Here is a 48,593-nt window from a genome sequence, read left to right on the forward strand (position 1 = left end):
GAAGAAGCCGCCGCCGAGCAGGTCCTTGAAGGTGGACTTGTGCTCGCTCTTCATCGCGTGCTCGATCTCGGCGACACGGGCGTCCAGGTCGGCACCCTTGCCCTCGACCTCGGCGAGGATCTCCTTGGCGCGCTCACGCTTGCCGACGGAGAGCAGGAAGCGCGGGGACTCGGGGATCGCGAAGGAGAGCATGCCGTACAGGACGGCCGGGACGACCATCACGCCGAGCATGACCTGCCAGGCCTCCAGGCCCATCAGGTGACCGCGCTGGTTGCCGCCGGCGGCGTTCAGCAGGCCCCAGTTGACCAGCTGCGAGACGGCGATGCCGACGACGATCGCGGCCTGCTGGAAGGAGCCGAGCCGGCCGCGGTAGGCGGGCGGGGCGACCTCGGCGATGTAGGCCGGGCCGATGACGGAGGCCATGCCGATGGCGAAGCCGCCGACGATGCGCCAGAGGGCGAGGTCCCACAGCGCGAAGGGCAGCGCGGAGCCGACGGCACTGATCGTGAAGAGGACCGCGGCGATCTGCATACAGCGGATGCGGCCGATCCGGTCGGCTATGCGGCCCGCCGTGGCGGCGCCGACGGCACAGCCGATCAGGGCGATCGCGATGACCTGGGCGAGGGCCGCGGAGCCGATGTCGTACTTGGTGCGGATGGCCTCGACCGCGCCGTTGATCACGGAGCTGTCGTAGCCGAAGAGGAAACCGCCCATGGCGGCGGCCGCCGCGATGAAGATGACGTGCCCGAGATGTTCGGGGTGAGCCGTCCTGGCTCCTGACTGAGGTGCCTGCGCTGTGCTGGTCACGTGGATCTCCTCGGGCCACGGCAACGCTGCCGGGGTGGGGGACGAGCCCTTACAGGTGAGACCTGAAGGTAAAAGCAACGTTGCAGAGACTATGCCTTCAAGTTTCGAAGTCAATAGTTCAACGGCTGTGAGTTTTTAGATGTGACTCAGCACTCCGCGTTCACTTCTTGAACTCAGAGTGAGTTGATCTTGAATGGCTGCGCTAACGGAGGCGCTGAGAGATGACCTTCGATACGCCGTCGCCCTGCATGGAGACGCCGTAGAGCGCGTCGGCGACCTCCATCGTGCGTTTCTGGTGCGTGATCACGATCAGCTGCGAGGCCTCCTGCAGCTCCTGCATGATCCGGATCAGCCGCTGGAGGTTGGTGTCGTCCAGCGCCGCCTCGACCTCGTCCATGACGTAGAAGGGACTGGGGCGGGCCTTGAAGATCGACACCAGCAGGGCCACGGCCGTCAGCGAACGCTCGCCACCCGACAGCAGGGAGAGCCGCTTGACCTTCTTGCCCGGCGGGCGCGCCTCGACGTCCACGCCCGTGGTGAGCATGTTGTCGGGGTCGGTGAGCACGAGCCGTCCCTCGCCGCCCGGGAAGAGCCGGCTGAAGACACCCTCGAACTCGCGGGCCGTGTCCCGGTAGGCCTCGGTGAAGACCTGCTCGACGCGCTCGTCGACCTCCTTCACCACCTGCAGCAGGTCGGCGCGGGTCTTCTTCAGGTCCTCCAGCTGCTCGCTGAGGAACTTGTGCCGCTCCTCCAGCGCCGCGAACTCCTCCAGCGCCAGCGGGTTGACCTTGCCCAGCTGCTGGTACGCCCGCTCGGCGGCCTTGAGCCGCCGCTCCTGTTCGGCACGGTGGAAGGGCTTGGGCTGGTTGCGCGGGTGTTCCGAGTCGTCCGGCAGTACCTCACCGTCGGCGGGGGGCGAGGGCGGCACGGGCTGCTGCGGACCGTACTCCGCCACCAGCCCCGCCGGCTCGACACCCATCTCCTCCAGCGCCTTGGTCTCCAGCTGCTCGATCCGCAGCCGCTTCTCGGCACCGAGTACCTCGCCGCGGTGCACCGAATCGGTCAACTTGTCGAGTTCTGACTTGAGTTCGCGTCCGGCGGTGCGTGCGGCGGTCAGCTCCCGCTCGCGCTGGGCCTTGGCGGCCTCGGCGGCGGTGCGTTCCCGGTCGGCGCGGGCGAGGGACACGTCGATGTGCGCGAGCAGCTGCCGGGCACCGGAGGCGACGGCCTCGGCGACCGCGGCCTCGTGCCGCAGACGGGCGCGGCGCTGCTCGGCACGCGCGCGTGCCTCGCGTTCCGCGCGGGCCGCCCGGTCGAGGGAGTCCGCCCGTCCGGCGAGCCCCTTGACCCGTTCCTCGTGGGTACGGGCCTGGAGGCGGGCCTCCATCTCGGTCTGGCGGGCGTTGGCGCCGTCGGCGGCGAGCCGGTCCCGGACGGAGGTGTCCGGCTCCTCCTCGACCGGCATCTCCTCGGCGACGGCCAGCCGCTCGGCCAGCTCCTCGGCCTCCTGTACGGCCTTCTCCAGGGCCTCCTGCGCGCGTGCCGCCGCCGCGGCCGACCGCTCGGCCTCCCCGGCGGCGCCGCGCGCCTGTCCGGCGAGCCGGCCCAGTTGCTGGGCCACCCCCGACTTCTCCCGGTCGGCGGCCCGGCGCCGCTCTCCGAGTTCCTCGACTAGAGCCGCGGCGTGCCTGCGGCGCTCGGCCGCCGTGTGCTGTGCCTCGGCGAGCTGCTCGCAGCGGACCGCCAGCTCGGCCAGCTCGGCCGCGGCCTCGTCGACGGAGGCCTGCACCTCCAGCAGGCTGGGGGCTCCGGCCGAGCCGCCGTGTGCGAAGTGGGCGCCCAGGAGGTCGCCTTCCGCGGTTACGGCGGTGAGTTCCGGGCGTGCGTAGACCAGGTCCTCGGCGTCCTCGAGGGTGCCGACGACGACGATTCCCCGCAGGAGGCGGCGGACGGCGGGGAGGAGGTCGGCGGGGCCGCGGACCATGTCTGCGGCGAAGCGCCCACCGGGGGGTGCCGTGGGCGGCAAGGGGGCGGTCGCGGGTGCGTCGTGGCTGGTCGCACCGTTCCCCGCGCCCCCTCGGGGCGCTGCCACGCCATGGGCTTCCGCGGGATCGTCGTGGCTGAGCGCACCGTTCCCCGCGCCCTCGTGGGGCGCGTCCCCTGCCAGCAGCAGTGCCGCCCGGCCGCCGTCCTGCTTGCGGAGCATGCGGATCGCCTCGGCCGCTGCGGCGGGGCTCGTCACGGCGATCGCGTCCGCCGCGGCGCCGAAGGCCGCCGCGAGCGGTACCTCGTAGCCCGGGGTGACCGTCAGCAGTTCCGCCGCCGGGCCGAGGACTCCGGTGAGGCGGTCGCGGGCGCCGAGCAGTATGCCGGTGCCGTCCTTGCGGCGCAGGCCCAGGGCCAGGGCCTCGTGCCGGGCCTGGGTCGCGGCGCGGGCGCGTTCCGCCGAGGTGGCCGCCTCCCGGGCCGCGCTCAGGGCGGACTCGGCCTCCGTCAGCTGCCGCTTGGCCGCGTCGTGCCGCTCGGCCAGGTCCGCGTCGTCCGCGTCCAGGCCGTCGACCTCCGCCTTGAGCTCCTCGTACTCCTCCTGGGCCCGGACGGCACGTTCCTGCGCCTCGTCGCGGGCCGTGGCCAGGCGGTCGATCTCGGCCTGGGCGGAGGCCGCGCGCGAGCGGGCCGCGTTGACCTGGCCGGAGAGGCGGGCCAGGCCCTCGCGGCGGTCGGCGAGGGCGCGGGCGACGTCCTTCAGACGGCGTTCCTCGACGGCCAGCTCCCGCTCCAGTTCGGCGCGGTGGGCGACGGTGTCGTCGAGGGCACGCTGGGCCGCCTCCAGGGCCGCCTCCAGCTCGGCCTCCTGTTCGCGGATGCGGGCGGCCTCGCGCTCCAGGTCCTCGGGGTCGCGGCCACGCCGCTCCTCGGGGGGCGCGGAGGTGGCGCTCTTCACCCGGGCGTCGGCCAGCGAGATCGTGCCGCGGACGCGTTCGGCCAGCTGGGAGAGCTCGTACCAGGTCTGCTGGGCGCGCTGCAGGCGCGGCGTGAGCTGCCGTACCTCGTCCTCGAGCAGGGCCTCGCGGTGCAGGGCCTTCTTCAGCTCCTGCTCGGCCGTCTCCTTGCGCTCCTTCAGGGCCGCCTCGTCGGCGATCTCGGCGTTGAGGGCTTCGCGCAGGCGCACCAGGTCGTCGGCGAGCAGGCGCAGCCGGGCGTCCCGCAGGTCCGCCTGGATGACGGCGGCCCTGCGCGCCACCGCCGCCTGCCGGCCCAGCGGCTTCAGCTGGCGGCGCAGCTCGTCCGTCAGGTCCTGCACGCGCGCGAGGTTGGCCTGCATCGCGTCCAGCTTGCGCAGCGCCTTCTCCTTGCGCTTGCGGTGCTTCAGGACGCCCGCGGCCTCTTCGATGAAGGCGCGGCGGCCCATCGGGTCCGCGTGCAGGACGGAGTCGAGCTGGCCCTGACCGACGATGACGTGCATCTCGCGGCCGATGCCGGAGTCGGAGAGGAGTTCCTGGATGTCGAGGAGGCGGCAGGTGTCGCCGTTGATCTGGTACTCGCTGCCGCCGTTGCGGAACATGATCCGCGTGATGGTGACCTCGGCGTACTCGATGGGCAGCGCGCCGTCGGAGTTGTCGATGGTCAGGGACACCTCGGCGCGGCCCAGCGGCGGACGGCCGGTGGTGCCGGCGAAGATGACGTCCTCCATCTTGCCGCCGCGCAGCGACTTGGCGCCCTGTTCGCCCATGACCCAGCTGAGCGCGTCCACGACGTTGGACTTGCCCGAGCCGTTCGGTCCGACGACACACGTGATACCCGGTTCGAACCGGAGCGTGGTCGCCGAGGCGAACGACTTGAACCCGCGGAGGGTCAGGGCCTTGAGGTGCACGCCGCTGGACTCTACCGGGCGCCGCTATCTCACTCCATGAACACTCGCAACCCCACGGTTTCGCCATTGAACATGCAGGGCACACCGTACGTTAAAGACAGTGAAAGGATGCGGGGGCAAAGAAAGAAGGGACGCCGAAGCGTCCCTTGCAACTCTGACGGCCGGGTTGCGGTCGTCTGATCAACTGAGCGGTTGATACGGCAGTCCGATCGCTGCGACTGCTGTCGTGGAGCGATGCAGTGATCAGGTGAGCGCAGGCTCCGCCTGGTGTGCGTCGATGCTCTCCATGATCCTGTCCTGAGAGGCGGCAGCCGTCAGCGCTTCGTTCTCCGCCTGGATCCTTACCAGCTCGGACTCCAGGTCCTGGACGCGCTGCTGCAGCCGTCGCATCTCGGCGAGGAGTCGAGGGTCGGAGCCGCCGACGTAACCGAGAAGCGCCTTTGCCATGATGGATGGTCCTCCACACTGAGTGACCGACCGATGCGGTGTGGGTCGTGAGGGATTCGCACCCGCGGTGCTTGGCACATCCGGGTGTTGCTCTGCTGTTGCTCCATGCCAAACAGCTAAGGTGCGCGGGGCTTTCAGCGTCTCACCAAAAAGTTTGACGGTCAACACGATCACGCCCTGTATTGGCGGGCGAACCGGGGCGTGCGGCCGGTCAAGCGACGGCGCTGCGACTCATCCGGGCCCTCAGGGCGTGACGATCAGAAGTACCAGCCGGAGCCTGCCATGTCGGGCCGTCCTTGGCAACCACCAGGTCGTTTCCGCTCCGCGCGGGTGCTCCCGGCAGCTCGCCGGGCGCCGGCCCGTGCGCCTTCGGGGCACCGGCTCAGCGGATGGCGAAGCCGTCGTAGCCGCCGCGGGGTGTGTCCCAGATCTCGGTGACTCCGTCGACCCGCCCGGGCGTGTCGTTCCCCTGAAGCCAGTCCAGCAGCCCTTCACAGCCCTCCCGGGCCCCCTCCGCGACCACCTGGACGCGACCGTCGGCCAAATTGAGAGCAAAACCACTCAGGCCGCCGATCTCCAGCGCCTTGGCACGCGTGAACCAGCGGAAACCCACGCCTTGCACGTGTCCACGCACCCAGGCGACCAGTCGTACTTCCTCGCTCATGGGTGCAACCTAACCGGCCGATGTCGGTCGGGACACATCGCGCCCCGGCGGCATGGGGTACCGTCCGCACCCAATGCATCTCATATGAAACTCACTCGATCGAGTGAGTCGGGTTGGCCAGAAGGAGTCACTCGCCGCGCAGGCGCCGGTCGACCGCGAGGACGAGGAGAGGGCAGGGGACATGGGACGCCACCGACGCATCGCCGCCGGCCGCGCCGCCACGGGCCGCGCCACGGGGGTCATACGTACGGAGCGCTCCGGCGCCGGGAGCGGCGGCCCGCGGAACTCGTACGCGGGTGAGGCCCCCAGGGGCATCGCGCCGTATCTGAACCCGGAGGCCTACGCCGAGGCGACCGCGAAGGCCCACGCCTATCTGTTCGCGGCGGACGACGGGGGCTCGGCGCCGGGCGGCAACGGCTTCGCAGCGGGCGGCGATCCCTCTCACGACCGCCGGCGCCGGAAGAAGGCCGGGAAGCCGGTGCGCGCGGGCCTGCTCGGGGTGTCCGCGGCCGTCGCCCTCGGTACGGCCGCGGTGGCCACCGGCGTGGTGCCGGGTCTGCAGAACTACCAGCTCGGCGGCGCCACGCACACCACCGGTGGGGAGCGGGTGCAGGCGGTGGACACGCCGAGCAACACGGCCGCCGAGCAGGGCGGCACCTCGGGCAGCGCGGACAGCCGCGCGGGTGGCACCGGCACCGGCCGGAACGCGGCGCGCCCGGAGTCCCCGAGCCCGTCCGTCTCCGCGTCGGCGTCGCAGCGGGTCTCCCCCTCCCCCACTCCCAGCCCGTCGAAGACGGCGTCCCGGAAGCCGGCGCCGGCGCCCACGCCGTCGCAGCCGAAGGGCACGAGCACCCCGTCGGCCGCGCCGTCCAGGACACCCGATACACCCAAGGCACCCAAGGCACCCAAGTCGCCCAAGTCGCCCACGGCGAGTTCCGCACCGGTGACGGTGCCGGCGCGGGCCGCGGCCGAGGCGGAGGTGCTCGCCCTGGTCAACCAGGAGCGGGCGAAGGTCGGGTGCAGCCCGCTGGCGGCGAACTCCTCGCTGACCAGCCTGGCCGAGGCGTTCAGCGACGACATGGCGGCACGGGACTTCTTCGACCACACCGACCCGAACGGCAGGACGCCGTGGGACCGGGCCGCGGCGGCCGGCGTCACCGACCTCGGCGGCGAGAACATCGCCCGCGGCCAGGCCGACGCGGCGGCCGTGATGAAGGCCTGGATGAACAGCCCCGGCCACCGCGCCAACATCCTGAACTGCGACTTCAAGACCCTCGGGGTCGGCGTCCACTTCGGCCCCGGCGGCCCCTGGTGGACCCAGGACTTCGGCTATTGAGATAGCCGCAGGTCAGACGGCTAGGCACCCTCCTGGGCCGTGTCGGGCCGTCGACCGTGGGTTCGTCGTCGGCGAAGACGCGATCCACGGCGGCCCGGGTCCGGGTCCCGCTCGCCGGCATCAGCCGAGCGCACGGCCATGATCAGCTCGGCAGGCCACGGCTTGACCTTGCGCGGCTCCAGGCGCGGTGCCCGCACGGACCGAGCCCTGCACGGGTCGGCGCGGATGATCCGGTCCCCGATCGTGCTTCGCGAGCCGGTGACTGATCTCCGCAGCTTGCCACGAGGCTGGGACCGGCTGCCCGCCTGAGCCGGCGGCGCCGGTTCTGCCTACCCTCGATACAGGGGGTGACCAACCTGTGGAAAAGGACCGCCATGGACCTCCAGCTCAAGGACAAGGTCGCCGTCGTCACCGGAGCGAGCAAGGGCATTGGCCTCGCCATCGCCGATGCGTTCGCCCGTGAAAGCGCACACGTCACCGTCGGCAGCCGGAGCATTACTCCCGAGCTCAAAGGGCTCCACGACAAGTACGGCGTCACCGCAGTCCCGGTCGACTTGTCCACCGCAGACGGACCGGGCGCACTCGTCCGGCACGCGGTGGACCAGTACGGCAGGGTCGACGTCCTGGTCAACAGTTTGGGTACCGCGACGCCCCGTCCGAGCTTCCTGGACATCGACGACGCCGAGTGGCAACGGATCTTCGACATGACCCTGTTCAGCGCGGTCCGAGCCAGCCGCGCCGCGCTTCCTCACCTGCTGGTCGACGGGGGTTCCATCATCAACATCAGCTCCATCAACGCGCGTCTGCCCTTCCCCATGGTCGTGGACTACTCCGCGGCCAAGGCCGGGCTGAGCAGCCTGACCAAGTCGCTGTCCGAGGAGTTCGCACCGCGAGGCGTCCGGGTCAACGCGATCGCCCCGGGGCCGGTTCGCACTCCCTTCTGGACCGCGCCGGGCGGCTTCGCCGATGCCACGGCAGCCCAGGCAGGCACCACCGCACAGGAAGCCATCGATGCAGTCGTGCCGCAGAGCATGGGCATCTCCACAGGACGAGTCACCGAAGCTCACGAAGTCGCCGATCTGGCTCTCTTCCTCGCCTCCCCGCTCGCCGGCAACATCACAGGAGCCGAGTTCACCATCGATGGCGGCCAGGTCAAGACATTGTGATCGCTTGCCCCCGCCTGCACACCCGGTTGCTGAGCACCGGGCGGTGGGGATCGAAAGACGGCGCCGCGAACTGGTCCTACAGGTATTCGAGCAGACGCGATGGCAGGACGGTCAGACACCCCCGATCGGGCCGTCTCTGGGCCGTGCGGGGGTGCTCAACGACGACCAACGCTGACCACCACCGGCCGAGCGGTCTCGGGCCGGCGGGCCTCAGGCGGCGGCGCGGCCGCGCGCGAAGAGCTGTGCCGTCTCGGCGACCCGGCGGCCCAGGTGCTCGGCCGTGGCCAAGTCCGCCTTGTGGACGGCCTCGGGGCCCTCGTCGCTGTTGCTCTGGGCGGCGGCGCCCGCGAAGAAGCCGAGGCGGTTGAGGTCGTTCTCGGAAGCGGTGCTGGCGTTCCAGCCGGGCAGCAGGCCGAGGTTGACCCAGGTCATGCCGTGCTGGGCGGCGAGCGTCTGGAAGTACTGCAGGGTGTGCAGCTTGTCGCCGCTCTTCGAGGCCGAGTTGGTGAAGCCGGCGGCCAGCTTGTCCTGCCAGTCCTGGCCGAACCAGCGCTTGGAGGTCGCCTCGGCGAACACGTGGAAGGCGCCGGAAGCCGTGCCCATGTAGGTGGGCGAGCCGAACACGATCGCGTCGGAGCGGTCCAGCGTCTCCCACTGCTCGTCGGTGATCTCGTCGACCTTGATCAGGTGCACCTCGGCGCCCGCGTCGGCGGCGCCGGCGCGGACGGCCTCGGCGAGGACGGCGGTGTGGCCGTAGCCGGAGTGGTAGGCGATGGAAACGACAGGGGTGGTCACGGAGACTCCTCGCATCGACGACTCAGAAGGGGCAGCTCAAAAGCGCTGACCCCAGGAAAGCACTAACCTTCAGTTAGTGCAACCTGGTGGTTAGCGCTGCCCCCGCGTATCCTTGGCCCCATGACCGCCACCACCCAGGACCACGACGACCAGGACCACGACGCCCGGGCGTACGACGACCTGGCCTACAACGTCTTCGCCAAGGCCTGTCCGTCGCGCGGCACGCTGGAGCACGTCACGGGCCGCTGGGGCGGACTGACACTCGGCGCGCTGTACGAGGGCTCGCTGCGCTTCAACGAGCTGCGCCGGCGGGTGGACGGGGTGAGCGAGAAGATGCTGTCCCAGACCCTGCACGCGCTGGAGCGCGACGGACTGGTGCACCGCGAGGCGCAGCCGACGAACCCGCCGCGCGTGGACTACGAACTGACCCCGCTGGGCCGCCGGGTCGCCGAGCGCCTGCTGGCGCTGATCCACTGCGTCGAGGGCGCCATGGACGACGTACTGGCGGCGCGTGCGCGTTACGACGGGACGCGCGGCGCCCTCTGACACTTCGGGCAGAAGTAGCTGGACCGGTTCATCCAGGGGCGGCGGCGGATCGGCGTACCGCACCGCCTGCACGGCTCGCCCTCGCGGCCGTACGCGTCCAGGGACCGGTCGAAGTAGCCCGACTCGCCGTTGACGTTGACGTACAGGCTGTCGAAGCTGGTGCCGCCGACGGCGAGGGCCGCGTTCATCACGTCCCGGACGTGGCCGAGGAGTGCCGTCGTGACCGGGCGGGTGAGGTTCGCGGTCGGGCGCTCGTAGTGGATGCGGGCGCGCCACAGCGCCTCGTCCGCGTAGATGTTGCCGACGCCGCTGATCAGCGACTGGTCCAGCAGAGCGCGTTTGACGGTGGTCCTCTTGCGGCGCAGTGCCTGGTGGAAGGCCTCGTCGTCGAACAGCGGATCGAGGGGGTCGCGGGCGATGTGCGCGATGACGTCGGGCAGGCCGTCGGGGGTGTTGTCGTGCAGCGACAGCCCGCCGAAGGTGCGCTGGTCGACGAAGCGGAGTTCCGTGCCGAGGGAGTCGGCGAACCGGACGCGGATGCGCAGGTGCTTCTCGTCCGGCGTCTCCTGCGGCTGCACCAGCAGCTGACCGCTCATGCCGAGGTGGGCGAGGACGGACTGGTTGGTCTCCTCCAGCGGCAGCCACAGGTACTTGCCGCGGCGGCTCGGGCTGCCGATGTGGTGGCCCTTGAGCCGGTGCGCGAAGTCGTCGGGGCCCGCGATGTGCCGGCGTACGGCGCGCGGGTGCAGCACCTCGACCTCCGCGACGGTGCGGTGGGCGACCCAGCGCGCGAGGCCGCGCCGGACGACCTCGACCTCGGGCAACTCGGGCATCGGGACCCCCGTACGGAGCGGTGGATGAGCTGAGCGCCCGCCCCGCCGTGAAGGGCGGGGCGGGCGCTCGGTACTGCTGTGGTCAGGCGGGAGCGGACGACGACTCGTCGTCCTTGGCTGCTTCCTTGGCCGCCTCGTCGACCCGCTGGGCCTCCTTGGCCGCCTTGGCGCGCTCGTCCGCGGCGGCCTTGATGGCCCGCCAGGCGGACTCGGCGGCCTGCTGCTCCGCCTCCTTCTTGCTGCGGCCGGTGCCGGTGCCGTACGAGACGCCTCCGACGCGGGCGGCAGCAGTGAAGGTCTTCTCGTGGTCGGGGCCGGTCTCCGTGACCAGGTACTCGGGCACACCGAGCCCTTCGGTCGCGGTCAGCTCCTGGAGGGAGGTCTTCCAGTCCAGGCCGGCTCCGAGGTTCGAGGACTTCTCGATCAGCGGGTCGAAGAGCCGGTGCACCAGCTCGGACGCCGCATCGAGGCCCTGGTCGAGATAGACCGCACCGATCACCGCTTCCAGGGTGTCGGCGAGGATGGACGCCTTGTCCCGGCCGCCCGTGCCCTCTTCACCGCGGCCGAGCCGGATGAAGGAGCCCAGGTCGAGGCCACGGCCGACCTCCGCCAGCGCACGCGAGTTGACCACCGCGGCCCGCAGCTTGGCCAGCTGGCCTTCGGGCAGGTCGGGGTGGGTGCGGTACAGCGTGTCCGTGACGACGAGACCGAGGACGGAGTCACCGAGGAACTCCAGCCGCTCGTTCGTCGGCAGACCGCCGTTCTCGTACGCGTAGGAACGGTGGGTCAGCGCGCGCACCAGAAGGGCGGACTCGAGCTGGTAGCCGAGCCGCCCTTCCAGAAGCGTGTGGGACGAGGCCGTGTTGTCCGCCTTCTTCTTGGCGGGTGCGTCCGCCTTGGCGTCTTCCGCCTTCTTGGGACTGGACACAGTGCCTCTCACCAGCCCGCTCAGACTTCGAGGACCTGGCGCTTGTTGTAGGTGCCGCAAGACGGGCACGCGATGTGCTGCTGCTTGGGCTCGTGGCAGCGCTCGCACGCAACCAGGGTGGGGACCGCAGCCTTCCACTGCGACCGGCGGTGGCGCGTGTTGCTGCGCGACATCTTCCGCTTCGGAACAGCCACGGCTACTTCTCCTGCTTCTCGTCGACGCCCGCTTCCGCGTCAGCGCCGCTCATCTCGTCCTTCTCGCCGTCTTCGAGTGAACCGGCGAGTCCCTGCAAAGCCGCCCAACGGATGTCGACGGCGTCGTGGTGGTGGTCCGGGTCGTCCGCGAGCCGCGCTCCGCACTCGGAGCACAGGCCCGGGCAGTCTTCCTGGCACACCGGCTGCATCGGCAGTGCGAGCACCACCGCATCGCGCAGCAGAGGTTCGAGGTCGAAGAGTCCGTCCTCGAGATAGAACCTGTCCTCGTCGTCCTCGGCGTCGTCGCCCGGTTCCGCGATCACGCGGCCCCGGTCGTCGGCGTCAGGGTACGAGAACAGTTCCTGGAAGTCCGCTTCGAGCTCCAGCCCGACCGGCTCCAGACACCTTACGCACTCCCCCTCGGCCTGTGCACGGGCGGTGCCTGTGACGAGCACCCCTTCCATGACCGACTCGAGCCGGAGTTCGAGCTCCACCGGGGCGCCTTCCGGCACTCCGATGACCCCCTGGATGCCGAGATCGGCGGGAGCGTCGATCGTGCGGGTCAGGCGCTGCAGCGCGCCAGGACGCCGACCCAGCTCGTGCGTGTCGAACACGAGGGGGTTGCGGTGGTCGAGGCGGGCGTTGGAAGCCATTCCTGCTTTCGATCTTCGAGCTCGGAGGGCCGCCGCCCGTCGGTACCGAGGGCAGCGGAGATCGCGGACGTACGCGCGACCGAAGAGCCAGGATACTGGAGCTTTCGCTCAGGTCCCAATCCGGTACGTCACTGCAGACCGCGCCCCTGCTCGTACGCCCGCAGCTGCTCCGCGCTGATCATGCTGGTGTCGAAGAGGCTGGTCTCGTCCAGAGCGTAGCCGGGCTGTTGGTGCTGGTGGTGCTGCTGGGGGTCGTAGGCGGCCTGCTGGGGGTCGTAGGAGCCCTGGAAGGGGGCACCTCCCGCCGGAGCGAAGCCGGAGGTGGCGGAGTAGGGGTCGGCCTGCTGGTAGCCGTAGGCGTCCTGCTGGCCGTAGGCGGGCTGCTGCGGGAAGCCGCCGTAGGGGTCCGGCTGCTGCTGGTCGAGGGGGGCACCTCCCGCCGGGGCGTAGCCGGGGGTGGGCGAGTACGCCGGCTGCGGCTCGTACGACGGCTGCTGCGGCGGCTGGGCCGGGCGCTCCGGACGCTCGGCGGAGGTGTCCTGGTCCGCGAGGGCGGCGAGGTCGGCGAGGTAGTCGGCGTCGCTGGAGTGCTGGAAGGTCGAGGTGTCGTCGGCGAGGGCACCGAGGTCGTCCGTGGCGATCCGGCCGTGCAGCTTCTGCCGGCCACGGCCGACGGCCTCCAGGGTCTTGGCGAGGACCGCCTCGAAGGCGCCCAGCTTGGCGTCGACGTACTGGTCGGCGTTGTGGCGCAGGGTCTCCGGGTCGTGGCTGCGCTCGGGGGCGTCCTCGTCCTCGTAGCCGTTCTCGTCCAGGCCCGGGCCGGTGCCGAGCAGCTTCTCGCGGCCACGGCCGACCGAGCCGAGGGTCTTGGTGAGGACGACCTCGAAGTTGGCGAGTTTGGAGTCGACGTAGTCGTCGGCCTCGGCGCGGATCTCCTCGGCCTCCTGGCGGGCCTCGGCGAGGATCCGGTCGGCCTCGGCCTGGGAGCGGCGGGCGACCTCGGTGTCGGAGATCAGCGAGCCGCGCTCGGCGTGGGCGTTGCCGATGATCCGCTCGGCCTCCATGCGGGCCTGCTCGACCATCTGCTCACGGTCGCCGATCAGCTCCTGCGCCTGCGCGAGGGAGCCGGGCAGTGCCTGGCGCACCTCTTCGAGCATCGCGAGCAGTTCGGCGCGGTTGACCACGCACGACGCCGACATGGGCATGGACCGGGCGCCGGAGACCGTGGAGACGATCTCGTCGAGCTTCTTCTGCACGTCCACCTGTGCTCGCCACTCTCTACAGCCGGGTTGGAGACGGACGGGACGACTGTAGCCCCATCAATCCCTGCGCAGGCGCTTGTTCAGGGCCTCGAGCACGGGGGCGGGAACCAGGTGGGAGACGTCGCCGCCCCAGGCGGCGACCTCCTTGACCAGGGAGGAGGAGAGGAAGCTGTACGTGGGGTTGGTGGGCACGAACAGCGTTTCGACGCCGGTGAGGCCGATGTTCATCTGGGCCATCTGCAGTTCGTAGTCGAAGTCGCTGACGGCACGCAGACCCTTGACGATGGCGGGGATGTCGCGTTGCTTGCAGAAGTCGACGAGGAGGCCGTGGAAGGCCTCGACCCGGACGTTCGCGTACTCGGCGGTGACCTCGCGGATCAGCTCGATCCGCTCCTCGATCTCGAACAGGCCCTTCTTGGACTTGTTGATCATCACCGCGACGTAGACCTCGTCGTACAGACGGGAGGCGCGGGCAATGATGTCGAGATGTCCGTTGGTGATCGGGTCGAACGACCCGGGACAGACGGCGCGGCGCACTTGTGTTCCCTCGCTCTCCGGTCCGGTCATCGTGCGTCTTCGCACGTAGAGGCGGCGCGACCGTACCAAAACGTTCCCTCGCCGTAGCGACGGGACCGGATCGCCTCGAAGCCGTCCGGCCAGCGGAATTCGCCGCCTCTGGTGCTGCGCTCCACGGTGACGAGCGCTTGCTCAGCGAGCCAGCGTTCCGAGCGGAGTGTGAGCAGGATCTCGCGAAGATCGTCGTCCGTGACGGCGTACGGGGGGTCGAGGAACACGAGGTCGTACGGCTCTTGCGGGGCCGGCTGCTTGATGATCTGTTCCGCTTTGCCCGATCTGACCTCGGCGCCCGGGAGACCCAGGTTCTTCACGTTCTCGCGGACGGTCTTCGCGGCGCGGGCGTCCGCCTCGACGAGGAGCGTGTGGCTCGCGCCCCGGGAGAGGGCCTCCAGGCCCACGGCGCCCGAGCCGGCGTAGAGGTCGAGGACCCGTTCGCCGTCCAGGGGGCCGCCGAGGAGGGACTGCCAGGTGGAGAAGAGACCTTCGCGGGCACGGTCCGATGTCGGCCGGGTTCCGGTGCCGGGTGGTACCGAGAGGCGGCGGCCGCCTGCCCTGCCGGCGATCACGCGGGTCATGTGGGGGTCCTTCTTCGTGGGCGGCTTTGCGGTTCATTGTGGCTGGTCGCGCCCACGCGGCGGTAGCCGCATACGGAGGACGGCCCCGCGCCCCCGGGGCGCCGCCCCTCATCCCTTTTCCAAGTACTGCTCCCTTTCGTCGTCCAACAGCGCCTCCAGAGCTGTGCGCAGACCCGGCAGGCGCTCCAGCTCCGGGTCCGCCGCCACCAGCGCCGACGCCTCCTCCCGCGCCTCCGCGATGACCTCCTCGTCCTCGATGACCGCCAGGACGCGCAGGCTGGTGCGGGCACCGGACTGGGCCTGGCCCAGGACGTCGCCCTCTCGGCGCTGTTCGAGGTCGATCCGGGAGAGTTCGAAGCCGTCGAGGGTGGAGGCGACGGAGTTCAGGCGCTGGCGGGCGGCGCTGGCCTCGGGCATCTCGGTGACCAGGAGGCACAGGCCGGGGGCCGAGCCCCGGCCCACCCGGCCGCGCAGCTGGTGGAGCTGGGAGACACCGAAGCGGTCGGCGTCCATGATGACCATCACCGTGGCGTTGGGGACGTTCACGCCGACCTCGATGACCGTCGTGGCGATCAGGACGTCGGTCTCGCCGGCCGCGAAGCGGCGCATCACCGCGTCCTTGTCGTCCGGGGTCATACGGCCGTGCAGCACCTCCACCCCCAGGCCCCGGAGGGGGCCGCGGCTCAGCTGGTCCGCCACCTCCACGACCGCGAGCGGCGGGCGCTTCTCCGCCTCGTCCTCGGGGGACTTCTGCCTGGCCTTCCCGGGATCGGCCGCCTCGTCGATGTCGTCGCCGATGCGGGGGCAGACGACGTACGCCTGGTGGCCGTTCTCGACCTCCTCGCGGACCCGGTCCCAGGCCCGGGTGAGGAAGTGGGGTTTGTCGGCGGCCGGGACCACATGGCTGGCGATCGGGGAGCGGCCGGCGGGGAGCTGGTCGAGGACGGAGGTCTCCAGGTCGCCGAAGACCGTCATGGCGACCGTGCGCGGGATCGGGGTGGCCGTCATCACCAGCAGGTGCGGGGGCTGTTTGCCCTTGCCGCGCAGGGCGTCGCGCTGCTCGACGCCGAAGCGGTGCTGTTCGTCGACCACGACCAGGCCGAGGTCGTGGAACTGGACCTTGTCCTCGATCAGGGCGTGCGTGCCGATGACGACGCCGGCCTCACCGGTGACCAGGTCCAGCAGGGCCTGGCGGCGGGCGGCCGCGCCCATGGAACCGGTGAGCAGGACGACCTTGGTGGCGTGCTCGGCGCCGCCCAGCATGCCTGCCTCCGCCAGCTCGCCCATCATCTCGGTGATCGAGCGGTGGTGCTGCTGGGCGAGGACCTCGGTGGGCGCGAGCATGGCGGCCTGACCGCCCGCGTCGACCACGGCGAGCATGGCGCGCAGGGCCACCATCGTCTTGCCCGATCCGACCTCCCCCTGCAGCAGGCGGTGCATCGGGTGCTCGGTGGCCAGGTCGTCGAAGATCTCCTTGGAAACCTTCTGCTGGCCCTCGGTGAGGGTGAAGGGGAGGCGGTCGTCGAAGGCCGCGAGGAGGCCGTCCGGCCGGGGGGTGCGGGGAACGGCGGGGAGTTGGGCGTCCGCGTGGCGGCGGCGGGCCAGGGCGACCTGCAGGACGAAGGCCTCGTCCCACTTCAGGCGGTCGCGGGCAGCCGCGATGTCGGCCTTGGTGTGCGGGCGGTGGATCTTGAGGAGGGCCTCGGGGAGCGGGAGCAGGCCGCGGCCCTCGCGCAGGGTGGGCGGAAGCGGGTCCAGGGCGTCCTGGGCAGCGGGCAGCACCGTCTGGACCGCCTTGCCGATCTTCCAGGACTCCAGTTTGGCCGTGGCCGGGTAGATGGGGATCAGGGCGCCGGCCCAGGTCTCGACCGCCTCCTCCCCGTCGCCGCGCAGCAACTCGTAGGCGGGATGGGCGAGTTGGAGGCGGCGGTTGAAGACCGATACCTTGCCGGCGAACATCGCGCGGGTGCCCGGCAGCAGCTCCTTGTGGGGCTTGTGGACGCCGTTGCCGAAGAAGACCAGCTGGAGGCGGCCGCTGCCGTCGGTGATCGTGACCTCCAGGCGCTGGCCCTTGCCGCGGGGGGCCTTGGCGGAGGCGAAGCTGTGCAGCCGGGCGTCGGCGACCTGGGCGACCACCGTGACGTGCTCGTCCATGGGGAGGTCGGCGAGGTGGGTGAGCTGGCCGCGCTCCTCGTACCTGCGCGGGTAGTGGTGGAGGAGGTCGCCGACGGTGTGCAGGCCGAGGTGCTCGGCCATCACCTTCGCGGTGGCGGGGCCGAGCACTGACTTCAGTGGCTGCTTCAGTGGTTCTTCCAGTGCGGGCACGAGATCCATTGCACACCACGGCACTGACAATGCCGTATACGCTTCGGGAAAGTCCTGGTCACACGGTTCGTTCGGGCTCTAGGATGGCGCGCTCCGGCCATCCCTTCCGCGGTCACCGCCCCACCGGGACCGCCCGACCCCGCGCCGTGCGAGTTCCCCCCGCCCGCGGCGCCGTGACGATGGACTCCCAGACTTCGCAGTCATCCCAGGCATCCCGGTCACCTCAGAAACCTCATCCGCCTCATACGTTCCAGGTCGACCTGCGCGGTCTGGTGGACCTGCTCTCGCATCACCTCTACTCCAGCCCCAAGGTCTATCTGCGCGAGCTGCTGCAGAACGCGGTGGACGCGATCACCGCCCGGCGGGCCGCGCAGCCGGACGCGCCGGCGCTGGTCCGGCTGCACGCGGCGGACGGCGGCCTGCGCGTGGAGGACAGCGGTGTCGGGCTCACCGAGGCGGACGTGCACGACCTGCTGGCCACCATCGGGCGCAGCTCCAAGCGGGCCGAGGGACTGCAGGAGGCCCGCTCGGACTTCCTCGGCCAGTTCGGCATCGGCCTGCTCGCCTGCTTCGTGGTCGCCGAGCGGATCCGTGTGGTCAGCCGCAGCGCCCGTACGCCCGGCGCGCCGCCGGTGGAGTGGACGGCGAGCGACGACGGCTCGTACACCGTGCGCACGCTGCCGGATGCCGAGCGGCCCGAGCCGGGCACGACGGTGTACCTGAGCGCGCGGGCCGGGGCGGCCGAGTGGCTGTCGCCCGAGCGGGTCCTCGCCCTCGCCCGGGACTTCGGCTCGCTGCTGCCGTACGACGTGCGGGTGGGCGAGGACCCGGTCACCGATCTGCCCGCGCCCTGGGACCGGCCGTATCCGACTCCCGCCGCGCGCCGGGGCGCGCTGGCCCGGCACTGCCGGGAGCTGTTCGGGTTCGCACCGCTGGACTCGATCGGCCTGGCCGTGCCGCTGGCGGGGATCCGCGGGGTGGCGTACGTGCTGCCGTCGGCGGTGAGCCCCGCCCAGCGGGCGGGTCACCGGGTGCATCTGAAGGGCATGCTGCTGACCGAGCGGGCCGAACAGGTGCTCCCGGACTGGGCGTTCTTCGTGCGCTGCGTGCTGGACACCGACAGCCTGCGGCCGACGGCCTCACGCGAGTCGCTGTACGAGGACGAGACGCTGGCCGCCGTGCGGGAGGCACTGGGCGAAAGCATCCGCTCCTGGCTCACGGGACTCGCCGCCGGTGATCCGGAGCGGCTGGCGGCGTTCCTCGCCGTGCACCACCTGGGGGTGAAGTCCCTCGCCCGGCACGACCGCGGCATGCTGCGCACGATGCTGCCCTGGCTGCCGTTCGAGACGACCGACGGGCAGCTGTCCCTGGAGGAGTTCGCACAGCGGCATCCGGTGGTGCACTTCACCCGTACCGTCGAGGAGTACCGGCAGGTCGCGCCGATCGCCTCCGCGCAGGGTGTCGGCGTGGTCAACGGGGGCTACACGTACGACAGCGAGCTGGTCGAGGCGCTGCCGTCGGTGCGGCCGGGGACGGTGGTCGCCGAGCTGGACGCGGACACCGTGACCGCGCATCTGGACGCGGTCGACCCGGGTGAGGAGCTGGCCCTGTCGGGCTTCCTGGCGGCGGCGCGGGCCAAGCTCGACCCGCTGGGCTGTGACGTCGTCCTGCGGGCCTTCCACCCGCTGTCCGTGCCCGCGCTGCACCTGGACGACCGGGGCGCCCGGCACGAGCAGGCGCGGGCCGAGGCCGAGGAGCGGGCCGACGACCTGTGGGCGGGCATCCTCGGCTCCCTGCGCGGCAGCGCCCCGCGCTCGCGTCTGGTGCTCAACCATGCCAACCCGCTGGTGCGCAGGATCAGTTCGCTCAGGGACCCGGAACTGATCGGCACCGCCACCGAGTCGCTGTACGGACAGGCTCTGCTGATGGCGCAGCGCCCGCTCCGGCCGGCGGACTCGGCGCTGCTGAACCGGGCGTTCATCGGCCTGCTGGAGTGGGCCGCACACGGGGGTTCCACACACGGGGAGAACGGTCGCTGATGGGTGAGATCACGGACTTCGACGCGCTGCGCCGGGCGATGGCGGAGAACTCCGAGCAGCCGGAGGGCCCGGCCCGCAACGCGCGCGCGGAACAGCTGCTCGCCGAGGCCGAGCGGCTGGACGTCCCACTGGCCGTGATCGAGGCGCTCGGGCACCAGCTGAAGGTCTACAACTACAGCTCCGAGAAGGACAAGATGTTCGTCCCGTTCGCGCGGCTGCTGCGCATGTGGGACGAACGGCCCGGGGACTTCGACGCGTACGAGACGCACTCGCTGCACTGGGTCTTCAAGTGGGTGTCCGCGGGCATGCTGGACCAGCCGCACATCCCGCTCGCCTCGATCGAGAGGTGGCTGGGCGAGATGGAGCACCGCTACCGTCTCGCCGGGCACTCCGAACGGGCCGTGCGCGGCGCCGAGTTCAGTGTGGCCGCACACGTCGGGGACCTGGCGCGCGCGGAGCGGGCGTACGCGGCGTGGCTGGCCGCGGACCGCGACCGGATGGCCGACTGTCCCGCGTGCGAGCTGCACGGGCAGGGCCTCTGGCAGGTCGAACGGGGCCGCGACGCGGAGGCGCTCGGCCTGTGGCGGCCGGTGCTGGAGGGTGAGTTCGCGTGCGCGCACGAACCGCACACCGTGCTGGCCTCCTCGCTGGCCCCGCTGCTGCGCCTGGGCCGGGTGGACGAGGCCCGCGCCCATCACCTGCGGGGCTTTCGCCTCGTACGCCCGATGGAGTCGATGCGCGGCGCGTACGCCGACCACGTGGAGTTCTGTGCGCTGACCGGCAACGAGGCGCGCGGTCTGGAGCTGCTCGCCGAGCGGCCGGCGTACTTCACGGACACCGGGCATCCGCGCAGCCGTCTGGAGTTCCTGGCCGCCGTGGCGCTGCTGATGGACCGGCTGGCCGAGCTGGGGCTCTCCGGACAGCGGGTACCGGGGCCGGCCGGACGGGACTGGACCGCGGGGGACCTCGCCGCCCACGCGCGCGTGGAGGCGCTGGACCTGGCCGAGCGGTTCGACCGGCGCAACGGCACGTCGTACGTCGGCGACCGGGCACGCGCGCGTATGGCGCAGCGACCGCTGGTGGACCGCCTGCCGCTGGGCGTGCGCACGGTACGCCCGGCACGGGCACCGATGCCCGTGCCGGCGGCACCCGAGGTCACCGGGGCGCCCGGCCCGCAGGCTCTGCTCGCTGAGGCCCGACGGCAGTCGGACACGCTGCAGCCGCATGCCCTCGAGGCCTGGGCGGCGGTCGCGCGGGCCGCGGGCGACGCGGAGCTGGGGCCACGTGACCGCGCCGAGATCACCGACCACGAGGCGATGGCCCGCGGCCCCGAGGGTGTCGAGCTGTTCGCACGGGCGGCTGTGCTGTACGCGGAGGCGGGCGACCCCGGCGAGGCACTGGCGGCACGCGCGCGTGGAGCGTACGTCCGCGCCCTGACGGGCGAGGTGGACGCGGCGCTGCACACGGTCACCGCCCTGTACGACGAGGCACTCGCCCTGTACGCCGCGGACGCCACCGGCCTGCGGCAGACGGCCTCGGTGCTGATGAGCCGGGCCCGGATCCTGATGCGACGGCTCCAGGAGGGGGCGGTCTTCGAGGCACCGCCGGGCGAGGAGGCGGCACCCGGCGGGGGTGCGACGCACGCGTCGCGGACGGAAGGGGCCGTTGCGCACCGGCCAGGGCCGGACGAGAGCGCGGCGGAGGTAGCCGGTTCGGGCGGCCCGGGGCCGGACGAGGTCACGGCCGAGGCGGCGTTGCCGGGCGGCTCCGGGGCAGACGTGTCCGCCTCGGGTGAGCCCGGGGCGGGCAGGGGTTCGGTGGAGAAGGCCGTCGGGGTGGCGGCGGAGGGGGCCGGTGGGCTCGGGCCGGAAGGGGCGGGGGCGGGAGTTCGAGGGGATGCCGTGGCGGGCGCCGAGCAGGCTGTGCGGGAGGTGCTCGCGCTCGTCGGGGGGCGGGGCGGGGACGATGTGCGGCTGGCCGCTCGGGCCGCGGAGGCGCGGGCCATGCTCGCCGAGCTGGCCGCGCACGCCGGGGACGCCGAGCGGTCCGCGGAGCTGTTCCGGCGGGCCGCGGCCGACTACGTGGCGGCCGGGCTCCCGTGGTTCGCGGTCGAGTACGAGGTGCAGGTCGCCGCACTGGCCCACCAGGCCGGTGACCTCGCCGAGGCCGAGCGGGCGCTGCGGTCCGCCCTGGAGCACGGCGGGCCGTACGTGGAGCCGGTCGGCCGGGCCCAGCTGCATCTGCAGCTCGCCGAGATGATCGGCGGGCGGGGCGAGAGCGTCGAGGCCGCCGAACACGCGCTGGAGGCCACGCACTGGGCCGACGAGGCGGGCGAGAGCGGCACGCTGGGCGCCTCGGCGCGGCAGCTGCTGGGCGGGCTCCTGCTCCGCCAGGGCCGCTGTGCGGAGGCCGCCGAGGTGCTGGAGTCGGCGCTGGCCGACCTGTCCGCCCAGACGCACGGCGACGGCGCCGTCGTACAGGCGCACTGGTGGCTCGGTGACTGCCTGAGCGAGCTGGGCGACCACCGCTCGGCCGCCGAACACCGGCTGCGGGCGGCCGAGACCGCCCGGCACTGGCCCGAGCAGCAGGACCACGCCACGCTCGCCCATCTCGCTGCCGAGTCGCTGGGCGACGCCGGTCTGCCGGCGGAGGCGGACCAGGCCTACGCACGCGCGGGCGACCTGTGGCGCGCCCTGGGCAATGTGCCCTTCCTCGTCCGCTCACTGCGCGCCCGCGGCTGGCTGGCGCTGCGCGCGGAGGACGGAGCGGAGGGCGCCGGCGAGCTGATGGCGGAGGCGGTACGGGAGTGCGAGCGGGCGCTGGAGGCCGCTGGCGACCCGGTGTCCCGGGAACAGCTCACGGCGGAACTGGCCGCCACCCACCGCCAGTTCGGCGATCTGCTGGCCCGTTCGGCGTCCGAGGAGGCGGCGGACGGCACCATCCGGGCGGCGTTCGAGGCGGCGCTGGTCCAGATGGAGCGGGCAGCCTCGCTGTTCGGCACGCTGGGCGCGGACGGGCTGCACAGCCGTACCGGCGCCGAACTGGCCGCGGGCTGGCTGGAAGCCGATCTGGGGCGTCCCGCGGAGGCGGCGGCACGCGCGCGTGCCGTGCTCGCGGCCTACCGGGATGCCGACGCCGGGGACGAGACCGTCCGCGCACGGCGGGCGGAGGCCGCCCAGTTGCTCGACCCGGAGTCGTGAGGGCGGGTCACTCCACGCCGATGAGGAGCAGGGTGCCCTGACGGCCGCCCCGGTACACCAGCGTGTCCACGGCGAGGTAGGACTCCCGTACGCGCGTTTCGAGGTGTTCGGCGATGGTCTCGGGGGCGTCGTCGCCGACGACGAGGGTGACCAGCTCGCCGCCGGCCTGGAGCATGCGGTCCAGGACGGTCGCGGCGGTGGCGGTGACGTCCGGGCCGATCACCGCCACGTCGCCGTCGATCAGCCCGAGCACGTCCCCGGCCTGGCAGATCCCGGCCGTCGTCCAGGACTGGCGTTCGGCGACGACGACCTCGGCGTACCGGGTGGCGCCCGCCGCAGCGGTCATCTGGACGACGTCCTCGTCGAACCGGCGCCCCGGCTCGTGCACGGCGAGCGCGGCGATGCCCTGGACCGCCGAGCGGGTCGGGATCAGGGCCACGCGGACGCCCTCGGCGCGGGCCTGCTCGACGGCCGCAGCGGCCGTGTGGCGCAGCTCGGCGTCGTTGGGCAGCAGGACGACCTCGCGCGCGTGGGCACGCCGTACCGCCTGCACCAGCTCGCCGCTGGCCGGCGGCTCTCCCGGGCGCGCGAGGACGGTGGTCGCGCCCGCCTCCGTGTACAGGCCGGCCAGGCCCTCGCCCGGTACGACGGCGACGACGGCCCGCTGGACGGGCTCGCGCGGGTGCCGCTCGCCGCCGGTGTGCACGTCCCCGAGGCCGAAGTGGGTGATCCGGATCCGGTAAGGCCGCCCGGCCTCCACGCCCGCCTCCACCGCGGCGCCCGCGTCGTCGACGTGCACATGGATGTTCCACAGCCCGTCGCCGCCGACCACCACCAGGGAGTCACCGAGCGCGTCGAGGCGTTCCCGGAGCCGGGCCACGGCCGTGTCGTCGGCCTCCAGGAGATAGATCACCTCGTAGGCGGGCCCGGCGGTCCCGGAGCCGTCGGGGCACGGCCCGCCGGACGGGTCGGCGGGCGGTCCGGCATCGGGAACGGCCGCCACGCACGCGTGCGCCTCGCCGGCCGCGTCGTCCCCGGTCCCGGCGCCGCCCCCGGCCTCGCCGGGGTGCGGGACCCCCGGGGTCTCGCCCGCTGCGAGGCCCTGCGACACCGCCGCGGCCTCCCGCACCGTCTCCCCCGTGAACGCCTCCACCAGCGCCCCCAGCACCGCCACCAGGCCGCGTCCGCCCGCGTCGACCACGCCGGCCCGGCCGAGCACGGGCAGCTGGCCCGGCGTGGCCGCCAGGGCGGTCCGCGCCCCCTCGTAGGCCGCCCGAGCGACCGTCCCGCAGTCGCCCTCGGCCCCCTCGGCGGCTTCGGCGGCGGCCGAGGCGACCGTCAGGACCGTGCCCTCGACGGGGTGGGCCACGGCCTGCCGGGCGGAGTCGGCGGCCCGCCGCAGGGCCAGCCGCAGTCCCGCGCCGCCGACGTGGGACGTCCCCTCCCCGGGGGCGTCCGCGAGCACCTGTGCCATGCCCCGCAGCAGCTGCGCCAGGATCGTCCCGGAGTTGCCGCGGGCCCCGATGAGCGCCCCGTGGGCCATCGCGTGCACGGCGTCGGCCAGGGACGGTTCCCCGGCGCCCGTCCCGTACCCGGCGAACACCGCCTCCACGGCCGTGGCCGCCGACTCCAGGGTGAGGTAGAGATTCGTCCCGGTGTCGCCGTCGGCCACCGGATAGACGTTGATCGCGTCGATCTCCGCACGGGCCCGGCCCAGTGCCCGGAGCGCCAGACCGCACCAGGTGCGCACCGCGAGAGCATCGAAGAATGTCTGCGGCACCTGCGCCACCTGCGCCTCCCTGAGCTGGACGTGGGACGCAGCGTAGACCCCGGAACCCTGTCCACCGGAAGAGGGCCGGGAGCGGGGCCCTGAACTGCCATGGTAGTTTCGTTGTACGGACGCAGCCGTTGTATGCTGCTCCGGTTGCCCGATCCTGATCGGGCCGTTCCCCTGGCAACGCCACTCAGATCTCAGGTCGTACGATCTCGATCCCGGCATGCCGGGATTAACCGTAAGTGCATCTGAAGTCTTTGGAGTGACCCGTGGCTGCCAACTGCGACGTCTGCGGCAAGGGGCCGGGCTTCGGCAACAACATCTCGTTTTCGCACCGCCGTACGTCCCGCCGCTGGAACCCGAACATCCAGCGTGTGCGTACCGTGGTCGGCGGGACGCCGAAGCGCGTGAACGCTTGCACCTCGTGCATCAAGGCCGGCAAGGTCTCGCGCTGACGCTACAGCTGAGCGCGCGGCCACTGCCTGGTTCGCTGCACTGAGCCGGTCCACCCTGTGGGTGGACCGGCTTTTTGCCGTACCCGCGGTCACCCGCCGCCTGCCAGAATCCGGGGAATGCGCTTCGGCATCCTGGGCCCGCTGGACATCCGCACCGACGACGGCAGCCCGATCGACCCCGGCGGCCCCCGCCCCCGCGCCCTGCTCACGCTGCTGCTCCTGGACGCCGGCCGCCCGGTCACCACGGAGCGGCTCACCGACGGCCTGTACGGCGCCGCGCCGCCCGCCGGTGCGGCCGGCGCCCTGCAGTCGCAGATCTCCCGGCTGCGCAGGCGCCTCGGCCCGCACACGGAGATCGAGGCCACGCCCGGCGGTTACCGGATCACCGCCGCCGCCGACTCCGTCGACGCCCACCGCTTCGAGCGGCTGGCCCGCCAAGGACGTGAGGCCCTCGCCGCCGGCGACCCGCGGGGTGCCGCGAGCCTGCTGCGCGAGGCACTCGCCCTGTGGCGGGGCCCGGCGCTGCCCGATCTGCCGGACGCGCACGCCGAGTCCGCCCGGCTGGAGGAGCTGCGGCTGGCCGCCGTACAGGACCGGATCGAGGCCGACCTCGGCTCCGGCGGCGGCCCGGAGCTGGTGCCCGAGCTGCGCTCACTGCTCGCCGCGCGGCCACCGAGCGAGCGGCTCTACGGGCAGCTGATGCGGGCCCTGCACGCCGGCGGCCGGACCGCCGAGGCGCTGCGCGTGTACGAGGAGGCCCGGCGCGCGCTCGCCGACGAACTGGGCGCGGATCCCTCGCCCGAGCTGGCGGCCCTGCATCTGGAGCTGCTGCGGGGTGCGGAGCCGGTCCGCCCGCGGTCCCGGCTCCCGGCCCAGCTGACCCGTTTCGTCGGCCGGGACACCGAACTGGCCCGCATCCCCGCGCTGCTCGCCGAGTCCCGCCTGGTCACGCTCACCGGTCCCGGCGGGGCGGGCAAGACCCGGCTCGCGATCGAGGCCGCCCGCGCCCGTGCGGACGCCTACCTCGTCGAGCTGGCCCCGCTCACCGACGGCACCCGGATCCCGTACGCGGTGCTCGCCGCCCTCGGGGTCCGCGAGGGTCTGCGCAGCGCCACGACGGACACCACCGGGCGGCTGCTGGCCGCGCTGGAGGACCGGGAACTGCTGCTGGTCCTGGACAACTGCGAGCACCTGGTGGAGGACGCGGCCCGGATCGCGGGGCTGCTGCTCGGCGGCTGCCCCGGGGTGCGGATCCTCGCCACCAGCCGGGAGGCCCTCGGTATCACCGGCGAGGTGCTGGTGCCGGTGCCCGCGCTGCCGCCGGAGCCGGCCGAGCAGCTGTTCCTCGACCGTGCCCGGGCGGTGCGCCCCGGATTCGACGGCCACGCGCGCGTGGCGGACATCTGCCGGGCCCTGGACGGGCTGCCGCTGGCCATCGAGCTGGCGGCGGCGCGGCTGCGCACCCTGGAGCCCCAGGAACTGGCGGACCGCCTGGACGACCGGTTCCGGCTGCTGTCCCGCGGCGACCGCACCAAGGCGCCCCGCCATCGCACGCTGCGGGCCGTGGTGGAGTGGAGCTGGGAGCTGCTGGACGAGGAGGAACGGGAGCTGGCCGGGCGGCTGACCGTGTTCTCCGGGGGTGCCACGGCGGAGGCGGTGGAGGCCGTGTGCGGGGTGCCGTATCCGGAGGACCTGCTGGTGTCGCTGGTGGAGAAGTCGTTCCTGGAGGTGTCCGAGGGGCGGTACCGGATGCTGGAGACCATCCGGGCCTTCGCCGCCGAGCACACGCGCGGCGGCCCCGCGCTGCGGGACGCGCACGCCGCCCACTACCTGCGGCTGGCCGAGCGCGCCGAGCCGTTTCTGCGCAGCGGCGGGCAACTCCCCTGGCTGGCCCGGCTGACCGCCGAGCACGCCAACCTGGACGCGGCCCTGCGCCACCTCACCCGCGGCGACACCACGGACGCGCTGCGCCTGATGGCCGCGTTGTCCTGGTTCTGGCGGCTGCGCGGGCTGCACGGCGAACAGGTACCGCTCGCCCGCACCCTGCTGGCGGCCGTCGGCGACACACCGCCGCCGGGCCTGGTCGAGGAGTACGCCCTGTGCACGATGAACACGATCACGGGACGCGGCGACGACCCCGCCGAACCCGGCCGTATCGCGCGCGTGGCCGAGCTCATGCGCACGCTGGACGGACCGATGCGGCTGCCGTTCACGATGGTTCTCTGGGCACTGACCGGGGGCCCGTTGTTCTCCGACGACGAGAAGCTGCGGGCCGTCCGGATCGACGACGACCCGTGGGCTCGCGCGCTGCTGGATCTGGGGCTGGCCTACCAGGCGCAGTTCGCGGGGCGGCCCGCCGACTCGGAGGCCGCCTTCACGCGCGCCCTGGAGGGCTTCCGGTCGGCCGGTGACCGCTGGGGGATGGCCAACTGCCTGGATCCGCTGGGTGCCTTCGCCGACTGGCGTGGTGACCACGAACGTGCCCTGACACTGCTCGACGAGGGCCTGGCACACGTCCGGGAGCTTCAGGCGCCGGAGGAGACCGCGGACCTGCTGCGGACCCGGGCGACCGTGCTGCTGCACCGCGGGGACGTCAAGGACGCGGTCGCGCACTTCGAGCGATCGGCCGCCCTCGCCCGCTCCACCGGCGCGCCCGACAAGGTGGCCGCCGCCCGGCGGGGCCTCGGCGACGCGGCTCGCCTGTCGGGGGACACCGCACGCGCGCGCGTGCACTACGAAGAGGCCCTGCGGACGTGTGCCGCCAACTGGTTCAGCGCGGGCGAGACCGTGCGGATCCTCATCGGCCTGGGGCGTACGGCCGCCGCCGAGGGGCGGGTCGAGGAGGCGCGCGACTGGTGCGGGCAGGCCGCCGCTCTGGCCGCCGACGGCCCGGGCGTCCTGGAACTCGCCGAGGCGGCCGAGGCCCTGGCGTCCGTCGCCGAGTCCCCTGAGCGGGCCGCCGTCCTGCTCGGCGCGGGAGCCGGCCTGCGGGGCGCCGTGCCACAGGGCGACCCGGATGTCGCGGGCACCGTACGGGCCGTGCGGGCGCAGCTGCCGGCGGAGGTCCACGACCGGGCCTTCGAGCGGGGCCGGCGGCTGCGGTCAGCCGCGGTCAGCGAACGGTAGGCGTACGGTCAGCGCCCCCGCCGAGGCTGACGGGCATGACGCACACCCACCACAGCCTCGGCCACCTCCACGTCCTCGTCTCCGGCGCCAGTGTCGCCGGACCCGCCCTCGCCCTGAACCTCGCCCGGTACGGCGCCCGGGTCACCGTCGTCGAGCGGGCGCCGGCCCTCCGCGGCGGCGGCTTCGCCGTCGACTTCCGCGGCCACGTCCACCGCAGGGTGCTCACCGACATGGGTATCCGGGAGGAGATCCACGCCCGCCAGACGCACATGGGCCCGCAGAGTGTCGTCGACGCCGACGGCACGCCGCGCGTGGAGCTGCCGGCCGAGATGATGAGCGGTGACGTGGAGATCTTCCGCGGCGAGCTGGCACGGATCATGTACGAGCGCACCGCGGACCGGGTCGAGTACGTCTTCGGGGACTCGGTCGCGACGCTCGACGACACCCCGGACGGCGTCGAGGTCACCTTCGAGCGCGGCGCGCCCCGCCGGTTCGACCTGGTCGTCGGCGCCGACGGTCTGCACTCCCGCACCCGCCGTCTGGTCTTCGGCGACGAGTCCCGCTACCTGAGGTTCTTCGACCACTACGTCGCCGGATTCCCGGTGCCCAACCGGCTGGGCCTGGACCGCAGCGGCCTGCTGTACAGCGAGCCCGGACGCTGCGTCTCCCTCAGCAACTACGACGGCGACCCGGACCGGGCCGGGGCGCTGCTGGTGTTCCGGTCCGAGCCGCTGACGTACGACCGCCGGGACACGGCCGCGCAGAAGCGGATCCTCGCCGAGCGGTTCGCGGGCATGGGCTGGGAGACCCCGCACGTCCTGAAGGCGCTGGCGGAGACCGATGATCTGTACTTCGACGCCATCGCCCAGATCCACGTCGACCGCCTGGCCAAGGGACGGGTGGTGCTGCTCGGGGACGCCGGGTACGGCGCCACCATGGGCGGGATGGGCACCGGGGTGGCGGTCGTCGGCGCGTATGTGCTCGCCGGTGAGCTCGCCCTCGCGGGCGGTGACCACCGTACGGCGTTCGCCGAGTACGAGAGCCGGATCACGGGCTTCGCCAAGGGCTGTCAGAAGATCTCCGGCAACGCGGGCCCGTTCTTCGCGCCGCCCACCGAGCGGCGCATCCGCAGCCGCGACCGGATGTACCGGCTGCTCAGCTCACGGCTGCTGGCCGGATTCTTCAAGCGGCTCACCGAGAAGGCGGCCACGGACATCCGGCTGCGGGACTACCCGGTGTGAGGCCGGCGCAGGGCCCATCCGTGGTCCACCGGCCCGATCCCGGCGCCGAGCCGGAATCCGGCGGCGATCGCGCCGGTGACGTACTCCTTGGCCTCCCTGACCGCCTCCGGCACGGCCAGGCCCTTGGCCAGGCCCGACGCGATCGCGGACGCCAGGGTGCAGCCCGTGCCGTGCGTGTGCCGGTTGTCGTGGCGCGGGGCCCGCAGCCAGTGTTCCGCCGAGCCGTCCGTCAGCAGGTCCAGGGCGTCTCCGGACAGATGCCCGCCCTTGACCAGCACCCAGCGCGGCCCGTACGCCAGCACGGCGGCCGCCGCCCGCCGCAGGTCGTCCTCGGACTCGACGCGGACCCCGGTGAGTTGGGCCACCTCGTCGAGGTTCGGGGTGGCCACGGTCGCCACCGGCAGCAGCCTGGTGCGGACCGTGTCCAGGGCGGTGGCGGCCAGCAGCGGGTCACCGTGCTTGGAGACTCCCACCGGATCCACCACGGCCGGCGCGTCCGTGCCGGAGATCAACTCGGCGACCGCCTCGACCAGTTCCGCCGAGGCCAGCATGCCGGTCTTCACGGCCTGCACGCCGATGTCGTCCACGACACTGCGGTACTGCGCCCGGACGGCCTCCACGGGCAGCTCCCACGCGCCCTGCACGCCCAGGGAGTTCTGGGCGGTGACGGCCGTGACCACACTCATCCCGTGCACGCCGAGCGCCAGCATCGTCTTCAGGTCGGCCTGGATGCCGGCGCCGCCGCCGGAGTCGGAGCCGGCCACGGTCAGGACGCGCGGGATCATGACTCGAGGTCCCCGAAGTGGTCCCAGCCGCCCTTGCTGGTCCAGGGGGCCCCGTCGACGGTCACCTGGGGCAGCGCGGAGGGGTTGAGGACCTCGCCGATGACCTTCCAGCGGGCCGGGAGCTTGGCGTCCGGCGGGAAGGTCGCCACGATCGCGTGGTCCTCTCCCCCGGTCAGCACCCACTGCATCGGGTCGACGCCGACGGCCTGCCCGATGTCGTTCATCTGCGTGGGGATGTCGATCGCGCCGGAGCGGATGTCGATGCGGACCTTGCTGGCCTCGGCGATGTGCCCGAGGTCGGCGATCAGCCCGTCGCTGACGTCGCACATCGCGGTCGCGCCGAGCGCCGCCGCCGCGGGGCCCGCGTGGTACGGCGGCTCGGGGCGCCGGTGGGCCTCCACGAAGGCGCGCGGGGAGCGGAAGCCGCGGGAGAGGACCGCGTAACCGGCCGCGGACCAGCCGAGCCAGCCCGTGACGGCCACCAGGTCGCCGGGCTGGGCGCCGGCCCGTGTGACGGGCTCCTGGTTGCGCAGATCGCCGAGCGCGGTGATCGACACCATGATCGTGTCGCCGCGTACGACGTCCCCGCCGACCACGGAGGCGCCCGCGACCTGGCACTCGTCGCGCAGGCCGTCCATCAGCTCGCTCGGCCAGGTCACCGGGAGTTCGGCCGGTACGACCAGGCCGAGCAGCAGGGCGGTCGGTACGGCGCCCATCGCGGCGATGTCGGCGAGGTTCTGCGCCGCCGCCTTGCGTCCGACGTCGTACGCCGTGGACCAGTCGCGGCGGAAGTGCCGCCCCTCCAGCAGGATGTCGGTGCTCGCCACCACCCTCCGGTCGGGCGCGGCGACCACCGCGGCGTCGTCGCCGGGGCCGATCCGGACCGCCGGGGTGGTGGTGAGACGGGAGGTGAGCTCCCTGATGAGCCCGAACTCCCCGAGCTCACCAACAGTGCCCTTCATTGCTCTTGCTCCCCTTCTCTGCCTTGCCGTGCCCACTCGCGCGTCATCAGTGTCCCCGATACGGTCGAGGTGACCGTCGACACGGTCGGAACGACCGTCGATACGGTCAGGTGACCGTCAACTTCCGTCGTGCCTGCACCCTGGCGCGCAAGCCCGGTTCCCGCAGGTCTCCCCGCGAGGAGCGGCGACGCGATACCGTGGCGTTCCTTTTCCCCACATGATCCTCGTGGCCGCTCTGGAGGTTCCGTGGTACAGGCGTACATCCTGATCCAGACGGAGGTCGGCAAGGCGTCGACCGTCGCCGAGACGATCAGCAAGATCCCTGGTGTGATCCAGGCCGAGGACGTGACGGGACCGTACGACGTCATCGTGCGCGCCCAGGCCGACACGGTCGACGACCTCGGTCGCATGGTGGTCGCCAAGGTCCAGCAGGTGGACGGCATCACCCGCACCCTGACCTGTCCGGTCGTGCATCTGTAGCCCCCGTCTACCCTTGGCCGGTGAACATTTTCCGTCACCGGCCCTTCGGCCTGCTCGCGCCCGCGCTGCTGCTCGCGGTCGCGGGCTGCTCATCGGCAGACGACGGCGCCACGGTGGCGGTTCCCAGCCCCGACGCGAAGACGGCGAAGGTGTGCCGGGATCTGCACCGGGTGCTGCCGCAGAAGCTCGACGGACGGAGCCGCAACGACCCCGAACCCCGGTCCGCCTACACGGCGGGCTGGGGAAACCCGGCGATCATACTGCGCTGCGGTGTCGTACGGCCGCCGAAGATGGTCGACCCCAAGGTCGCCGAGGGCGGCGACCCGGACGCCATCGCGGGCGGGGTGAACGGCGTCGACTGGCTGATGGAGAAGCAGGGCGACGGCAGCTGGCGGTTCACCACGGCCAATCGCACGGCCTATGTGCAGGTGGGCCTGCCCCGGGGGATGTCCGCGCAGGAGGAGGGCACACCCGTGCTCACGGATCTCGCGGCGGCCGTGAAGAAGGCGATCCCCAAGGGGATCGCCTCCATGAGATGAGCGCGCGGAGACCGGCTACGCGGCTCAGCGGAGCCCGGTCGAGCGGCGCAGCGCCGCCTGGACCAGGCGGTCGATCAGCTCGGGGTAGCTGACGCCGCTGGCCTGCCACATCTGCGGGTACATCGAGATCGGCGTGAAGCCGGGCAGGGTGTTGACCTCGTTGATCACGAACTCGCCGTCCTCGGTGAGGAAGAAGTCCGCGCGGACCAGACCCTCGCAGGAGACCGCCTCGAACGCCTCCACCGCGAGCCGCCGCACCTCGGCCGTCTGCTCCTCGGTGAGCGGCGCGGGGACGATACCGGGCGTGGAGTCGATGTACTTGGCCTCGAAGTCGTAGTACGCGTGCGCGTCCGGCGGCGGGATCTCGGCCGGCACGGAGGCGCGCGGGCCGTCCTCGAACTCCAGGACCCCGCACTCGATCTCGCGGCCCCGTACGGCGGCCTCGATGAGGATCTTCGGGTCGTGGGCCTGCGCGGTGGCGATCGCCTCGTCCAGGCCGGACAGGTCGTCGACCTTGGTGATGCCGATCGACGAGCCCGCGCGCGCGGGCTTCACGAACAGCGGCCAGCCGTGCTCACCGGCGAAGTCGATGATCTTCTTGCGGGCGGCGGACTCGTCCTGCCGCCACTCGCGCGGCCGGACCACCACGTACGGGCCGACCTGCAGCCCGTAGGAGGTGAAGATCCGCTTCATGTACTCCTTGTCCTGGCCGACGGCCGAGGCGAGCACACCGGCGCCCACGTAGGGCACCCCGGACAGCTCCAGCAGACCCTGCAGGGTGCCGTCCTCGCCGTACGGGCCGTGGAGCACCGGGAAGACCACGTCGACCTCGCCGAGCGCCTTGGGCACCGAGCCGGGCTCGCTGTAGACGACCTCGCGGTTCGAGGGGTCGACAGGGAGCACCACGCCGCCCTCGTGCGACTCCGCCAGCTCCTCGACGGCGGGCAGGCGGCGGTCGGCGATGGCCATCCGCTCCGGCTCGTCGGCCGTCAGTGCCCAACGGCCGTCCCGGGTGATCCCGATCGGCAGGACGTCGTACCTGGTCCGGTCGATGGCCTTGAGGACGGCGCCGGCGGTGACCACGGAGATCCCGTGTTCGGAGCTGCGCCCGCCGAACACGACGGCCACGCGCGGCCTGCGCGACGGCTGCTCAGGGGTCTGGGGAAGGTTCTCGGTGCTCATATCGCGTTGAGAGTACCTGTTGGTATCCACCGAGTCAGCGCCCGCTGGGCCGCCGTGACTCAGCGTCCCTCCAACGGTCGCTCAGCGTCGCACGGCGGCGGGTTCAGCGCCTCTCGGGCTTGGCACTGCGCGCCATCAGCTCCTTGAGGGCGACCACCGGCGGCTTGCCCTCGTGCACGATGTCCACGACCGTCTCCGTGAGGGGCATCTCCACACCGTGCCGGCGGGCCAGATCCGCCACCGACTCGCAGGACTTGACGCCCTCGGCGGTCTGCTTGGTGACCGCGATGGTCTCCTCGAGGGTCATGCCCTTGCCGAGGTTGGTGCCGAAGGTGTGGTTGCGGGAGAGCGGCGAGGAGCAGGTGGCCACCAGGTCGCCGAGGCCCGCGAGTCCGGAGAAGGTCAGCGGGTCGGCGCCGAGCGCCATGCCGAGCCGGGTGGTCTCGGCGAGACCACGCGTGATGAGCGAGCCCTTGGCGTTGTCGCCGAGCCCCATGCCGTCGGCGATCCCGACCGCGAGGCCGATGACGTTCTTGACCGCTCCGCCCAGTTCGCAGCCGACGACGTCGGTGTTGGTGTAGGGCCGGAAGTACGGCGTGTGGCAGGCGGCCTGGAGGCGCTGGGCGACGGTCTCGTCGGTGCAGGCGACGACGGCCGCGGCGGGCATGCGGGCGGCGATCTCCCGGGCCAGGTTGGGCCCGGTGACGACCGCGATGCGGTCCGTGCCGACCTTGGCGACGTCGTCGATGACCTCGCTCATCCGCATGGTGGAGCCGAGTTCGACACCCTTCATCAGGGAGACGAGCACGGTGTCCGGGGCGAGCAGCGGGGTCCACTCGGCGAGGTTGGCGCGCAGGGTCTGGGAGGGGACGGCGAGGACGGTGAAGTCCGCGTCGCGCAGGGCCTCGGCCGGGTCCGAGGTCGCCGTGAGGTTCTCGGGGAGTTCGACGCCGGGCAGGTAGTCGGGGTTGGTCCGCGTGGAGTTGACCGCCTCGGCCAGCTCGGGACGGCGTGCCCACAGGGTCACTTCGCAGCCCGCGTCGGCGAGGACCATACCGAAGGCGGTGCCCCACGAGCCGGTGCCCATGACCGCCGCCTTGACCGCCTTGCTCACTTGCCCTGCCCTTCCGGTTCCTTGCGCTGGGTCTGTGCCTGGGTGCGGCGTCGCTGTTCGATCCGCTCGCGGCGCGGGTCGTAGGGCGTCTCGGGCGCCTTCTCGCCGCGGATCTCCTCGAGCTGGCGGGTGATGGCCGCCATGATGACCTCGGTGGCCTCCTTCAGCAGCTCCGGGGTCATCTCCTTGTCGTAGAAGCGCGAGAGGTCCACGGGCGGGCCGGCCAGCACATGGTGGGTCTTGCGCGGGAAGAGGTCGGGCTTCTTGGCGTACGGCGGCAGCAGTTCGTTGACGCCCCACTGCGCGACCGGAACGACCGGGCACCTGGTCTGCAGGGCGACGCGGGCGGCCCCCGTCTTGCCGGTCATGGGCCAGCCGTCCGGGTCGCGGGTGAGGGTGCCCTCGGGGTAGAAGGCGACGCACTCACCGCGCTCCACGGCGTCGATCGCGGCCCGGAAGGCGCTGAGCGCGTCCGTGGACTCGCGGTAGACCGGGATCTGCCCGGTGCCCCGCATGGCGGCGCCGACGAATCCCTTCTTGAAAAGCCCGCTCTTCGCCAGGAATCGCGGAACCCGTCCGGTGTTGTACTGATAGTGCGCGTACGCGAAGGGGTCCACGTGGGAATTGTGGTTCACCACGGTGATAAATCCGCCCTCGGCCGGAATGTGCTCCATTCCACGCCAGTCCCGCTTGACCAGAACCACCAGCGGCGGTTTGCAGATCACCGCGGCGAAGCGGTACCAGAAGCCGATTCTGCGGCGGGGCACAAGGACACCTTCCTCTAGGGGCTGCCACCCCGGCGGGGGCCGCACAAGTGTCGCCCCGAGCCGCCGGTCTGTCGAGAACACCGTACGCCCGAGGGGCAGGCCGCCGGATGACCCGGGGACAATGATCGCGACAAGAGAGGGGCGGTACGCCGGTGCACTGGAGCTTGGTCATCCCCCTGAAGCCCCTGTCCCGGGCCAAGAGCAGACTCGCGGACACCGCTGCCGACGGGGTGCGCCCGGGGCTGGCGCTGGCGTTCGCGCAGGACACGGTGGCCGCGGCGCTGGCCTGTGCGGCGGTCGCGGATGTGGCGGTCGTCACGGACGACGACCTGGCGGCGCGTGAGCTGGCGGCACTGGGCGCGCGCATCGTGCCCGACGCGCCGGCGAACGGCCTGAACGCGGCGCTGGCGCACGGCGCGGCCGTCGTACGCGACGTGCGCCCGCGCACCCCGGTTGCCGCCCTGAACGCCGATCTGCCGGCGTTGCGGCCGGCGGAACTGTCCGTTGTCCTGGGCGCGGCGGCGGAGTTTCCGCGGGCGTTTCTCGCGGATGCGGCACAGCTGGGCACGACGTTGCTGGCCGCCGGGCCGGACGGGGAATTGCGGCCGGAGTTCGGCATTGATTCCCGTTCCCGGCACCGGGCCTCGGGTGCGGAAGAACTCCGGCTCGCGGGTGTGGATTCGGTACGGCAGGACGTGGACACCGGGGACGATTTGCGCGCGGCGCTGGCCTTGGGAGTCGGACCGTATACGGCGGCCGTTTCGGCCGGATTGCTGATCCCGGGGTCCTGAGGCGTCCGGTGCACGGCTGCCCGCGCCCGGTCCGCGCCCCTGCGGCGAATCCCGTATCCACCACGGCCAGTAGTCTGCTGCCATGCAAGCCACCGCATACACCTACGACCCGGAATCCCGCAGCGGCCAGGTGCTCCTCGACGACGGCACCCCGGTCCCCTTCGACGCCGCCGCCTTCACCGCCGGAGGCCTGCGCCTGTTGCGGCCCGGTCAGCGGGTGCGGATCGAGACCGAGGGACAGGGCGACGCCCTGCGCATCACCCTCGTAACCCTCCAAACGCTGTAACCGCCCTTACACACGCCGCGGGCCGGGCTCCCTGGGGAGTCCGGCCCGGCGCGTGAGTGCCCTGGCGTGGTGCCCTGGCGTCCTTACGACGTCGCCTTGCGGGCGGTGGCCTTCTTCGCGGTGGTCTTGCGCGCCGTCGACTTCTTGGCCGGGGCCTTCTTCGCGGTGACCTTCTTCGCCGGGGCCTTCTTCGCGGTGGCCTTCTTGGCGGTGGTCTTCTTCGCGGCGGTGGTCTTGGCGGCCGCCGTGGTCTTCTTGGCGGGCGCCTTCTTCGCCGTCGTCTTCTTCGCGGCGGCGGCCGTGGTCTTCTTCGCCGGGGCCTTCTTGGCCGCGGCCTTCTTCGCCGCGGCGGCCTTGGTGGTCTTCTTCGCGGCGGCCTTCTTGACCGTCGCCGCGGCGCCGCCGGTCAGGCTGCCCTTCGGCGCCTTCTTGACCGAGACCTCGCCCCCGCGCGGCAGCTTCTTCGAGCCGCTCACCAGGTCCTTGAAGCCCTGACCGGCGCGGAAGCGCGGCACGGAGGTCTTCTTGACCCGAACCCGCTCGCCCGTCTGAGGGTTGCGGGCGTAACGGGCGGGGCGGTCCACCTTCTCGAAGGACCCGAAGCCGGTGACCGAGACCCGCTCGCCCGCGACGACCGCGCGGACGATGGCGTCCAGGACATGATCGACAGCGTCGGCGGCCTGCTGGCGGCCACCCACCTTGTCGGCAATCGCTTCTACGAGCTGCGCCTTGTTCACGTCTTCCCCTTCGGAGACATCGCCAGAACGAAAGTGTTCAAGCTTTTTCGCACGTTAGGCAGATATATACCGCAAATCAAACACGAAACGGGCTAATCACCCTTGTGCCGCAACGGACTCGATGGCCTCGGGCTGTTCAGTGGTCCTCGTCGGGGATCCGACCCTCGTCGAGGTCCGCGTTGAACCGCTCGAGCCGCCTTGCCGCAGCGGCGAGATCGTGCTTGGCCGCGGCCGTAATGACCAGCAGCTTCCGGGTCAGCGCCATCCGTACGCCCTCCGGGACTTGCAGTGCGCGCACTCTTGCGTGCGCTTCCTTCAGTTGGTTCGCGACCGCCGTATAGAGCTGGAGTTGGCCGTCGTGTTCCATGCACAGATTGTGCCATCTGGGGCGAGTTGTCGCCTGCCCAGGGGGCAACTGCCGCCTCAAATGGCCTTCCAGGCACTTGCGCAGGACGTGATCCCTGCACTCACGTACCCGACCAACACCCTTCGTAACGTGGGAAGTTGAGAGCCGGGCGAGAGGTGTGCGGGACGGTTCGGGCCCGGACATGGCCGTACCCCCGATCGTGGCGATCGGGGGTACGGAGGGGGTGTTGGGGTGGCCGGATCTCGACCGCTCCGGCCCGGCGGCCGGAGCGGATCAGACCTGGAGCGTCCTCGGCTTGTACGACGGCCGCTTGGCCTCGTACGCGGCGATGTCGGCCTCGTTCTGCAGCGTGATGGAGATGTCGTCCAGGCCGTTCAGCAGCCGCCAGCGGGAGTTCTCGTCCAGCTCGAAGGGGGCGGTGATGCCCTCGGCGCGGACCTCACGCGCCTCAAGGTCCACAGTGACCTCAGCAGTGGGGTCCTGTTCCGTGAGCTCCCACAGCGCGTCCACGATCTTCTGGTCCAGGACGACCGTGAGCAGGCCGTTCTTCAGCGAGTTGCCCCGGAAGATGTCGGCGAAACGGGAGGAGATCACGGCCTTGAAGCCGTAGTTCTGCAGCGCCCAGACGGCGTGCTCGCGGGAGGAGCCGGTGCCGAAGTCGGGGCCGGCGACCAGGACCGTGGCGCCCTGCCGCTCGGGACGGTTGAGGACGAACTCCGGGTCCTTGCGCCAGGCCTCGAACAGCCCGTCCTCGAAGCCGTCCCGGGTCACCTTCTTGAGCCAGTGAGCAGGGATGATCTGGTCGGTGTCGACGTTGCTGCGGCGCAGCGGGACGGCCCGGCCGGTGTGGGTGGTGAATGCTTCCATGACTGATCAGACTCCAGCGGGCGTACGGGTCTCGGCGTCGGACAGGTCGGCGGGCGAGGCCAGGTGGCCCAGGACCGCGGTCGCCGCCGCGACCTGCGGCGACACCAGGTGCGTACGGCCGCCCTTGCCCTGCCGGCCCTCGAAGTTGCGGTTGGAGGTGGACGCGGAGCGCTCACCCGGGGCCAGCTGGTCGGGGTTCATGCCGAGGCACATCGAGCAGCCCGCGTGCCGCCATTCGGCGCCGGCCTCCTTGAAGACCACGTCCAGGCCCTCGGAGACGGCCTGCAGACCCACCCGGGCGGAGCCCGGGACGACCAGCATCCGTACGCCGTCGGCGACTTTGCGGCCGCGCAGCAGGTCCGCGGCGGCGCGCAGGTCCTCGATGCGGCCGTTGGTGCAGGAGCCTACGAAGACGGTGTCCACCTTGATGGAGCGCAGCGGCTGACCGGCCTCCAACCCCATGTATTCCAGGGCCTTTTCGGCGGCGAGGCGCTCCGAAGCGTCTTCGTACGAAGCCGGGTCGGGGACGTCCGCCGAAAGCGGCGCACCCTGGCCGGGGTTGGTGCCCCAGGTGACGAACGGCGACAGCTCGTCGGCGTTGATGACGACCTCGGCGTCGAAGACCGCGTCCTCGTCGGTGCGCAGCGTCCTCCAGTACTCGACCGCGGCGTCCCAGTCGGCGCCCTCGGGAGCGTGCGGACGGCCCTTGAGGTACGCGAAGGTGGTCTCGTCCGGGGCGATCATGCCCGCGCGGGCGCCGGCCTCGATCGACATGTTGCAGATGGTCATCCGGGCCTCCATCGAGAGCTTCTCGATGGCGGAGCCGCGGTACTCCAGGATGTAGCCCTGGCCGCCGCCGGTGCCGATCTTCGCGATGATCGCCAGGATCAGGTCCTTGGCGGTGACGCCTTCGGGCAGCTCGCCCTCGACGGTGATCGCCATGGTCCGGGGGCGGGCCAGCGGCAGCGTCTGGGTGGCCAGCACGTGCTCGACCTGCGAGGTGCCGATGCCGAAGGCCAGGGCGCCGAACGCGCCGTGCGTGGAGGTGTGGGAGTCACCGCAGACCACGGTCGTACCGGGCTGGGTCAGACCCAGCTGCGGGCCGACGACGTGCACGACGCCCTGCTCGACGTCGCCCAGCGGGTGCAGCCGCACGCCGAACTCCGCGCAGTTCTTGCGCAGCGTCTCCAGCTGGGCGCGGGAGACGGGGTCGGCGATGGGCTTGTCGATGTCGAGGGTCGGGGTGTTGTGGTCCTCGGTGGCGATGGTGAGGTCGAGGCGGCGCACCGGGCGACCGTTCTGGCGCAGCCCGTCGAAGGCCTGCGGGCTGGTCACCTCGTGCAGCAGGTGCAGATCGATGAAGAGGAGGTCGGGCTCGCCCTCGGCGCGCCGGACGACGTGGTCGTCCCAGACCTTCTCCGCGAGTGTCCTACCCATCGCTTTCCCTCCGGCCGGCAAAGGTCCACCGGCCCAACTAGAGATCTTGAGGAAGCGGCCGCCGCACCCTGATGTCGTGATTCCGGACGTCCACCGCCGGGCCCGTTGGTCTGCGGGCCGCTGTGTGATTCCAGGGTGGCGCGTTCCACGGAAAATTGAACTTGCGTTTCACAGAGTGAGACGTGAGTATCGTTGCATGGACAACAGTAGCGGCGTCGGCGTTCTGGACAAGGCGGCCCTCGTCCTGAGCGCTCTGGAGTCCGGTCCGGCCACCCTCGCGGGTCTGGTCGGCGCCACCGGACTGGCACGACCCACGGCTCACCGCCTGGCCGTGGCCTTGGAACACCACCGCATGGTGGCACGCGACATGCAGGGCCGTTTCATTCTCGGCCCGCGCCTCGCGGAGCTCGCGGCGGCGGCGGGCGAGGACCGCCTGCTCGCGACGGCGGGCCCCGTGCTCACCCATCTCCGCGATGTCACCGGCGAGAGCGCACAGCTCTACCGGCGCCAGGGTGACATGCGCATCTGTGTGGCCGCGGCGGAGCGCCTGTCCGGCCTGCGGGACACCGTCCCGGTCGGCTCCACGCTCACGATGAAGGCCGGCTCCTCGGCGCAGATCCTCATGGCCTGGGAGGAGCCCGAGCGCCTGCACCGTGGCCTGCAGGGCGCCCGCTTCACGGCGACGGCCCTGTCGGGCGTACGGCGGCGCGGCTGGGCCCAGTCCATCGGTGAGCGCGAGCCGGGCGTCGCGTCCGTCTCCGCGCCCGTGCGCGGCCCCTCCAACCGCGTCGTGGCCGCCGTGTCCGTCTCCGGCCCCATCGAGCGCCTGACCCGCCACCCGGGCCGTATGCACGCCCAGGCGGTCATCGACGCGGCGGCCCGCCTCTCGGAGGCCCTGCGCCGCTCGGGCTGAGCCGGCGCCGTCCGGGAACGCCGAGGAGGGCCTGCCTCAACGCCGCGGCAGGCCCTCCTCGCTTCCCCTCCCCCTGTTCAGCCGGTCTTCTCGGCCACCGGGTCCTGCCGCGAGCGGTACGAGAACCGGTCCTTCGCGTACCGGCCGCGCTTCTCCAGCGGGATCTGCCCGTGCGCGGCCGCGAGGCCGAACGCCGGCATGTCCCCGTAGATCGCCTCGTACGAGCCCTCCGGCACGACGTACGCCTCGTGCCAGATGCCCACCTGCCCGCGCAGCTTCCCGGTCCGCTCCTTGCGGTTGAGGTTCGCCCAGGCCTTGTGGTGGAAGGCGTCGGGGGCGGACGCGTAGGCGTACAGCTTCTCCTTGGACTCCCAGTACTGCACGATGTAGTACGTGCGCGGCGAAGCCGTCAGCATGACGCGGCTGCGCAGGCCCCGCGCCGGGTCCTTCTCCAGTTCCCGCAGCATCCGGAACATCGCGAGCATCACCGGCAGCCACAGATGAACGGCCCGGAAGCGGTTGATGCGCATGCCGATCAGCAGGACGACGACCTCGCCCTTCGCGTCGGCGGTCGTACGGGACACCATGACGACTTCCCCCTCGTTGGCGAGCAGTGCTATCCAAGAGCCGATGCTTGGATAGTGCCGTTATCCAAGAAGGGGCGCAAGACATGCGGCTCGCCGAATTGAGCAGACGCAGCGGTGTGTCCACCGCGACGATCAAGTACTACCTGCGCGAAGGCCTGTTGCCGCCGGGCCGCCAGGTCAACCCCACGACGGCGGAGTACGACGACGGGCACCTGCGCCGGCTGCGGCTGGTGCGCGCGATGATCCAGGTCGGCGGGATCCCGGTGGCCACGGTCCGGGAGGTGTTGCGCAACGTCGACGACCACGCCCTGGGCCGCACGATCCGGCTGGGCGCGGCCCTGTGGGCGCTGCCGCAGGTACCGGAGCCGGACGAGGACGACGCGTTCGTGCAGGCGGCGCACCGGGAGGTGGACGAGCTGCTGGACCGGCTGGGCTGGTCGAACGCGAAGCTGCTGACGACGATCTCCCCCGCGTACCGCTCCCTGGTGGTGGCGGTGGCCGCGTTCCGCCGGCTCGGCTACACCTGGGGGAATGAACTGCTCATGTCCTACGCCAAGTTGATGCACGACGTGGCCAAACTCGACCTGGACTTCGTGGAGACGCATCCCTCGGAGGCGGAGAAGGTCGAGACGGCGGTGCTCGGCGCGGTGCTGACCGAGCCGATGCTGCAGGCCCTGCGCCGGCTGGCCCAGGAGGAGGAGTCGGCGCGCCGCTACGGCTTCGAGTGACCGGCGCCGGGTACGGCGAAGGCCCCCCACCGAAGTGGGGGGCCTTCCCTGTGCGTACCCCCGACCGGATTCGAACCGGCGCTACCGCCTTGAGAGGGCGGCGTGCTAGGCCGCTACACAACGGGGGCGTGGACTCTGCGTTTCCGCAGGTCCGAGCTGGTCTACCTGGACTCGAACCAAGACTAACTGAACCAGAATCAGTCGTGCTGCCAATTACACCATAGACCAATGATGGTTTAGACCAGTCAGTACCCCCGACCGGATTCGAACCGGCGCTACCGCCTTGAGAGGGCGGCGTGCTAGGCCGCTACACAACGGGGGCCCTAGCGATCCCGACCGAAGTCCGGACCAGTACCCCCGACCGGATTCGAACCGGCGCTACTGCCTTGAGAGGGCAGCGTGCTAGGCCGCTACACAACGGGGGCTTTGCAGATAAGCTCTGCGAGCTGGCCTACCTGGACTCGAACCAAGACTAACTGAACCAGAATCAGTCGTGCTGCCAATTACACCATAGGCCACTGGAACTCAAGCCCCTACGGGGTTCTCGTTCTAGCTTGCTCCTCGGGGCTCCGGCCTTCCGGCCCGCTTCCCTCGGCGCAGGAAGAACATTACCCGAAGGTGGACGGGGCTCCAAAACGGGTATCCGCGCGGACGAGCGCCGGGAGTTCGGCGAGGGTCGAGATCCGGTGCGCGACGACCTCCCCGGCGGCCTGCGCGTATGCCGCCCCGCGGTCGATCCACACGGACAGCAGCCCGGCCTCCGCCGCGCCCCGTCCGTCGATCTCCGGGTGGTCGCCGACGTACGCCACCTGGTGCGGAGGCAGGCCCAGCGCCTCGCAGGCCGCCAGGAAGGCGCCGGCCTCCGGCTTGGAGACGCCCAGCTCGGCGGCGCACAGCACGGCCTCGAAGCGGTCGAGGAGGCCGAGGGTGCGCAGCTTGTGCTCCTGGACCGTGATGCTGGAGTTGGACAGCACCGCGTGCCGGTGGCTGACGGAGAGCGCCTGCAGGGCGGGCAGGACGTCGGGGAACAGGCCCCACGCGGCCTCGTAGTGGACCAGGTAGCGCGCGAACCACGCGTCGGCCTCGCCGTCGGTCAGCTCCCGGCCCACGAAGACCCGGGTGCGGTCGCGGCGCTGTGTGACGAAGTCGACCTCACCGGAGGCGAACCGGGCCCACTGGGCGTCGGTGATCTCCCGCCAGCGCAGCAGGGCCCGCTCCGGGCTGTCGTACCCGGCGAGCAGCCCCTCCGCCGCGAGATGCGCCCGCATGCCCTCCCGGTCCGCGGTCGTGTAGTCGAACAGGGTGTCGTCCACGTCCCAGACCACGGCTCTGATCGTCATGACACCGACGGTAACCGGCACGCGGCCGTGCTGTCCGGCGGACGGTACGACACAGGGGCGGCACCCGGACTCCCGGGTGCCGCCCCTGTGTGTGGCGTTCGTTACGCTGCGAGCTTGGCCAGGGCCGCGTCGATACGGGCCAGCGTCTTCTCCTTGCCCAGGACCTCCAGGGACTCGAAGAGCGGCAGGCCGACGGTGCGGCCGGTGACGGCGACACGGACCGGGGCCTGGGCCTTGCCGAGCTTGAGGCCGTGGGCCTCGCCGGCGGCCAGGACGGCCTCCTTGAGGGACTCGGGCGACGTCCAGTCGGCCGACTCCAGCTTCTCGCGGGCGGTGCGCAGGAGGGCGTCGCTGCCCTCCTTCATCGCCTTCGCCCAGGAAGCCTCGTCGAAGACCGGCTCGGCGAGGAAGAGGAAGTCCACGTTGTCGGTGATCTCCGACAGGACCCTGAGGCGGGTCTGCGCGTGCGGGGCGATGGCCTCCCACTTGGCCGCGTCGAAGTCCTCCGGCGCCCAGGGGGCGAAGGGGGCCCTCAGCCACGGCGCGCAGCGCTCGGTGAACTCCTTCACATCCAGCATGCGGATGTGGTCGGCGTTGATCGCCTCGCACTTCTTCAGGTCGAAGCGCGCCGGGTTGGGGTTCACGTCGGAGATGTCGAACGCGGCGACCATCTCGTCGATCGTGAAGATGTCCTGGTCCGCGGAGAGCGACCAGCCCAGCAGCGACAGGTAGTTGAGCAGGCCCTCGGGCAGGAAGCCCCGCTCGCGGTAGAGGTTCAGGGACGACTGCGGGTCACGCTTGGACAGCTTCTTGTTGCCCTCGCCCATGACGTACGGCAGGTGGCCGAAGGCCGGGGTCTGCTTGGCGATGCCCAGTTCGATCAGCGCCTTGTACAGGGCGATCTGGCGCGGGGTGGAGGAGAGCAGGTCCTCGCCGCGCAGGACGTGGGTGATCTCCATCAGGGCGTCGTCGACCGGGTTGACCAGCGTGTACAGCGGGGCGCCGTTCGCGCGGACGATGCCGTAGTCCGGCACGTTCTCCGGCGTGAAGGTCAGCTCGCCGCGGACCAGGTCGGTGAAGGTGATCGTCTCGTCCGGCATCCGGAAGCGGACGATCGGGGTGCGGCCCTGGGCCTTGTACTCCTCGACCTGCTCGGCGCTCAGGTCACGGCAGTGGCCGTCGTAACCGGAGGGCCTGCCGGCGGCGCGGGCGGCCTCGCGGCGGGTGTCCAGCTCCTCCTGGGAGCAGTAGCAGTGGTAGGCGTGGCCGGCGTCCAGGAGCTTCTGGGCGACATCCGCGTAGATGTCCATGCGCTGCGACTGGCGGTACGGCGCGTGCGGGCCGCCGACCTCGGGGCCCTCGTCCCAGTCGAAGCCGAGCCAGCGCATCGCGTCGAGCAGCTGGTTGTACGACTCCTCGGAGTCGCGGGCCGCGTCGGTGTCCTCGATGCGGAAGACCAGGGTGCCCTGGTGGTGCCGGGCGAACGCCCAGTTGAACAGGGCGGTGCGGACCAGGCCCACGTGCGGGTTACCGGTGGGTGAGGGACAGAAACGAACGCGTACGGGTGAGCCGGGTGCGCTAGCCACGCTTGACAACCTTGTTGGTGAGAGTGCCGATGCCTTCGATGGTGACGGCGACCTCGTCGCCGACGTTCAGGGGGCCGACCCCTGCCGGGGTGCCGGTGAGGATGACGTCGCCGGGGAGCAGGGTCATGGCCTCGGAGATGTTGACGACCAGGTCCTCGATGGGGTGGACCATCTCGCTGGTACGGCCGAGCTGGCGCTGCTGGCCGTTGACCGTGAGCTGGACGGTCAGGTCGTTCGCGCGCTCCAGGTCGAGGTCCGTCTCCACCCAGGGGCCGAGCGGGCAGGAGGTGTCGAAGCCCTTGGCCCGGGCCCACTGCTTCTCGCGGCGCTGGACGTCCCGGGCGGTGACGTCGTTGGCACAGGTGTAGCCGAAGATCACGTCCTTGACCCGCTCGCGCGGCACCTCGCGGCACATGCGGCCGATGACGACGGCCAGCTCGGCCTCGTGGTGCAGTTCCTCGGAGAACGGCGGGTACTGGATGTCGTCGCCGGGACCGATCACCGAGGTGGAGGGCTTGAAGAAGGCGAACGGGGCGTCCGGCACCTCGTTGCTCAGCTCGCGCGCGTGCTCGGCGTAGTTGCGCCCGAACGCCACGACCTTGTTGGGGAGGACCGGCGGGAGCAGCCTGACCTTGCTCAGCGGCACCTTCGTCCCGGACAGCTCGTGGTCCGCGAACGGGATGCCCTTGATGATGTCGAGGACGAGTTCGTCCTGCTTGTCGCCCTCGACCGCGCCGAAGGCGACGTTCCCGTCGATGGAGAACCTGGCGATGCGCACGGGATCCTTGCGCCCCTCACTGAGAACCGGCGTACTGACGCCTCAGGTTAACCGGTCGGACCGCCGGAATTCCGAGTCCGCGGTGCCGTACGGGAAATTTCGGAATTCAGCACAAAAGAGTGAGGCAGGAGCCCGGCGGCCGGGGCCGGGAGGGCGCCGCGCTACTCTCCGGCAGCCGCCGTCGCGCCGACGGGGACGTCCACCAGGATCGTGCGCCGCGGGTTGGCGGTCTGGGCCGGGAGGTCGACGGAGTGCTCCGGCAGCTCGGGCGTGTGCAGGTCGCCGGTGTCCTTCAGATGCGCCAGGGTGGTGCGTCGCGGGTTGGCGATCTTGTGGAACATCATCGTCGTCTTCACGGTGGTACGAGTCCTCTACAGAAGCGTCTCTCTTGTAAAGCGTCAGGCTAAACATCCGATTCCCCGCCCACGGCGCCAACCACCCAGGACGTTCATGTGAGTTTGCTCACGACCTCGCGGACAAACCGGTCAAAGCTGACCCGCAACGTGCCCCAGCGAAACGGACATTGACCCCCTGAAGCCATCATTCCGCTCCTGATCATGGCGACTGGGACACCCCGCACCGAGCGACAACTCGCAGAGAAACGCCCGTTTTGGCCGGGATCAGCCTCCACGGCTGGTAACCCGGCACTCACACCGGGTCACGGAGGTCACAGCTCGGGACACGGACCTTGTTGGAGATCCGGCACTGTGCTGGAATTCCACGGACCGCCGCGGGGATCGAGCCGGCGCACCGGGCGCGACGCAGCGCCGAACGGCGGCGAGATCAGGGGGGAGCCAGCGCCGGTCACTCAAGACCACCCGGAGGGCGTTTTCAGGGCGCTCTCCACAACGCCGACACCGTGTCCCTCCGTTCAGCGGAGGGGTGCCTGGTCCAGAGGTTGCGACGCTAGTGCAGGGACGTTTCAAGAGGGATGGCAGCGCTTCGGCGGAGCCGGAGTCGCACGACGGGACTGGCCCCATGAAGGGCAGCTCCTCGCCCCAGCACGCCCAGAACCCGGGCCAGGCCCCGTCCGGGGACGGCGGCGAGCGCAGCGGACGCCCCGGCGTGTCGGCCCCGTCGGCCGCCACGGGCGGCTCCGGGACCGGCCCCGTGCCGGACGTGAAGCCCCCCAAGGGCCCCACCGGCCCCGGCTCACGCATGGCCCTGCGCAACTGGCGCATCTCCACGCGTCTGGTCTCGCTGCTGGCGCTCCCCGTCATCGCGGCCACCTCGCTGGGCGCGCTGCGCATCAGCGACAACATGGACGACATCCAGCAGCTCGACAACATGAAGCTGCTGACGGACATGACCAAGCAGGCCACCGAGCTGGCCATGGCCCTCCAGGACGAGCGCGACCAGTCCGCCGGTCCCCTGGCGCACGGCCTGTCGCAGACCGACTACACGGTCAAGGGCTACGAGGAGAAGACCGACCGGGCCCGCGAGAACTTCCTCAACGCCTCCGAGCAGATCGACGCGGCCAGCAGGGACGGCAACCTCCAGGGCGTCCGCGACGCGCTCGTCGGCCTCGCCAACCAGCTGGACGACCTGGCCAAGATCCGCAAGACGGCCTACCGGTCGCAGGGCAACTCGACGCAGACGGTCGAGTCCTACCACCGGCTGATCACCCAGCTGATCGGCCTGTCCCAGGACATGGCCGAGGCGTCCAGCAACCCGGAGATGATCTCGCGCACCCGCGCCCTGGCGGCCTTCTCCACCGCCAAGGAGTACGCGTCGGTGCAGCGCGCCACGATCGCCGCCGCACTGCCCGCGACCACGGACAAGAAGGGCGACCTCTCCGAGAACGACCGCCTGTACGGCCAGTCTGCGTACGAGAGCGAGAACTCGGAAATCGCGATCTTCCGGAAGATCTACGCCAACAACAACGCCGAGGAACTCCTCAAGCCGATCGACGAGGGCAACCCGACGATCCAGTCCGCGGACACCTACGCCAAGCGCGTCTTCGACTCCCGCGACGGCATCCAGAGCATGAACAGCCGGTCCTACAAGGACTGGGTGGACGACAGCTCGACCAAGATCGACCAGATGAAGAAGATCGAGCACACGCTGCTCGAGCAGATGGAGCAGAAGGCCCGCGAGCTCAAGAGCGCCACCCAGCAGGACGCCATCATCTCCGGTGCGCTGATCCTGATCGTGCTCGGCGTGTCGCTCGTCGGCGCCTTCGTCGTGGCCCGCTCGATGATCCGCTCGCTGCGCCGGCTGCAGGAGACCGCGACCAAGGTCGCCCAGGAACGCCTGCCCGAGCTGGTCAAGCAACTGTCGGAGTCCGACCCGCAGGACGTCGACACCTCGGTGGAGTCGGTCGGTGTGCACTCCCGGGACGAGATCGGCCAGGTGGCCGCGGCCTTCGACGACGTGCACCGCGAGGCGGTCCGCCTCGCCGCCGAGCAGGCCCTTCTGCGGGGCAACGTCAACGCGATGTTCACCAACCTCTCGCGCCGCTCGCAGGGTCTCATCCAGCGCCAGCTGTCGCTGATCTCCGAACTGGAGTCCCGCGAGGCCGACCCGGACCAGCTGTCCTCGCTGTTCAAGCTGGACCACCTCGCCACGCGTATGCGCCGTAACGGTGAGAACCTCCTCGTTCTCGCGGGTGAAGAGCCCGGCCGCCGCTGGACCCGTCCGGTCCCGCTGGTCGACGTGCTCCGCGCCGCCGCGTCCGAGGTGGAGCAGTACGAGCGCATCGAACTGGCCGCCGTCCCGACCACCGAGGTCGCCGGCCGGGTCGTCAACGACCTCGTGCACCTGCTCGCCGAGCTGCTCGAGAACGCGACCTCGTTCTCCTCGCCGCAGACCAAGGTCAAGGTCACCGGTCACGCGCTGCCCGACGGCCGTGTGCTGATCGAGATCCACGACACCGGTATCGGCCTGTCCCCCGAGGACCTCGCGGCGATCAACGAGCGGCTCGCCTCGCCGCCCACCGTGGACGTCTCCGTCTCCCGCCGCATGGGCCTGTTCGTGGTCGGTCGTCTGTCGCAGCGGCACGGCATCCGCATCCAGCTGCGCCCGTCCGACTCCGGTGGTACGACCGCGCTGGTCATGCTGCCCGTGGATGTCGCCCAGGGCGGCAAGAAGCCCACTCCGGGCAAGCCGGGCGGACCCGGCGGAACCGGTGGTCCCGCAGCCGCGCAGGCCGCCGCCGGCGCAGCCGCGGCGCGCCGCGCGAACGCCGGCCAGGGCGGTGCCCTCGGCGGTGCTCCGGCCGGTGGCGGTCTGCTCGGCGGCGGTCCCGCCCCGCGCGGCCAGGTCGGCGCCGGCCAGGGTCCCCGGGCCGCGCTGCCCGGCACGGGCCAGGGCGGCCGTCCCGGTGCGCGTGGTCCCCAGGGCGGTCCCGGTGGTCCGCAGCAGGGCCGGCCGATGCCCGCGGGTGCCGGTGCGGGCGGCTTCGGCGGCCAGGCGCCCGGCGCTCCGCAGGGCCATGGAGCGCCGTACCCGTGACCTCCTGAAGCGCCTGGCGACGGGCCTGCCCGATCTGCGCTCCCCCGTCGTGGCCCTGTCCACCACGGAGAGGTTCGT

The 48,593-nt window shown here is 71.6% G+C and carries 42 protein-coding genes, 5 tRNA genes and 1 pseudogene (1 of these 48 only partly in view); 15 read left to right on the forward strand and 33 right to left on the reverse strand.

Annotated elements, in window-relative coordinates:
- The 4 genes from ACWC94_RS15390 to ACWC94_RS15405 form a co-directional block, all read right to left on the reverse strand.
- A protein-coding gene (locus ACWC94_RS15390) for a sugar porter family MFS transporter (RefSeq protein WP_450797038.1) crosses the window boundary here: on the reverse strand, positions 1-807 show its 5' portion. The gene continues 612 nt to the left of window position 1, outside the view; 807 of the gene's 1,419 nt are visible here — the first part of the coding sequence; the start codon lies at positions 805-807; the stop codon falls past the left edge of the window.
- A gap of 202 nt (positions 808-1,009) precedes the next feature.
- The gene (locus tag ACWC94_RS15395) at positions 1,010-4,681 is read right to left on the reverse strand and encodes an AAA family ATPase (protein WP_450797039.1); all 3,672 of its coding nucleotides are present in this window, start codon (positions 4,679-4,681) and stop codon (positions 1,010-1,012) included.
- Positions 4,682-4,924: 243 nt separating this feature from the next.
- Positions 4,925-5,128, reverse strand: coding sequence for a hypothetical protein (locus ACWC94_RS15400; RefSeq protein WP_014675251.1), 204 nt, complete (start codon positions 5,126-5,128; stop codon positions 4,925-4,927).
- Between the two features lie 382 nt (positions 5,129-5,510).
- On the reverse strand, positions 5,511-5,792 hold the full coding sequence (locus ACWC94_RS15405) for an acylphosphatase (RefSeq protein ID WP_450797040.1): 282 nt from the start codon (positions 5,790-5,792) through the stop codon (positions 5,511-5,513).
- Positions 5,793-5,973: 181 nt separating this feature from the next.
- On the opposite strand from ACWC94_RS15405, the gene ACWC94_RS15410 reads away from it, so the two are divergent.
- On the forward strand, positions 5,974-7,128 hold the full coding sequence (locus tag ACWC94_RS15410; protein ID WP_450797041.1) for a CAP domain-containing protein: 1,155 nt from the start codon (positions 5,974-5,976) through the stop codon (positions 7,126-7,128).
- Between the two features lie 374 nt (positions 7,129-7,502).
- On the forward strand, positions 7,503-8,294 hold the full coding sequence (locus ACWC94_RS15415) for an SDR family NAD(P)-dependent oxidoreductase (RefSeq protein WP_450797042.1): 792 nt from the start codon (positions 7,503-7,505) through the stop codon (positions 8,292-8,294).
- A 210-nt stretch (positions 8,295-8,504) separates the two neighbouring features.
- Here ACWC94_RS15415 and ACWC94_RS15420 read toward each other — a convergent pair whose 3' ends face one another.
- Positions 8,505-9,089, reverse strand: coding sequence for a flavodoxin family protein (locus tag ACWC94_RS15420; RefSeq protein ID WP_450797043.1), 585 nt, complete (start codon positions 9,087-9,089; stop codon positions 8,505-8,507).
- Between the two features lie 120 nt (positions 9,090-9,209).
- Between ACWC94_RS15420 and ACWC94_RS15425 the strand changes: the two genes are divergently transcribed.
- Positions 9,210-9,635, forward strand: a complete 426-nt coding sequence (locus ACWC94_RS15425; RefSeq protein WP_450797045.1) for a winged helix-turn-helix transcriptional regulator — start codon at positions 9,210-9,212, stop codon at positions 9,633-9,635.
- Here ACWC94_RS15425 and mutM read toward each other — a convergent pair.
- From mutM to recG, 8 genes and pseudogenes are all read right to left on the reverse strand, one after another.
- Complete coding sequence (gene mutM, locus ACWC94_RS15430; protein ID WP_450797046.1) at positions 9,608-10,468, reverse strand: bifunctional DNA-formamidopyrimidine glycosylase/DNA-(apurinic or apyrimidinic site) lyase; 861 nt, start codon at positions 10,466-10,468, stop codon at positions 9,608-9,610. The genes ACWC94_RS15425 and mutM overlap by 28 nt on opposite strands.
- An 82-nt stretch (positions 10,469-10,550) precedes the next feature.
- The gene (gene rnc, locus ACWC94_RS15435) at positions 10,551-11,408 is read right to left on the reverse strand and encodes a ribonuclease III (protein ID WP_450797048.1); all 858 of its coding nucleotides are present in this window, start codon (positions 11,406-11,408) and stop codon (positions 10,551-10,553) included.
- 8 nt (positions 11,409-11,416) lie between these two features.
- Positions 11,417-11,590, reverse strand: coding sequence for a 50S ribosomal protein L32 (gene rpmF / locus ACWC94_RS15440; protein ID WP_003951102.1), 174 nt, complete (start codon positions 11,588-11,590; stop codon positions 11,417-11,419).
- Positions 11,591-11,592: 2 nt separating this feature from the next.
- A complete protein-coding gene (locus ACWC94_RS15445) occupies positions 11,593-12,243 on the reverse strand; it encodes a YceD family protein (RefSeq protein ID WP_450797049.1) in 651 nt (216 codons plus the stop codon).
- Between the two features lie 128 nt (positions 12,244-12,371).
- Complete coding sequence (locus ACWC94_RS15450; RefSeq protein WP_450797050.1) at positions 12,372-13,505, reverse strand: cell division initiation protein; 1,134 nt, start codon at positions 13,503-13,505, stop codon at positions 12,372-12,374.
- A gap of 57 nt (positions 13,506-13,562) precedes the next feature.
- A complete protein-coding gene (gene coaD, locus ACWC94_RS15455; protein ID WP_450797081.1) occupies positions 13,563-14,042 on the reverse strand; it encodes a pantetheine-phosphate adenylyltransferase in 480 nt (159 codons plus the stop codon).
- Between the two features lie 26 nt (positions 14,043-14,068).
- A pseudogene (gene rsmD, locus ACWC94_RS15460) lies at positions 14,069-14,659 on the reverse strand (16S rRNA (guanine(966)-N(2))-methyltransferase RsmD); the annotation flags it as partial.
- 105 nt (positions 14,660-14,764) lie between these two features.
- Positions 14,765-16,990: an ATP-dependent DNA helicase RecG gene (gene recG, locus ACWC94_RS15465; RefSeq protein ID WP_450797051.1), complete on the reverse strand. Its 2,226-nt coding sequence runs from the start codon at positions 16,988-16,990 to the stop codon at positions 14,765-14,767.
- 170 nt (positions 16,991-17,160) lie between these two features.
- Between recG and ACWC94_RS15470 the strand changes: the two genes are divergently transcribed.
- Together ACWC94_RS15470 and ACWC94_RS15475 are read left to right on the forward strand one after the other, a co-directional pair.
- Entirely contained in the window at positions 17,161-19,020 is a 1,860-nt protein-coding gene (locus ACWC94_RS15470; protein WP_450797052.1) for an HSP90 family protein, read from the forward strand.
- The gene (locus tag ACWC94_RS15475) at positions 19,020-22,220 is read left to right on the forward strand and encodes a tetratricopeptide repeat protein (RefSeq protein ID WP_450797053.1); all 3,201 of its coding nucleotides are present in this window, start codon (positions 19,020-19,022) and stop codon (positions 22,218-22,220) included. Before ACWC94_RS15470 ends, ACWC94_RS15475 begins: the two co-directional genes overlap by 1 nt.
- A gap of 7 nt (positions 22,221-22,227) precedes the next feature.
- Here the strand turns inward: ACWC94_RS15475 and ACWC94_RS15480 are convergent, their stop codons facing one another.
- Entirely contained in the window at positions 22,228-24,009 is a 1,782-nt protein-coding gene (locus tag ACWC94_RS15480; protein ID WP_450797054.1) for a DAK2 domain-containing protein, read from the reverse strand.
- Between the two features lie 254 nt (positions 24,010-24,263).
- Here ACWC94_RS15480 and rpmB point away from each other — a divergent pair, with 254 nt between their 5' ends.
- From rpmB to ACWC94_RS15495, 3 genes are all read left to right on the forward strand, one after another.
- The gene (gene rpmB, locus ACWC94_RS15485) at positions 24,264-24,449 is read left to right on the forward strand and encodes a 50S ribosomal protein L28 (protein ID WP_009190838.1); all 186 of its coding nucleotides are present in this window, start codon (positions 24,264-24,266) and stop codon (positions 24,447-24,449) included.
- 117 nt (positions 24,450-24,566) lie between these two features.
- On the forward strand, positions 24,567-27,575 hold the full coding sequence (locus ACWC94_RS15490; protein ID WP_450797055.1) for an ATP-binding protein: 3,009 nt from the start codon (positions 24,567-24,569) through the stop codon (positions 27,573-27,575).
- Positions 27,576-27,610: 35 nt separating this feature from the next.
- The gene (locus ACWC94_RS15495) at positions 27,611-28,816 is read left to right on the forward strand and encodes an FAD-dependent monooxygenase (RefSeq protein ID WP_450797056.1); all 1,206 of its coding nucleotides are present in this window, start codon (positions 27,611-27,613) and stop codon (positions 28,814-28,816) included.
- Here the strand turns inward: ACWC94_RS15495 and thiD are convergent.
- Together thiD and ACWC94_RS15505 are read right to left on the reverse strand one after the other, a co-directional pair.
- On the reverse strand, positions 28,804-29,601 hold the full coding sequence (gene thiD / locus ACWC94_RS15500) for a bifunctional hydroxymethylpyrimidine kinase/phosphomethylpyrimidine kinase (protein WP_450797057.1): 798 nt from the start codon (positions 29,599-29,601) through the stop codon (positions 28,804-28,806). The two genes, ACWC94_RS15495 and thiD, sit on opposite strands and share 13 nt — an antisense overlap.
- The gene (locus ACWC94_RS15505) at positions 29,598-30,563 is read right to left on the reverse strand and encodes a thiamine-phosphate kinase (protein ID WP_450797058.1); all 966 of its coding nucleotides are present in this window, start codon (positions 30,561-30,563) and stop codon (positions 29,598-29,600) included. The genes thiD and ACWC94_RS15505 overlap by 4 nt, the downstream gene beginning before the upstream one ends.
- A 246-nt stretch (positions 30,564-30,809) precedes the next feature.
- Between ACWC94_RS15505 and ACWC94_RS15510 the strand changes: the two genes are divergently transcribed.
- Both ACWC94_RS15510 and ACWC94_RS15515 read left to right on the forward strand, forming a co-directional pair.
- Positions 30,810-31,043: an Lrp/AsnC family transcriptional regulator gene (locus tag ACWC94_RS15510; RefSeq protein WP_003997603.1), complete on the forward strand. Its 234-nt coding sequence runs from the start codon at positions 30,810-30,812 to the stop codon at positions 31,041-31,043.
- A 20-nt stretch (positions 31,044-31,063) separates the two neighbouring features.
- Positions 31,064-31,582, forward strand: a complete 519-nt coding sequence (locus ACWC94_RS15515; RefSeq protein WP_450797059.1) for a DUF3515 domain-containing protein — start codon at positions 31,064-31,066, stop codon at positions 31,580-31,582.
- A gap of 24 nt (positions 31,583-31,606) precedes the next feature.
- Here ACWC94_RS15515 and ACWC94_RS15520 read toward each other — a convergent pair whose 3' ends face one another.
- The 3 genes from ACWC94_RS15520 to ACWC94_RS15530 form a co-directional block, all read right to left on the reverse strand.
- Complete coding sequence (locus tag ACWC94_RS15520) at positions 31,607-32,764, reverse strand: D-alanine--D-alanine ligase family protein (protein WP_450797060.1); 1,158 nt, start codon at positions 32,762-32,764, stop codon at positions 31,607-31,609.
- Between the two features lie 103 nt (positions 32,765-32,867).
- A complete protein-coding gene (locus ACWC94_RS15525; protein ID WP_450797061.1) occupies positions 32,868-33,878 on the reverse strand; it encodes an NAD(P)H-dependent glycerol-3-phosphate dehydrogenase in 1,011 nt (336 codons plus the stop codon).
- The gene (locus tag ACWC94_RS15530) at positions 33,875-34,645 is read right to left on the reverse strand and encodes a lysophospholipid acyltransferase family protein (RefSeq protein WP_450797062.1); all 771 of its coding nucleotides are present in this window, start codon (positions 34,643-34,645) and stop codon (positions 33,875-33,877) included. The genes ACWC94_RS15525 and ACWC94_RS15530 overlap by 4 nt, the downstream gene beginning before the upstream one ends.
- 152 nt (positions 34,646-34,797) lie before the next feature.
- Here ACWC94_RS15530 and cofC point away from each other — a divergent pair, with 152 nt between their 5' ends.
- Together cofC and ACWC94_RS15540 are read left to right on the forward strand one after the other, a co-directional pair.
- Positions 34,798-35,436 carry a 2-phospho-L-lactate guanylyltransferase gene (gene cofC, locus ACWC94_RS15535; RefSeq protein WP_450797063.1) on the forward strand — a complete coding sequence of 213 codons (639 nt, stop codon included), beginning with the start codon at positions 34,798-34,800 and terminating at the stop codon, positions 35,434-35,436.
- 82 nt (positions 35,437-35,518) lie between these two features.
- Positions 35,519-35,722, forward strand: coding sequence for a hypothetical protein (locus ACWC94_RS15540; protein WP_450797064.1), 204 nt, complete (start codon positions 35,519-35,521; stop codon positions 35,720-35,722).
- A gap of 83 nt (positions 35,723-35,805) precedes the next feature.
- Here ACWC94_RS15540 and ACWC94_RS15545 read toward each other — a convergent pair whose 3' ends face one another.
- From ACWC94_RS15545 to leuC, 4 genes are all read right to left on the reverse strand, one after another.
- Entirely contained in the window at positions 35,806-36,459 is a 654-nt protein-coding gene (locus tag ACWC94_RS15545) for an HU family DNA-binding protein (protein ID WP_450797065.1), read from the reverse strand.
- A 136-nt stretch (positions 36,460-36,595) separates the two neighbouring features.
- Positions 36,596-36,826 (reverse strand): SCO5555 family protein, encoded by a 231-nt coding sequence (locus ACWC94_RS15550; protein WP_067130673.1) that lies wholly within the window; start codon positions 36,824-36,826, stop codon positions 36,596-36,598.
- A 273-nt stretch (positions 36,827-37,099) separates the two neighbouring features.
- Complete coding sequence (leuD, locus tag ACWC94_RS15555; RefSeq protein ID WP_450797066.1) at positions 37,100-37,693, reverse strand: 3-isopropylmalate dehydratase small subunit; 594 nt, start codon at positions 37,691-37,693, stop codon at positions 37,100-37,102.
- Between the two features lie 6 nt (positions 37,694-37,699).
- On the reverse strand, positions 37,700-39,130 hold the full coding sequence (gene leuC, locus ACWC94_RS15560; protein ID WP_450797068.1) for a 3-isopropylmalate dehydratase large subunit: 1,431 nt from the start codon (positions 39,128-39,130) through the stop codon (positions 37,700-37,702).
- 196 nt (positions 39,131-39,326) lie between these two features.
- On the opposite strand from leuC, the gene ndgR reads away from it, so the two are divergent.
- Positions 39,327-40,043: an IclR family transcriptional regulator NdgR gene (gene ndgR, locus ACWC94_RS15565; protein WP_009320373.1), complete on the forward strand. Its 717-nt coding sequence runs from the start codon at positions 39,327-39,329 to the stop codon at positions 40,041-40,043.
- A gap of 77 nt (positions 40,044-40,120) precedes the next feature.
- Here the strand turns inward: ndgR and ACWC94_RS15570 are convergent, their stop codons facing one another.
- A complete protein-coding gene (locus tag ACWC94_RS15570; RefSeq protein WP_450797069.1) occupies positions 40,121-40,630 on the reverse strand; it encodes a DUF4188 domain-containing protein in 510 nt (169 codons plus the stop codon).
- Positions 40,631-40,713: 83 nt separating this feature from the next.
- Between ACWC94_RS15570 and ACWC94_RS15575 the strand changes: the two genes are divergently transcribed.
- Positions 40,714-41,358, forward strand: a complete 645-nt coding sequence (locus ACWC94_RS15575; RefSeq protein ID WP_450797070.1) for a MerR family transcriptional regulator — start codon at positions 40,714-40,716, stop codon at positions 41,356-41,358.
- A gap of 55 nt (positions 41,359-41,413) precedes the next feature.
- Here the strand turns inward: ACWC94_RS15575 and ACWC94_RS15580 are convergent.
- The 9 genes from ACWC94_RS15580 to ACWC94_RS15620 all read right to left on the reverse strand — a co-directional run bounded on the left by ACWC94_RS15580 (position 41,414) and on the right by ACWC94_RS15620 (position 45,418).
- Positions 41,414-41,486 (reverse strand) — tRNA-Glu (locus ACWC94_RS15580).
- Between the two features lie 28 nt (positions 41,487-41,514).
- Positions 41,515-41,586, reverse strand: a tRNA-Gln gene (locus tag ACWC94_RS15585).
- Between the two features lie 21 nt (positions 41,587-41,607).
- Positions 41,608-41,680 (reverse strand) — tRNA-Glu (locus ACWC94_RS15590).
- Between the two features lie 30 nt (positions 41,681-41,710).
- Positions 41,711-41,783: transfer RNA gene (locus ACWC94_RS15595), tRNA-Glu, on the reverse strand.
- Between the two features lie 21 nt (positions 41,784-41,804).
- Positions 41,805-41,876: transfer RNA gene (locus ACWC94_RS15600), tRNA-Gln, on the reverse strand.
- 90 nt (positions 41,877-41,966) lie between these two features.
- Positions 41,967-42,698: an HAD family hydrolase gene (locus ACWC94_RS15605; protein WP_450797071.1), complete on the reverse strand. Its 732-nt coding sequence runs from the start codon at positions 42,696-42,698 to the stop codon at positions 41,967-41,969.
- Positions 42,699-42,799: 101 nt separating this feature from the next.
- Positions 42,800-44,284 (reverse strand): glutamate--tRNA ligase, encoded by a 1,485-nt coding sequence (gltX, locus tag ACWC94_RS15610; RefSeq protein WP_450797072.1) that lies wholly within the window; start codon positions 44,282-44,284, stop codon positions 42,800-42,802.
- Positions 44,277-45,062: a fumarylacetoacetate hydrolase family protein gene (locus ACWC94_RS15615; protein WP_450797073.1), complete on the reverse strand. Its 786-nt coding sequence runs from the start codon at positions 45,060-45,062 to the stop codon at positions 44,277-44,279. Before ACWC94_RS15615 ends, gltX begins: the two co-directional genes overlap by 8 nt.
- 161 nt (positions 45,063-45,223) lie before the next feature.
- Positions 45,224-45,418: a hypothetical protein gene (locus tag ACWC94_RS15620; RefSeq protein WP_450797074.1), complete on the reverse strand. Its 195-nt coding sequence runs from the start codon at positions 45,416-45,418 to the stop codon at positions 45,224-45,226.
- A gap of 553 nt (positions 45,419-45,971) precedes the next feature.
- On the opposite strand from ACWC94_RS15620, the gene ACWC94_RS15625 reads away from it, so the two are divergent.
- Complete coding sequence (locus tag ACWC94_RS15625) at positions 45,972-48,515, forward strand: sensor histidine kinase (RefSeq protein ID WP_450797075.1); 2,544 nt, start codon at positions 45,972-45,974, stop codon at positions 48,513-48,515.
- Positions 48,516-48,593 lie beyond the last annotated feature (78 nt).

The sequence above is a fragment of the Streptomyces sp. NPDC001135 genome (assembly GCF_053598395.1).

What these genes read in the sequence shown, in the direction of transcription:
- ACWC94_RS15490 (WP_450797055.1), top strand. Translation starts at nt 24,567, where the DNA reads ATGCGCTTCGGCATCCTGGGCCCGCTGGACATCCGCACCGACGACGGC.
- leuC (WP_450797068.1), bottom strand. Translation starts at nt 39,130, where the DNA reads ATGGGTAGGACACTCGCGGAGAAGGTCTGGGACGACCACGTCGTCCGG.
- ACWC94_RS15495 (WP_450797056.1), top strand. Translation starts at nt 27,611, where the DNA reads ATGACGCACACCCACCACAGCCTCGGCCACCTCCACGTCCTCGTCTCC.
- ACWC94_RS15445 (WP_450797049.1), bottom strand. Translation starts at nt 12,243, where the DNA reads ATGGCTTCCAACGCCCGCCTCGACCACCGCAACCCCCTCGTGTTCGAC.
- ACWC94_RS15405 (WP_450797040.1), bottom strand. Translation starts at nt 5,792, where the DNA reads ATGAGCGAGGAAGTACGACTGGTCGCCTGGGTGCGTGGACACGTGCAA.
- ACWC94_RS15575 (WP_450797070.1), top strand. Translation starts at nt 40,714, where the DNA reads ATGCGGCTCGCCGAATTGAGCAGACGCAGCGGTGTGTCCACCGCGACG.
- ACWC94_RS15415 (WP_450797042.1), top strand. Translation starts at nt 7,503, where the DNA reads ATGGACCTCCAGCTCAAGGACAAGGTCGCCGTCGTCACCGGAGCGAGC.
- ACWC94_RS15410 (WP_450797041.1), top strand. Translation starts at nt 5,974, where the DNA reads ATGGGACGCCACCGACGCATCGCCGCCGGCCGCGCCGCCACGGGCCGC.
- recG (WP_450797051.1), bottom strand. Translation starts at nt 16,990, where the DNA reads ATGGATCTCGTGCCCGCACTGGAAGAACCACTGAAGCAGCCACTGAAG.
- ACWC94_RS15470 (WP_450797052.1), top strand. Translation starts at nt 17,161, where the DNA reads ATGGACTCCCAGACTTCGCAGTCATCCCAGGCATCCCGGTCACCTCAG.
- ACWC94_RS15505 (WP_450797058.1), bottom strand. Translation starts at nt 30,563, where the DNA reads ATGAAGGGCACTGTTGGTGAGCTCGGGGAGTTCGGGCTCATCAGGGAG.
- ACWC94_RS15540 (WP_450797064.1), top strand. Translation starts at nt 35,519, where the DNA reads ATGCAAGCCACCGCATACACCTACGACCCGGAATCCCGCAGCGGCCAG.
- ACWC94_RS15475 (WP_450797053.1), top strand. Translation starts at nt 19,020, where the DNA reads ATGGGTGAGATCACGGACTTCGACGCGCTGCGCCGGGCGATGGCGGAG.
- ACWC94_RS15520 (WP_450797060.1), bottom strand. Translation starts at nt 32,764, where the DNA reads ATGAGCACCGAGAACCTTCCCCAGACCCCTGAGCAGCCGTCGCGCAGG.
- leuD (WP_450797066.1), bottom strand. Translation starts at nt 37,693, where the DNA reads ATGGAAGCATTCACCACCCACACCGGCCGGGCCGTCCCGCTGCGCCGC.
- ACWC94_RS15550 (WP_067130673.1), bottom strand. Translation starts at nt 36,826, where the DNA reads ATGGAACACGACGGCCAACTCCAGCTCTATACGGCGGTCGCGAACCAA.
- ACWC94_RS15570 (WP_450797069.1), bottom strand. Translation starts at nt 40,630, where the DNA reads ATGGTGTCCCGTACGACCGCCGACGCGAAGGGCGAGGTCGTCGTCCTG.
- ndgR (WP_009320373.1), top strand. Translation starts at nt 39,327, where the DNA reads ATGGACAACAGTAGCGGCGTCGGCGTTCTGGACAAGGCGGCCCTCGTC.
- ACWC94_RS15400 (WP_014675251.1), bottom strand. Translation starts at nt 5,128, where the DNA reads ATGGCAAAGGCGCTTCTCGGTTACGTCGGCGGCTCCGACCCTCGACTC.
- ACWC94_RS15605 (WP_450797071.1), bottom strand. Translation starts at nt 42,698, where the DNA reads ATGACGATCAGAGCCGTGGTCTGGGACGTGGACGACACCCTGTTCGAC.
- ACWC94_RS15425 (WP_450797045.1), top strand. Translation starts at nt 9,210, where the DNA reads ATGACCGCCACCACCCAGGACCACGACGACCAGGACCACGACGCCCGG.
- thiD (WP_450797057.1), bottom strand. Translation starts at nt 29,601, where the DNA reads ATGATCCCGCGCGTCCTGACCGTGGCCGGCTCCGACTCCGGCGGCGGC.
- mutM (WP_450797046.1), bottom strand. Translation starts at nt 10,468, where the DNA reads ATGCCCGAGTTGCCCGAGGTCGAGGTCGTCCGGCGCGGCCTCGCGCGC.